Annotated in this window: 44 protein-coding genes and 1 tRNA gene; 44 read left to right on the forward strand and 1 reads right to left on the reverse strand. The window is 38.0% G+C overall.

The genetic code is table 11. The features are described 5' to 3' along the window. Positions 1-259: 259 nt before the first annotated feature. The 20 genes from FFM51_RS05715 to FFM51_RS05810 all read left to right on the forward strand — a co-directional run bounded on the left by FFM51_RS05715 (position 260) and on the right by FFM51_RS05810 (position 26,408). A tRNA-Thr gene (locus tag FFM51_RS05715) sits at positions 260-332 on the forward strand. Between the two features lie 169 nt (positions 333-501). Continuing rightward, positions 502-2,025, forward strand: coding sequence for an ABC transporter permease/substrate-binding protein (locus FFM51_RS05720; protein ID WP_137597681.1), 1,524 nt, complete (start codon positions 502-504; stop codon positions 2,023-2,025). A 12-nt stretch (positions 2,026-2,037) separates the two neighbouring features. After that, positions 2,038-3,006 carry an ABC transporter ATP-binding protein gene (locus FFM51_RS05725; protein ID WP_137597682.1) on the forward strand — a complete coding sequence of 323 codons (969 nt, stop codon included), beginning with the start codon at positions 2,038-2,040 and terminating at the stop codon, positions 3,004-3,006. A gap of 70 nt (positions 3,007-3,076) precedes the next feature. After that, on the forward strand, positions 3,077-4,417 hold the full coding sequence (locus tag FFM51_RS05730; protein ID WP_137597683.1) for a dihydrolipoyl dehydrogenase family protein: 1,341 nt from the start codon (positions 3,077-3,079) through the stop codon (positions 4,415-4,417). 596 nt (positions 4,418-5,013) lie between these two features. Further along, positions 5,014-6,072, forward strand: coding sequence for a glycosyltransferase family 2 protein (locus FFM51_RS05735; RefSeq protein WP_137597684.1), 1,059 nt, complete (start codon positions 5,014-5,016; stop codon positions 6,070-6,072). A 104-nt stretch (positions 6,073-6,176) separates the two neighbouring features. Next, entirely contained in the window at positions 6,177-6,836 is a 660-nt protein-coding gene (locus FFM51_RS05740; protein WP_137597685.1) for a class A sortase, read from the forward strand. A gap of 443 nt (positions 6,837-7,279) precedes the next feature. Beyond that, positions 7,280-10,144 (forward strand): prealbumin-like fold domain-containing protein, encoded by a 2,865-nt coding sequence (locus tag FFM51_RS05745; RefSeq protein ID WP_137597686.1) that lies wholly within the window; start codon positions 7,280-7,282, stop codon positions 10,142-10,144. 23 nt (positions 10,145-10,167) lie between these two features. Further along, a complete protein-coding gene (locus FFM51_RS05750; protein ID WP_137597687.1) occupies positions 10,168-11,652 on the forward strand; it encodes a SpaA isopeptide-forming pilin-related protein in 1,485 nt (494 codons plus the stop codon). Positions 11,653-11,724: 72 nt separating this feature from the next. Next, positions 11,725-12,519 carry a class C sortase gene (locus tag FFM51_RS05755; protein ID WP_137597688.1) on the forward strand — a complete coding sequence of 265 codons (795 nt, stop codon included), beginning with the start codon at positions 11,725-11,727 and terminating at the stop codon, positions 12,517-12,519. Then, a complete protein-coding gene (locus FFM51_RS05760; RefSeq protein ID WP_137597689.1) occupies positions 12,516-13,199 on the forward strand; it encodes a class A sortase in 684 nt (227 codons plus the stop codon). The genes FFM51_RS05755 and FFM51_RS05760 overlap by 4 nt, the downstream gene beginning before the upstream one ends. Before the next feature lie 534 nt (positions 13,200-13,733). Continuing rightward, positions 13,734-14,927 (forward strand): acyltransferase, encoded by a 1,194-nt coding sequence (locus tag FFM51_RS05765; protein ID WP_137597690.1) that lies wholly within the window; start codon positions 13,734-13,736, stop codon positions 14,925-14,927. Then, on the forward strand, positions 14,887-16,422 hold the full coding sequence (locus FFM51_RS05770; RefSeq protein ID WP_137597691.1) for an AMP-binding protein: 1,536 nt from the start codon (positions 14,887-14,889) through the stop codon (positions 16,420-16,422). The genes FFM51_RS05765 and FFM51_RS05770 overlap by 41 nt, the downstream gene beginning before the upstream one ends. Positions 16,423-16,425: 3 nt before the next feature. Continuing rightward, positions 16,426-17,571, forward strand: coding sequence for an acyltransferase (locus FFM51_RS05775; protein ID WP_137597692.1), 1,146 nt, complete (start codon positions 16,426-16,428; stop codon positions 17,569-17,571). Positions 17,572-17,769: 198 nt separating this feature from the next. After that, complete coding sequence (locus tag FFM51_RS05780; protein ID WP_137597693.1) at positions 17,770-18,588, forward strand: ABC transporter permease subunit; 819 nt, start codon at positions 17,770-17,772, stop codon at positions 18,586-18,588. Next, positions 18,581-19,279 carry an ABC transporter ATP-binding protein gene (locus FFM51_RS05785; RefSeq protein ID WP_137597694.1) on the forward strand — a complete coding sequence of 233 codons (699 nt, stop codon included), beginning with the start codon at positions 18,581-18,583 and terminating at the stop codon, positions 19,277-19,279. The genes FFM51_RS05780 and FFM51_RS05785 overlap by 8 nt, the downstream gene beginning before the upstream one ends. 22 nt (positions 19,280-19,301) lie before the next feature. Then, the gene (locus FFM51_RS05790) at positions 19,302-20,843 is read left to right on the forward strand and encodes an AMP-binding protein (protein ID WP_137597695.1); all 1,542 of its coding nucleotides are present in this window, start codon (positions 19,302-19,304) and stop codon (positions 20,841-20,843) included. After that, complete coding sequence (locus FFM51_RS05795; protein WP_137597696.1) at positions 20,840-21,802, forward strand: aliphatic sulfonate ABC transporter substrate-binding protein; 963 nt, start codon at positions 20,840-20,842, stop codon at positions 21,800-21,802. Before FFM51_RS05790 ends, FFM51_RS05795 begins: the two co-directional genes overlap by 4 nt. A gap of 749 nt (positions 21,803-22,551) precedes the next feature. Continuing rightward, the gene (gene brnQ, locus FFM51_RS05800; protein ID WP_137597697.1) at positions 22,552-23,919 is read left to right on the forward strand and encodes a branched-chain amino acid transport system II carrier protein; all 1,368 of its coding nucleotides are present in this window, start codon (positions 22,552-22,554) and stop codon (positions 23,917-23,919) included. 162 nt (positions 23,920-24,081) lie between these two features. Continuing rightward, positions 24,082-25,290 carry a cation:proton antiporter gene (locus tag FFM51_RS05805; RefSeq protein ID WP_137597698.1) on the forward strand — a complete coding sequence of 403 codons (1,209 nt, stop codon included), beginning with the start codon at positions 24,082-24,084 and terminating at the stop codon, positions 25,288-25,290. Between the two features lie 110 nt (positions 25,291-25,400). Then, positions 25,401-26,408, forward strand: a complete 1,008-nt coding sequence (locus tag FFM51_RS05810; protein ID WP_137597699.1) for a nucleoid-associated protein — start codon at positions 25,401-25,403, stop codon at positions 26,406-26,408. Between the two features lie 215 nt (positions 26,409-26,623). Here FFM51_RS05810 and helD read toward each other — a convergent pair whose 3' ends face one another. After that, positions 26,624-28,924, reverse strand: coding sequence for an RNA polymerase recycling motor HelD (gene helD, locus FFM51_RS05815; RefSeq protein ID WP_137597700.1), 2,301 nt, complete (start codon positions 28,922-28,924; stop codon positions 26,624-26,626). Between the two features lie 159 nt (positions 28,925-29,083). Here helD and trpS point away from each other — a divergent pair, with 159 nt between their 5' ends. The 24 genes from trpS to FFM51_RS05935 all read left to right on the forward strand — a co-directional run bounded on the left by trpS (position 29,084) and on the right by FFM51_RS05935 (position 52,834). Continuing rightward, a complete protein-coding gene (trpS, locus tag FFM51_RS05820; protein WP_137597701.1) occupies positions 29,084-30,100 on the forward strand; it encodes a tryptophan--tRNA ligase in 1,017 nt (338 codons plus the stop codon). A 334-nt stretch (positions 30,101-30,434) separates the two neighbouring features. Then, positions 30,435-31,361 (forward strand): Ppx/GppA family phosphatase, encoded by a 927-nt coding sequence (locus FFM51_RS05825; RefSeq protein ID WP_137597702.1) that lies wholly within the window; start codon positions 30,435-30,437, stop codon positions 31,359-31,361. 14 nt (positions 31,362-31,375) lie between these two features. Then, positions 31,376-32,647, forward strand: coding sequence for a hydroxymethylglutaryl-CoA reductase, degradative (locus FFM51_RS05830; protein WP_137597703.1), 1,272 nt, complete (start codon positions 31,376-31,378; stop codon positions 32,645-32,647). Continuing rightward, positions 32,634-33,587, forward strand: coding sequence for an IpaB/EvcA family protein (locus tag FFM51_RS05835; protein WP_137597704.1), 954 nt, complete (start codon positions 32,634-32,636; stop codon positions 33,585-33,587). The genes FFM51_RS05830 and FFM51_RS05835 overlap by 14 nt, the downstream gene beginning before the upstream one ends. 6 nt (positions 33,588-33,593) lie before the next feature. Continuing rightward, positions 33,594-34,292 carry an NAD-dependent protein deacylase gene (locus FFM51_RS05840; protein ID WP_137597705.1) on the forward strand — a complete coding sequence of 233 codons (699 nt, stop codon included), beginning with the start codon at positions 33,594-33,596 and terminating at the stop codon, positions 34,290-34,292. Positions 34,293-34,346: 54 nt separating this feature from the next. Beyond that, the gene (locus FFM51_RS05845; protein ID WP_137597706.1) at positions 34,347-34,670 is read left to right on the forward strand and encodes a hypothetical protein; all 324 of its coding nucleotides are present in this window, start codon (positions 34,347-34,349) and stop codon (positions 34,668-34,670) included. A gap of 15 nt (positions 34,671-34,685) precedes the next feature. Next, positions 34,686-35,546, forward strand: coding sequence for a DUF72 domain-containing protein (locus FFM51_RS05850; RefSeq protein WP_137597707.1), 861 nt, complete (start codon positions 34,686-34,688; stop codon positions 35,544-35,546). A 451-nt stretch (positions 35,547-35,997) separates the two neighbouring features. After that, complete coding sequence (gene metG, locus FFM51_RS05855) at positions 35,998-38,013, forward strand: methionine--tRNA ligase (protein WP_137597708.1); 2,016 nt, start codon at positions 35,998-36,000, stop codon at positions 38,011-38,013. Between the two features lie 39 nt (positions 38,014-38,052). Next, positions 38,053-38,835 (forward strand): TatD family hydrolase, encoded by a 783-nt coding sequence (locus FFM51_RS05860; RefSeq protein WP_137597723.1) that lies wholly within the window; start codon positions 38,053-38,055, stop codon positions 38,833-38,835. After that, a complete protein-coding gene (rnmV, locus tag FFM51_RS05865; RefSeq protein ID WP_137597709.1) occupies positions 38,822-39,391 on the forward strand; it encodes a ribonuclease M5 in 570 nt (189 codons plus the stop codon). The genes FFM51_RS05860 and rnmV overlap by 14 nt, the downstream gene beginning before the upstream one ends. After that, positions 39,384-40,280, forward strand: a complete 897-nt coding sequence (gene rsmA, locus FFM51_RS05870; protein WP_137597710.1) for a 16S rRNA (adenine(1518)-N(6)/adenine(1519)-N(6))-dimethyltransferase RsmA — start codon at positions 39,384-39,386, stop codon at positions 40,278-40,280. The genes rnmV and rsmA overlap by 8 nt, the downstream gene beginning before the upstream one ends. An 87-nt stretch (positions 40,281-40,367) precedes the next feature. Further along, positions 40,368-40,619, forward strand: a complete 252-nt coding sequence (locus tag FFM51_RS05875) for a Veg family protein (RefSeq protein WP_137597711.1) — start codon at positions 40,368-40,370, stop codon at positions 40,617-40,619. Positions 40,620-40,885: 266 nt separating this feature from the next. Beyond that, positions 40,886-41,737 (forward strand): 4-(cytidine 5'-diphospho)-2-C-methyl-D-erythritol kinase, encoded by an 852-nt coding sequence (ispE, locus tag FFM51_RS05880; protein WP_137597712.1) that lies wholly within the window; start codon positions 40,886-40,888, stop codon positions 41,735-41,737. 455 nt (positions 41,738-42,192) lie between these two features. Beyond that, complete coding sequence (locus FFM51_RS05885; RefSeq protein WP_137597713.1) at positions 42,193-43,104, forward strand: PLP-dependent cysteine synthase family protein; 912 nt, start codon at positions 42,193-42,195, stop codon at positions 43,102-43,104. A 16-nt stretch (positions 43,105-43,120) separates the two neighbouring features. Beyond that, entirely contained in the window at positions 43,121-44,260 is a 1,140-nt protein-coding gene (locus FFM51_RS05890) for a trans-sulfuration enzyme family protein (protein WP_137597714.1), read from the forward strand. Between the two features lie 20 nt (positions 44,261-44,280). Further along, entirely contained in the window at positions 44,281-44,814 is a 534-nt protein-coding gene (cysE, locus tag FFM51_RS05895; protein ID WP_137597715.1) for a serine O-acetyltransferase, read from the forward strand. A gap of 52 nt (positions 44,815-44,866) precedes the next feature. Then, positions 44,867-45,799, forward strand: coding sequence for an alpha/beta hydrolase (locus tag FFM51_RS05900; RefSeq protein WP_137597716.1), 933 nt, complete (start codon positions 44,867-44,869; stop codon positions 45,797-45,799). Positions 45,800-45,958: 159 nt separating this feature from the next. Next, positions 45,959-46,858 (forward strand): metal ABC transporter solute-binding protein, Zn/Mn family, encoded by a 900-nt coding sequence (locus FFM51_RS05905; RefSeq protein ID WP_137597717.1) that lies wholly within the window; start codon positions 45,959-45,961, stop codon positions 46,856-46,858. 11 nt (positions 46,859-46,869) lie between these two features. Continuing rightward, complete coding sequence (locus FFM51_RS05910) at positions 46,870-47,550, forward strand: metal ABC transporter ATP-binding protein (RefSeq protein WP_307722381.1); 681 nt, start codon at positions 46,870-46,872, stop codon at positions 47,548-47,550. Continuing rightward, on the forward strand, positions 47,543-48,331 hold the full coding sequence (locus tag FFM51_RS05915; protein WP_137597718.1) for a metal ABC transporter permease: 789 nt from the start codon (positions 47,543-47,545) through the stop codon (positions 48,329-48,331). Before FFM51_RS05910 ends, FFM51_RS05915 begins: the two co-directional genes overlap by 8 nt. A gap of 286 nt (positions 48,332-48,617) precedes the next feature. Next, positions 48,618-49,463 (forward strand): pur operon repressor, encoded by an 846-nt coding sequence (gene purR / locus FFM51_RS05920; RefSeq protein ID WP_137597719.1) that lies wholly within the window; start codon positions 48,618-48,620, stop codon positions 49,461-49,463. Further along, the gene (gene glmU, locus FFM51_RS05925; RefSeq protein WP_137597720.1) at positions 49,464-50,831 is read left to right on the forward strand and encodes a bifunctional UDP-N-acetylglucosamine diphosphorylase/glucosamine-1-phosphate N-acetyltransferase GlmU; all 1,368 of its coding nucleotides are present in this window, start codon (positions 49,464-49,466) and stop codon (positions 50,829-50,831) included. Positions 50,832-50,905: 74 nt separating this feature from the next. Beyond that, on the forward strand, positions 50,906-51,889 hold the full coding sequence (locus FFM51_RS05930; RefSeq protein WP_137597721.1) for a ribose-phosphate diphosphokinase: 984 nt from the start codon (positions 50,906-50,908) through the stop codon (positions 51,887-51,889). Positions 51,890-52,129: 240 nt separating this feature from the next. Beyond that, positions 52,130-52,834 carry a hypothetical protein gene (locus FFM51_RS05935; protein WP_137597722.1) on the forward strand — a complete coding sequence of 235 codons (705 nt, stop codon included), beginning with the start codon at positions 52,130-52,132 and terminating at the stop codon, positions 52,832-52,834. Positions 52,835-52,938 lie beyond the last annotated feature (104 nt).

Consider the following 52,938-nt stretch of genomic DNA (forward strand, 5'->3'; position numbering starts at 1 on the left):
AACACAGAAGTTAAGCTTCTGAGCGCCGATAGTAGTTGGGGGATCGCTCCCTGCGAGGGTAGGACGTTGCCATGCGACTTTAAAGTGTGAATCTACTGGTTCACGCTTTTTTTGTGTTCTAATTTATTTGGCTAAAGGATTTGATTTTTATTAAAAAAGAGATGATAACCTGATTATGTCAATTGAAACAGTTTGGTTATTGCGAGATTGCTTTTAATAGGAGTTTTCGCTATACTTTAGACTAGCTTTTTGTGTCTGTGCCATCTTAGCTCAGCAGGTAGAGCGTTTCCATGGTAAGGAAGAGGTCATCGGTTCAAATCCGATAGATGGCTTAACTATTAAATGGTCCACATAATCGTAAGTTATTGTAGTTGCTAATGTTATTTAACAACCACAACAACTTACGTTTTTTGTTTAATCAATTAATTGGTATTCAATAAAAAAGACGGATATAATCTATGCTAGTAGATTTATTTAAGAGGAAAGTTCAGGTCCGATATAATGCAAACATTGATCCACACTCTCATACAACGTAGATCCGATTTAATTCAGGCACTGTGGCAGCATTTAGGAATTTCAGTAATTGCATTGCTAATTGCGATGGCAATTGCCATTCCATTAGCAATTTGGGTTGAAAAGCATACTCGGTTAGCAACCATCATGTTGCAAATTACCAGTATTTTACAAACAATTCCTTCATTAGCGTTATTGGGATTGTTAATCCCGTTTGTTGGGATTGGAACTGTTCCGGCCATTATTGCACTTGTTGTGTATGCATTGTTGCCAATTTTTCAAAATACATACATTGGAATTCAAGAAATTGACCCATCAATTGAGGAAGCTGCGGATGCTTTTGGCATGTCACGAATGCGTAAATTATTGAAGGTTGAATTGCCAATTGCAATGCCCGTCATTATTTCGGGTGTTAGAACCGCATTAGTGATGATTATTGGAACAGCAACTTTAGCTGCCTTAATTGGTGCTGGCGGACTAGGAACATTTATTTTGTTAGGAATTGATCGAAATAATACCTCATTGGTTCTAATTGGGGCCATTGCTTCCGCAATTCTGGCAATTGGACTAAGCTATTTAATTCACGTGTTGCAAAAAGTAAAAGTCAGATATTCGCTAATCACATTAGCAGTTGTCTTACTAGGATTCATTGGTTACGGCACGTACAAAGTAGTTGATCAGCCTGCCGATCAAATTGTAATTGCCGGTAAACTAGGTTCTGAACCAGATATTTTAATTAATATGTACAAGGAATTAATTGAACAAGACGATAAAAATGTAAAAGTAACCCTTAAACCAGATTTTGGTAAAACCAGTTTTCTATTTAGTGCGTTACGTAATAATCAAATTGATATTTATCCGGAGTTTACAGGAACCGTACTGGAGAGTCTAGTTAAAACTAAAAATGGTGAGACTAGCGGATTAACTAGTCAGCAAACTTATCAGTTAGCAAAAGAGAAGTTGGCCAGTCAGGATCACTTAAAATATTTGAAACCAATGAAATATAATAATACTTATGCGCTTGCAGTGACAAAGAGTTTTGCAAAGCAATATAACGTGCATAAAATTAGTGATTTGAGAGCAATCCAAAGTCAAATTAAGGCAGGAATGACGCTAGAATTCATCGATCGTTCTGACGGGCTTAAAGGACTTAAAAAGTTATATGACTTAACATTTACGCCCCAATCGATGAGTCCTGATTTACGTTATGGTGCATTGCATGATGGTAAGGTCAACTTAGTTGATGCGTACTCGACTGATAGTCAATTACGACAGTACAATCTGGTGACGCTAACCGACGACAAGAATTTATTTCCTGCCTATCAAGGGGCACCTTTGATGAGTGAAAAGTTAGCGAAGAAACACCCAGAAATTGTAACAACACTTAATAAGTTGAGTAATAAGATTAGCGAAAAAGAGATGCAAGAAATGAACTATCAAGTTAATGTGTTGAAACAATCGCCTAAAAAAGTTGCACATAACTACTTAGTTCAACATCATTTATTAAAGTAGGGAGGTGAAGAAATGACTGAATCATTACTTAGGTTTGACCATGTGGGAAAATCATTTGATGGTAAACAAGTAATTAACGATTTTAATCTAGAGGTCCACCAAGGAGAACTTTTAGTGTTGGTTGGTGCTTCTGGATCTGGTAAGACGACAACACTCAAAATGGTCAATCAATTGGAGCAACCAACTGATGGCGATATTTATTACCATGGCAAACAAATCAAGGATTACAATGTGCAAGAATTACGCTGGAATATTGGCTATGTGCTGCAACAAATCGCTCTTTTTCCAACCATGACGGTTGCACAAAATATTCGTATAATTCCAGAAATGAAGAAAATGAAAAAAGAGAAAATTGACACCATTGTGCCGAAACTACTTCAAAGTGTAGATCTGGATCCTAGTAAATATGCACAACGTTTTCCTAGAGAATTGTCTGGTGGAGAGCAGCAGCGTGTTGGTATTTTACGAGCATTAGCTTATAGCCCAGATGTAGTTTTAATGGATGAACCCTTTAGTGCCTTAGATCCAATTTCACGAACTGCCTTGCAAGATTTGGTGTTACAACTTCATGCAAAGTTAAAAAACACAATTTTATTTGTGACACATGATATGGATGAAGCTCTTAAAGTTGGCGATCGGATTGCAATTATGAGTAAGGGGAAGCTGATCCAAGTGGATACGCCAGAACAGATTGCACAACATCCAGTTAATGATTTTGTGGCCAGTTTCTTTGCTTCTGCTCGGGCAAAAAATATTTATGATATTTACCTTGGCCGGATTGGAATGGATGGTTACTATCGCGATCAAGTGGATACAACTGATATTGGGACGTTGGACGAAGAGGCGACTGTACGTGATGGTCTCCATGAGTTAAGTAAACATGGTGCAATTTCGATCAGCAGTCATAGTAATGGCCAGCACAAGGGTTATTTGGACCGAACTGCTATTATTCGCTATTTAAGCGAACATGAACGTGCTTAATCGAAATAATATTTATAATAATTAGTTTATGCTATTGTGGTGTTAACTAGAAAAAACGGAGGGAAAAAGAATGGCTGATTATGATGTGATTGTGGTTGGGGCAGGGCCTGGTGGCATTGCTGCTGCGTATGGTTTACTTGCCAAGGGCGCCAAAGTAGCGATTGTGGAGGAAAATCTATGGGGCGGAACCTGTCCTAATCGTGGCTGTGATCCGAAGAAGATTTTATATTCCAGTGTAGAAGCTATTGAAAACAGTCAGTTTCTACAAAATCGTGGCTTAACTGGTGAACCGAAAGTTGATTGGCCTGCTTTAATGGCGCACAAACGAGAGTACACTAGCAAAATTCCGACTGGGACGAAGCAGGGGTTAGATAGTGCCAAAATCGATACATTTTACGGTCATGCAGAATTTTTGGATGACAATCAACTGCAAGTTGGTGACCAAGTGGTGACAGCTACTGATTACATTATTGCAACTGGCCAGCGCCCAGCAATATTACCGATTGAAGGTAAAGAGTATTTTCAAACTAGTACTGATTTCTTAGATTTGGATGAACTTCCTAAATCAGTGACATTTATCGGTGCCGGGTATGTGGCATTTGAATTGGCGACGATTACGAACGCTGCTGGAAGCGATGTGCATATTATCCATCACAATGATTGGCCCCTGAAGGAATTTGATCAGTCGCTCGTACAAGAATTGGTAACCCAAATGAAGGCAAAAGGAATCAAGTTTGATTTTAATATTGATATCCAGTCCATTCAAAAGAATGGTAACCAATATATTGTTGAGGATGACAAAGATTTTAGCTTACAAACGGATGCTGTTTTTAGTACAGCAGGTCGTATTCCTAACATTGACAGTTTAGGACTTGAGAATGTTGGTGTTGGCACGCTCAAAAAAGGAATTCAAGTCAATCATAGATTGCGCACTGATAATGCCCACATTTATGCTTTGGGTGATGTTGTTGCACGGGTTGGTAATGAGCCTAAGTTGACGCCGGTAGCATCATTTGAAGGTCGTTATTTGGCTAATTTGTTAACTAGTGAGAGTAATCGCCCAATTGAGTATCCTACTATTCCATCTGTAGTTTACGCTACACCTAAGATTGCACGGATAGGTGTTTCTCCAACAATTGGTAAAGGAGACCCGGATGATTATATCGTTAAGGATCTTGATTTAACAAATTGGTTTAGTTACTTTAGAGTTGGTGAAAAAATAGCTAAAACAAGAGTTGTGTTGGATAAGCAAACCCATACGATTGTTGGTGCCCAAGCGTTAAGTTCAACTGCGGACGAGTTAATTAATTATTTAACCACAGTTATTAATAAACAAGAGACGCTGGAGGAAGTAAAAAAAGAAATCTTTGCTTACCCAACGATTGCTAGTGATTTACCGTATCTATTTTAAGCGGTTAAGAATGCGAAAAAGGTAGTACAATTTGAAACTTGAATTGTACTACCTTTTTTTAATTTTAAGTTTAAAAATTGCATAAACCACGAATTAACTGCTCAATTATATTAAAAAACAGTTAGAAAAACCAGTTGAATTTTAAAATATTTCCACAAAATGACATTTATAGAGTGATATGTGTATAATGATAAATCCGATTTCTTTGGACTATTTTATCTCTTGAACATCATTAACTAAGTTGAACAAGAGGTGATAAGTATTTTAGTGAAAAAGAAGTTATAAAAAATGTACTTCATAAAAATTACATCAGTTCATAACACTATCTTCAATAGCTGAAAATTGAAGTTTTTAGTTTTTTGGAATAGCATTAAGTAATGCAAACTATAACTTTTTTAATTAATATTTTTTTGAAAGGAGGTGATTGTCGCAGTAACGAAATTACCAACTCTAGGATCGCACGTTACTTTGTCATTTTTTTGGATCGGTATGTATCATGTTTTGAGTTCGTTAGTTTTATTTTTCGCACTGTTAACATTGTATAATATCGTGAGATTCTCATATTCAAGAATTAAAAAAGAAAATGGAGACTGGACATGAAAACTATAGCCATAGTGCCCGCACACAACGAATCTGAACAAATTAAAGAAACTGTAACAGAATTGAAAAAACAAAATATTGATGAAGTTATAGTTGCATGTGATAATTGTACAGATGACACTGAATTTGAGGCAAACAGTGCAGGTGCGAAAGCCTTCTTAACTATTGAAAATAGCAGTAGAAAGGCAGGGGCACTAAATCAGGCTTTGAATAGATTTGTTGATTTAAAAGAAGATCCAGATTTACTAGTACTAATTTGTGATGCAGACACAATTATTAATGAGGGCTGGGTTGAAAATGCCAGTAGACTTTTAAAAAGAAATAATATAGACGCTGTAGGATCAATTTTCAAAGCTATTGATAGTAATGGTTTTTTAAAGTACTGCCAAAAATTAGAATGGGAGCGCTACTCTCGGGAAGTTCAAATTAAGAAAAAAGTTTTTGTATTAACTGGAACCGCAAGTTTAATCAAGGGTACTGCTCTTCAGAAAGTTTATGATAAATTTGGACACTACTATGATGAAAATTCAATTACTGAGGATTTTACCATGACACTTGATTTAAAAGAAGTTGGTTGTAGGCTAATTTCTCCAGCTAGCTGTGTGGCTAACACGGAAACTATGCCAACTGCGAAATTACTCTTTCTTCAAAGAAGACGCTGGTATTTAGGGGCGTTACAACAAATGAAAAATAGAAAATGGACGTTGACACTAATTCCATATCTTTTTCAACAATTAATGTTAAACGTTTCAGTTTTTTCATTTATGCTTCTTTTATTTTTTTCGTTTTATTTGTTAGCGAGTGGTAATTTTGCCATTAGTCCATTCTGGTCATTAATAGGATTAATATTTGCGGCAGAGAGAACCATCACTGTGTGGGAAAGTGGTTGGAAAGCACGAATTTTTGCTGCGAGCGTAGTTCCTGAGTTGGTGTATGCCTTTCTATTACAAGTTTCTTATATCGGGGCCTGGATTCAAATGGCTTTGGGCTCAACTGGGACTTGGAATCATATTGAAAAGCCAATTTCATCAAAATCAGAACATTTCATCAAATAAATTTACTGTAACGATCTTTTGTGAATTGATTGATAAAAAATAAAATATTTTCAAAGCGTGCTAAGGTGCTTAGTATCATAATTTGTCATTTGTGGGAGAAACAAATGAAAAGAAAATCTATAAAAATTGTACTGCTTAGTTTATTTTTTATCGTTATTTTAACAGTCTGGATTAGTATAACTTTTACTGGCTCAGTAATGAAGTATTCATCAAGGCAACGTATACAAAATGATATTAATTCGGTGACTGTTAAAGCAGATAAAAAAAGAATTGAGCAGGCTGATTTTAATTACGATAATACAAAAGCGTTGTCATCTTCATTATCTTCATACGAAGCTGCTAAAAGCCTAATGGATGATAAAACTTCTGGTGGTTATTTAGCTGCTGGTACAATTAAAATTCCAAATATTGGGGTGAATTTACCAATTGGGCTGGGGCTAAGTAAAAATGTTTTATTAGTAGGGGCTGGAACGATGAAGCGTGAACAAAAAATGGGTGAGGGAAACTATGTTCTGGCTGGACATCATATGAATGATCAGGATGTATTATTTAGCCCGTTAATGCGCATTAAAAAAGGAAATATAATCTATTTGTCTGATACCCAGCAAAAATACCAATATCGAGTTACCAACATTATTCACGTTGATGAACAACAATTGAGTGTCATTGATGACGTACCAGGGGAGAGAATGATTACATTGATAACTTGTGATCGTGCTCATGGGAAAGATTCACGTCTAGTTGTACAAGGAAAGCTGATATAAGCAACTATTTGTGCTGTTTGAGAGTGGTTTGAGTTAAATACTCAAACCATTTTTTAATTAAAATTTGCCAATATCTTGATTAGTAAATAAAAAATGACTCTGCAAAAACATTAAATAATTCTATCAGAAAGTCAAAAGATTATTAATAATAAATAAATCACAAATAATATGATAATCAACGCTTTTAAGATATGAGTATTTTAATTATTTAATTGTAATAAATTGACATTAAATGCCTTTAGCAACTAAAGCAATAATTAAGTATACATAATTAAAATAATTGTCATGATAAAAGGCTTAATTCATATAAAATTCATAAATTAATTACAATTTGATCTAGTGTGCAAAATTGCAAAACCATTCACATACCTTTACGATTAATAATATAAACGATAAGTATTTTATTAACTAAGGCTACAGAAACTGAATGGAGGTCAAATTGAATGAGGATACCAAGGCAAAAATTTAGGTGGCTGGGGGCACTACTTGCGGTGTTTGCACTAGTCACCGTTGATGTTATTAAAGTTGGCAATGCAATTGCAACAGAAGTACAAACAGATGTTGCTAAAGTAGTTAAAGCTGAAATAACTGATCAGACTGGAGCAGCCATTAGCAGTAGTCCAGCTGATGCAGACCAAATTTTGCATTTAGAACTAGATTTAGACACAGCAAAGTTTAATGATACTGGATTTATTAGTCTTGAGTTAACTCCAACCACAGTTTCACTGGCTAATAATGAACAAGAAATTACACCTGAAATTAGTGGTGAGAAACAGGCAGAATTAAAGCTTAAATATGGTTATAACGAAAGCAAAAAAAGTTATGGTCTAAGTTATGACAAGAGTAAGTATAGTACGATACAAAATCAAATTATTAAATTAGATTTCAAGGTACCAGTTACAACAGCTAGCCAAAATATTAATACGGCTGGTGATGAAATTAATTTGAAGATTGGTGGTAACCAAGCTCCTCATTTGATTGGTTCAATGGTGATTAAAGCGGCAAGTGAATCCAGTTCAGAATCGCAAACTAGTTCTGAAAGTCAGAGTAGTGAGGAATCAGCAGTGAAAGAAGAATCTGGGGATGAGGACGGTGAAAGTGATACTACAACCACTGAGAAAATAAATGATGAAGATCGATTGAAAGGGATGCTGACAGAAGATCCATCGGGAAAATTAGGCGAGGCAAAAGAGGCAACAAGAGCTACTATTCAAATGAATACATTTGCCAGTGGTTTCGACATTTATTCAAAGAATGCGCAAAACAGCGAAAACATTCAAGTAGCGACTGGAAAAACGGGAGGCAATGGAACCTATACGGATAAAAATGGTGTACTGACTGAATATTATAGAAGCTATAATTCAGGTGGTAATGCTTCAGTTGTAATGTACACAAACAATAATGATCTAACCAATGAAGAAATCGTTGTTGATTATAATCACGTTGGAACCTATGTTGATAGCAGTGGTGATAGTAGGCAGATGGGAGCAATGCTTAAAGTGACAAGCATTATACCAGGTGTTAAACCTAACTGGAGTATCGATAACCCGTATATTGACTTTTCTAATAATTTCTATTCTGGAATGGTTTATGGACGGATATCACAAATGGATATTACCGTTACGTACTATGATACTGAAACGTTAAATCGATTAGATGTTCAGACCAGTGCCAACGATTATGACAGTTCATTCTTTACTTTTGGCTCATTAAATGGTCATGAAGAGGGAAGAGAAGGGGCAAAATCATACGATAATTTAGAGGCGCTGTTATCAGAAAATACAATTATTGAAGCAACCAAGGATGGCTGGTATGAGGGTGTAGAAAATTACTTTGATGATTATCTGGGATCTGTGGATTTCGAAAATTCGACAGTTGCTTTTAAAATTAAAGGACAAGATCATAAATTTGCGATTCGAAGTGGCTATGGTTTTACTTGGCAATCGTTCATGAGTGCAAGTGTTAGTCCGATTGCGCCGGATGAACCTACCAAAACAGTGACAGAATCAAAAGATCCTGACGGGAAAAATGAATTGGATATACGCACAGCAGGCCAGGGAGATAAAAATTTAAGTAATCCAAAAATTGAAAATCATTCCTATTTTATTTATCAGCCAACTTATGAATTATCAGAAACAACAGTCGCCAAGCCAGATAACATAATTATGGAAGATACGTTACCTCCAGGGGTTACATTGGTCACCGCGGATGCTAGCTCTGTTAAATTATTTAACACCAATGGCGAGGAAATTACAGTGGATGTAGCTGATGACAATCTGGAAATTGGCGTAGATAATGAAGGTCATCAGACAATTAAATACACGTTGAATGATGACCAAATAAAGGCGTTAACATTTAATGGTCAATCTTTCGCCTATCGACTGGATGTAAAAGTTGATCATGCGAGGTATGAAGGAAAACATCATATCATGGAAAATTCAGCCTCTGTAACCTTCGATTCCGGAGAAGGAGCAACCTGGACTAATCCGACAAATAAAGTTGCTACCCAGTTAGTACCTGATGAAGAAGTACCAGAAGTTGATGCTAATTTAATTAAATATGGACAATCAAAAAATAATTTGGATGAATATAATACTCCTTTAGCGGGGGTTAGCTTCAGAATTACTGGTGAAAATATGGATTCAGAAATTTCTACTAAAGAAGATGGGACAATTCAGTTTAATAATTTAATTCCTGGTATTGAATATACACTTAAGGAAATTAAAACTATTGATGGATATATTCCATTTGATGGGGAAATTAAATTCACTGTTGACAAGGATGGAAAGGTCACAATAAAAAGTGGTCCAGCCAACATTAATAATAACAACCAAATTGTAGTTCACAATGAGCTTGTTATGAATGATAAGACTTTCATGAAAATTGATGCTGATGAAACAGATAAGGTGCTGGAAAATGCTGAATTTATTATTCGCAAACCTGGTAACGAATCTCATTATGCTCAATTTGAAGCCAACAAATTTATAGGATGGACAACAGATAAGGACAAGGCCACAAAATTTACATCGGGTGAAGATGGAAAATTTAAAATTGGTGAAATGCCTTATGGGACATATCAGCTGCAAGAAATTAATCCACCAGCTGGTTATGCTAAACCTGAATCATACTTTGGATTTACGATTAACGAAAATTCAGATCAGACAGAAGATATAAGGACGATCCCGAATCATCGGTATGGCTTGCCAGTGACTGGTGGCTTAGGTATCTGGATTTTGATTTCAGCTGGACTGTTAGCAATGGGAACTAGTTGGTATTTATATCACCGTACAAAGAAGCAGACACTTTAAACGTTTGAAAGGGGAACGACACCATGCAAATTAAAAAATTATGGAAACGAGTTGGAACACTGGCTGCAGCAGCAATGCTGATGGCACCATTAGGAGGATCACTAACCAGTGGATCGCAAAACAATGCTAAGGCTGCAGATAATGATGTTAGCATTAAAGTCCACAAGATGATGTCAAATGACACGGATGTAAATAAAATTAACAATACTGGGGATGAACTAGATGCCTCCGATTTAAATGGCAACACGCCCTATGATCCATCAATGTATGGTAATGCTGAATTCACGCTGTACCGGGTTGATGATTGGTTTGACGATGAATATTCATCAAGTGCTGAATTTACAGATGCTCAAGAAGAATACATTAATGCAATGACGAAAGAGAATCCAGCCAATGCGCAATCAGCAGTGGAGCATCAAAATGATTATTTAGACCGTCAGGTAGTCCAGGGTAATATTACAAAAATGGAGACACAAACCACAAAATCTGACGGTACCCTAGACTGGTCGAGTGTTACTAACAATGGCTATTACCTGATAGTGGAATCATCTGTTAGTGCTTCAGTTGATGCCATCAGTGTTCCGATGATGTTCAGATTACCAATGGCAGATAAAGCTGCTGGTAGCACCATTCATCTCTACGCAAAAAACCAAATTTTAGATTTAGATAATGAGGAATCAATTACAGTCAAAAAGATGGGGGTAAATCCAGATGATCCCACTGGTTCGATTAATGGGGTCGAAGACTTAATTGATTTAGCCAACGTGACCTTTAAATTAGAACGCCAAACCGGCGATGGATGGACAACTGTAAGCGACAATTTCATAACTGGTCCAGATGGTAATTTTAGTTTGAAGGGTCTGTTACCCGGTAATACTTATCGATTAACTGAAAATGTCAATCCGCACAATGCCTATGAAGATAAGCAAGTGTCAGTACAATTCAAGCTCGATAGTAAGGGAATTATTACAAGCTTCAAAGCAGACTCCGACTCCGAAAGTGATGCTGCATACACCAATACATCGGGTAAACAACAAATTACGATTCTTAACCGTTTGAAATTAGGTGAAATACCATTTTCTAAAGTTAATGAAAATAGTACAGGAATTTCAGGGGCAGAATTTAAATTACAACATCCTGAAGATGATACTAAGTATGCTCAATTAGATAAAGATGATGATGGTTCAACTTATAAATTTATTGGTTGGACATATAAAGATTCAGCAACAACCATTGAGGGTGGCGAATTCTCAATTACCGGTCTACCACATGACAAATACAAATTGGAAGAAACTAAAGCACCCGATGGTTACACTAAATTATCAAAACCTATTGAGTTTACAATTGATGGAAGTACAGAAGAATTACATGAAATTATGAATGAAAAATATGACCTTCCAATTACTGGTGGAATGGGGATCCTACTATTCATTCTGGCTGGATTGGCATTGATGGGCACCTCGTATTATCTGTACAGACGAAATCAAAAAATTAAATCAAGTAAATAAGTAGTACTTTGATGACACTTACTAAAGTGTCATCGTACATATAAATGACTAGCGGTATAAGGAGGGACCTCTTTGAAAAGTAAATTTAGACAAATACTAATTGTAACTTTATTCGTATTCGGCGTGGGGGTTCTTTGTTATCCATTAGCACAAAATATTTATGCTTGGAACAAGCAAAATGCGGTGGTTAGCGAATATCGTCATTATTTAAGCAAAATGAGTGATCAAAAAAAAGATCAAATTGTTACATGGATGGATAAGTATAATCCTTGGTCTAGTAAGGACAATCAGTCTAAGGAAAAAAAGAAGAAAAATACGTATTCAGTGGAAGAACTGGCTGTTTTGGGAACGATCACTATTCCAAAGATTCGGGTCGATTTACCAATTTATGATGGGACCAGTGATCGACAACTCAAAAAAGGGGTTGGATTACTAAAAGGAACAGATATGATTACCGGAGGTAAGGGAAAACACTCCGTGCTAACAGCTCATCGCGGGTTGCCCGGCGCACGATTATTTACTGACCTACCCAAACTAAAAATTGGTGATAAGTTTTATTTACAAACGCCAGCCAAACTAATGACATACAAAGTTGATCAAATCAAGACGATTAAACCCAACCAGATTAATAGTTTAAAACCAGTTGCTAGTCAGGACTACATGACGTTGATGACATGTACACCATATATGCTTAACACCCACCGATTACTTGTTCGTGGTCACCGTATACCAAATGATCGACAGACGCCGCCAAAAGTTAAGTCGCCAATTTGGGGCTATATACTGGGCTTAATTGCAGTCGCAATGGCATCCTTATTTGCAGCTTATCGTTTCTGGAAGAACTCGCGAGGAGGAACAGGTCAATGAAAAAATACCACCTCAAGCAAGGTTTACTGATCGCGACTTTTATCGTTGGTTTCTTAATGTTAGTGATTGTTGTTTTTAATGGACCGATGTTACAACATGACACTAAACAACGAATTCAAGACGACATCAAACCAAAAATCGTGCAAGCTGATAGTAAAAAAATTGATCAAGCTGATTTTAATTATGATAATACGACGGCGCTTTCTCCGTGGGTAGCTCCATTTGAAGCTGCCAGAAGCGTGGTTGCCAATGAGGACAGAAATGATAGTGATTATTTGGCGGCGGGGACAATTAAAATTCCTGCTGTTTCTCTTAATTTGCCGATTGGACTTGGACTAAGCAAGTCTGTTTTATCAGTGGGGGCGGGGACAATGAAAAGTGAACAACAAATGGGTGTTGGCAACTATGCTCTAGCTGGTCATCATATGAATAATCGCAACGCATTGTTTAGCCCATTGATGCGGGTCAAAAAAGGTAATTTAATCTATCTGTCAGATACACAGCAGACATATCAGTATCGGATCACTAATATTAGACATGTCAACAAGAGTCAATCAAGTGTTGTTGATGACGTTCCAGGTAAAAAAATGGTGACATTGGTGACATGTGATCGAGCTTATGGGACTGATTCGCGATTGATTGTCCAGGGAGAATTAGAGAGCACTGATAGGCTCAATTAGGAGCTTGCGGGTAAATTGAAATGCTACTTGCTTGGATTATTTTCCTTGTGAGTGGCATTTTTTTTGCATAAATTTGGTGATGAAGTAATTACAAATTAATTTGGTTACAGAAACGTGCTCGTAAGACCAGATGTCTAGAACTAAACCCATAATGATAACTAATTAACGCATAGTTCGCATGAATCAATTATCATTATGGGGGCTTTTATCTTACGACATCTTAACGGTCCTATAGTACTCTTTCTTAAGTAAATTCACACTTTATTCACTAAATCTTGGGATAAGTTCATATTTTTACATGCGTTATTTCTCATTTAACACGTAGATATTTCAAATCCGCCCTGTAAAGTAATGAGTAATTTAATTCAGGAAGGGTGGATGATAAATGACAAAACATAAAATTTTGAAAAGTGTTATTTGGGTTGCTAGTAGTCTTGCTACGGTTGCAGTGGTCGCCACAATTTATCAAGCACAACATTATTAGACAAGACGCTTCGTGAACAATTGAGATAAAGATAGAAGGCAGGGAGATAGATGGCATCCAGTCATAAAAGACCATATTTATACGAAGTAGATTTAATGCGCATTATTTTTATTTTCGGTGTGTTGTTAAATCATACAACAACCGCATTTCAGCGCTCGATGGCTGCTGGATCCAACAGCCAAGTTTTTTTACAGGCAACTCATTTAATTTTACATTTTACCCGTATGGGGTTCATGTTTATGACGGGCTTGGTATTAGTACTGAACTACTACAATCGAAAAAATAATTGGTTATCATTTTGGCGCAAACGGTACGTGAGTGTGGGCATTCCGTATCTGGTCTGGAACGGAATTTTTGTGTTAGGAACAATGATAGTCAGTAAAATTGCATTTTCAGGTGTTGATTTTTGGCGAAACTTCGGTCATGCCGTTTTGTACGGCGACAGCTTTTACATGTACTACATCTTGGTGACATTCCAACTGTACTTACTATTTCCAGCTTTAGTAAAACTTTTTAAACACTTTGATAATCATGTTCGTATTTTAGAAATTAGTGCAGTCGTACAATTGGCGCTGCTGTTTTTTCTCAAGTATGCATTACCACATATTGATACAAGTAACTGGTGGTATCTATTCCGAGCCTATGGAGTAAACGTACTTGTTTATCAACTTTATTTTATTTTTGGAGCGTTCGTAGCAATTCACTATCAGCAAGTGGATCAATTTATCAAGCAACATGCAAAATCAATTGGATGGACAACATTAGTGTTAGCTTTAGGCACCGTTGGATTGTATTTCTTTGACATGAATATTCTCCATCTAACTTTAGCTAAGGCATTGGAAATACACCAACCATACATTATGGTTTATGACATTGTCATGATCGTGTTTGTCTTTTGGATTGGCCGGCAATACGCATATTGGCGTGAACATGGGTTGAATTCGATGGTTGATCGCTTCGTTCGCGCAGGAGCAAAAGTTTCATTTGGAATTTATCTAGTGCAGACAATTCCGATAGTGTTATTAACCTGGTTGCTCAGTTTAACGAATTTACCATCATGGGCATATTTAGTGTTATTGCCAATTGGCTACATTGCAGTGGCCGGCATAGCATTTTTGATTTCATGGGGTTGCTACAAAATTTATCCACTATCAATTTTAATTGGTCGTCGCCCAAACAAGAAACGAAAGGAAGTATTGCATTATGACAGAACTTACAAACCAACTAACGAAACAACTAATTAAGGATGAAACCCGTAATTTAATTAAGGATGAAACCATTGATCAATGGTTTACCGGGCAACAATTAAGCCAGGACGTGGGTAGACTACATCAATATTTTTTGAATTTAAAAATTCGACATGGCGATTTAGTGCTTGTTTGTTTGGACAACTCTGCCGTCTATCCGGTCTTGACCCAGTCGCTGTGGGAATTAGGTGCGATTGTTCATCCAGTCGCTGCGACAACTCCCTTGGCACAACTTCAAGCTGAGTTTAGTGAACATGACTACAGTTTATTAATTGCAAAAAATGAGCTGGCCGATCAAATCGTTAATAATGAACAGCTAAAACGTGAAGATATTTGTCTGAATACATTTGCCGATTTACCGATGTTTATTAATAAAGCAATTACTGCAGAGCGTGAATTTAAACCGTTAGTCGAACCTAACGAGGACGACTTAGCATTGATTTTAAATACTTCTGGCACAACTGGTAAGCCCAAACGAGTTGGCTTGTCACATCGACTGTTGATCAATGCTGCCACACACAACATTGCAAGTCATCGAATGGGCCGTGACGACACAGCGATGATTGTGATGCCAATGTTTCATATTAATGCCCAGGTAATGTCTTGCTTGTCAACGAGGTTATCGGGTGGTCGGTTAGTGATTACAGCAAAATTTAGCGCCAGTCACTTTTGGCAACAAGTTAGTGATAATTCGGTTACTTGGGTATCGGTGGTACCAACAATTGTTTCCATATTATTGATTAATGAGAAAGCAACCGTGGCGTATGACCAATTACGAAATAAAATAAATCTTCGATTTGTTCGCTGTTCTTCATTTGCACTACCTGAAAATAAGTTCAGATCCTTTGAAGAGCACTTTGATACCCAAATTTTAGAGGGCTATGGGATGACTGAAACAGCCAGTCAATGCACCTTAAATCCATTTGAAGCACAAAAAATCGGTTCAGCTGGTAAAGCAGTTGGTACCAATGTAGCAATTTTAGTGAACGGACAATTTCAAACTAATGATACGGAAGTTGGTGAAATCGTCGTTAGTGGCGATCATGTAATTTCGGACTATGTGGATTCCCAACCCGAGTCATTTCAAAATGGATGGTTCTTGACCGGAGACTTAGGTTATCTTGATGAAGATGGATATTTATTCGTAAAGGGTCGTAGTAAAGACATGATCAACCGTGGTGGTGAAAAGGTGGCACCGGCGGAAGTTCAAAGTGTTTTGTCACAACTTGATTTTATTGATGAAGTCGCGGTAATTGGAATGCCAGATGATTTATATGGTGAAACAGTAACTGCTGTGGTTAAATTAAAAAATACATTTGCTGATCATGATGAAATTGAATCCCAGTTGAAGGAATATTCTCAGAAAAACTTGGCCCAGTTTGAACAACCAACCTTAGTTTACTTTGTGGCAGATTTTCCGCGAAACCCAACTGGTAAAATCTTACGTGCCCAGCTCAAAGATGAGTTGTTAAGTGTGCCGACAGGTAAATAATAAATGGATACGTTAAAGTCGCGTCGGCCATATTTGTTAGAGCTAGATGTAATGCGTGTGATTCTAATTATTGGTGTTTTATTAACCCACACCCAGACTACGATGGAAAATGCTACTGATGTTGACTCGGTCAGTCGACTGATTTTTAATTCGACTCATTTGATGCTTCATTTTACGCGGATGGGATTTGTTTTTATCACCGGATTGGTTTTGATATGGCATTATTATCAGCGTTCGTTTAATTGGCTGTCCTTTTGGGGGCGGCGGTATTTACGCATTGGAGTTCCATATTTTGTTTGGATTAGCTTGTATTTGGTTGGGATTTTGTTGATTAAGCAACAATCATTTGCTAATTACGGATCCCGGTGGCTGGATACAGTTTTGCATGGTAATCAATTTTACATGTACTATTTATTCATGGCGGCTCAGCTGTACTTGATTTTTCCGCTGTTTTGTTGGTTGTTTGAACGGCTGGGAAAGTATCATACAAAGATTTTGGTAGCAAGTGTTGTACTACAACTTGTCTTGGTGACGGTAATCAAATACGTGCAACCTACACAGGGAAATCATCCATTACTCGGAATAATCTTTTGGCACTATGGTACTGATCCGTTAATTTACCAACTGTACTTTGTTTTGGGAGCATATTGTGCCGTTCATTATCAAAGAGTTACCAAATGGTTGGATCAATATGGTCATCAGTTAGTTGGTGGCGCAATTGTACTTTCGATAATGACGATTGGATTGTATCAGTTCAATTTACAAGTGCTTCATTTTGGTCATCATCAGTCTGAATCTATTCATCAACCCTTTATGATGCTAATGGATGTGATCATGATCTTGGCAGTTTGGTGGATTAGTCGCTGGTATGCTAATAGCAGGCAACAATTACGTTCGTGGTTGCATTATAGTGGTCAAGTTTCATTTGGTATCTATTTAATGCAAACAATTATGTTGGGTGTTTTGGCGGGAGTACTTCGATTAACAACTTGGCCGTCTTGGGTATACCTAGTTGTAACACCGGTAGCGTTTAGCATTGTCTTTGTGGGCACATACTTGTTAGTCGTCTTATTGGATCGTTCAACCATGTTACGTCCATTAGTTGGGCTAGAATTTTCCAAGACTAAGCGCCAATTTAAATCATATTAAATAAGATTCTGATTAGATCGGCCTAATGAAGCTTGCTAATCAGAATCTTTTTTTATTCCTAAACAAATTCACAATTTATTCATTGCTTTGCAGATTTTATTCATTACTTTAGCCGGGTTACTTCTAATTTATAGCGTAGATATTTCAAATTCGTTTTGTAAAGTAGTTATTAATTTAAATCAGAAAAGGTGATAGCTAATGGAGCAAGCAAGTAATATTAGAATTATAAAAACTAAGAAACATAACTGGCATTTTAATTTTCGACGATTTTTACCATGGATTCTACCAATTGGATTGATTGCAGTATGGCAACTGAGCGCAAGTGTTGGATTGATGTCTAGCACAGTTTCACCAGTGTCGGTAGTGCAGGATGGAATTTCACTTATTCAAACAGGTGAGTTACAGACCAATATTAGTATCAGTTTATATCGCGCTAGTATGAGCTTGCTAATTGGTGGTAGTGCTGGATTTATTTTCGGTTTTCTAAATGGAATTTCAAGCGTCTTTCGGGATGTGTTTGATACCTCAATTCAAATGTTACGAAATATTCCGCATTTATCGTTAATTCCATTAGTAATTATTATTTTTGGAATCGGTGAGACAGCCAAAATTTCTTTAGTGGCAGTTGGAGTAATGTTTCCAATCTATATCAATACGTTTCACGGAATTCGATCGGTTGATTCTAAGCTAATTGAGATGGGTCGTTCTTACGGCCTAAGTAGGTGGCAGCTATTAACTAAGATCATTATTCCAGGATCACTTCCAACTATTTTGATGGGATTACGATATGCACTCGGAGTTATGTGGACAACGTTAATTGTAGCGGAAACCATTTCTTCAAGTTCTGGAATTGGCTATATGGCGACCAGCGCGCAGGATTATATGGATATTACAACCGTAGTTTTATGTATCGCAATGTATGCTATTTTGGGCAAAGTGTCGGATTTGATTGCCAAAACATTAGAGGGGTTGTTCCTTCAATGGAAAAATGAGAAGAGGAGTGTTGCAAATGGCTAAACCATTTTTAACTTTAAACCATATTGAAAAACAATATGCTCAAGAAAAGGTACTACGTGATGTTGATTTTGAAATTTCAAACGATGAATTTATTGCAATTGTTGGAATGAGTGGTGGTGGTAAAAGTACTTTGCTACGAATTATTGCTGGCCTCGAACAACCAACTGGTGGACAAATCAATTTTCACCAACCAGATCCTGTGATTCGATTTATGTTCCAGGATGATCGCATCTTGCCATGGATGAGTGTGCTCGAAAATTTATCGTTTAAGAGTCGTGATTCTAAGCTTAAAGAACGCGCCAGTGAAATGTTAGCTTTGGTTGGTTTGAGTGAATTTGCCGATTATTATCCAAGTGCGTTGTCTGGTGGGCAAAAGCAGAGGGTGGCGTTAGCTCGAGCATTGATGGCACGGCCACAGTTGTTATTATTAGACGAGCCATTAGGAGCACTGGATGCATTGACGCGACGCAAAATGCAGCAATTAATCATGCGTATTTGTCACGAACAACATTTGATGGCCGTATTAGTAACGCATGATGTTGATGAGGCTGCCCGAATGGCAGATCGAGTGATTGTAATGCGCAATGGAACTAATCGATTTGAGGAACTAGGAGCTAAAGGGCGACCTAGTGGTGAAATTAGCGAGGTATCAGATAGGTTATTCGATGACATTGTGAATGTTGCTTATTAAAGTGGAAGGGACGTAATCGATTATGACAAAATTAACTGAACAATCAACAGATCAATTAATTAAAAGCTATGAGCGACCGATGATAAAAGATGAACACCTTAAGGAATGGTTTAGTGGAAAACAGTTAATTAAAGATGTTGCCGTGTTACGTCAATATTTTATTAATTTGAGGATCCAAAAAGGGGATGTTGTCCTTGTTTGTTTGGATAATTCTGCAGCTTACCCGGTGTTAATGCAAGCACTATGGGAAATCGGAGCAATTGGTCATTTAGTTGCAGCCACGACGCCACTAGCCCAACTTCAGGCTGATTTTAATGAACACGATTATGCATTATTAATCGCTAAGGACGAATTGGCGAAAGGAATTGTTAATGATGTTGTCTTAGAGCGAACCACTGTTAGACTACATACTGCTTCTAACCTGGCCGTTTTTGTTAATTCTGCCATTACTAATAATCGATCATTTGAATCATTGGTTGCCCCACAAGAAGATGACCTCGCACTAATTTTAAATACTTCAGGGACTACTGGAAAACCTAAACGAGTCGGCTTAACACACCAACAGTTATTTAATGCAGCCGAGCATAATATTACTAGTCATAGGTTAACGTCTGCTGATACAACCATGGTTGTGATGCCATTGTCGCATATTAATGCACAAGTAATTGCTTGCTTATCCACTAGATTATCAGGTGGGAAAATGGTAATTACTAAAAAATTCAGCGCCAGTCATTTTTGGCAACAAATTAGTGATAACGGAGTTACCTGGGTTTCAGCAGTGCCAACGATTGTATCAATTTTACTGATGAATGAACAGTCAAAGATGATTTACACGCAACTTCGAGACACAATTAATTTGCGTTTTATTCGAAGTGCTTCGTTTTCATTACCTGAAAATAAATTACTAGATTTTGAGCAACAGTTCCATACCCGGGTGCTAGAAGGATATGGGATGACAGAAACTGCTGGTCAAAATACACTGAATCCGTTTGACGCTCCTAAGGTGGGATCAGTGGGCAAAGCAGTGGGAACCCAGGTTGCTATCCTAGTTGATGATCAGGTGCAAACCTCGGATACTCAGTTTGGAGAAATTATGTTGCGCGGTGATCATGTTATTACTGACTACGTTGACTCACATCCGGATTCGTTCAGAGATGGCTGGTTGTTAACGGGTGATTTAGGTTATCTGGATAAAGATAACTATTTATTTATCAAGGGTCGTAGTCGAGACATGATTAACCATGGTGGCGAGAAAGTAGCACCAGCACAGGTTGAAAGTGTCTTGTCGCAGTTAAATTTGGTTAAGGATGTTGCAGTGATTGGCTTACCTAATGAATTGTATGGCGAGGCGGTCGTTGCTGTGATTATAAGCAACACACCAACAGTAAATGAGTTCACGCAGATGAAGGCCGTGGTTAATTTTGCTAAGACTAATCTGGCTTCGTTTGAACGGCCAACTCAAGTTTACTTTGTTGATGAATTTCCCCGCAATCAAACAGGAAAAGTTCTTCGGAATGACCTAAAACAGCAACTATTACAATCACTAGTTGGTGAAGGCGCATGAAAAAGAAAAATAGTTGGAAAAAAATTTTACTAATTGGGTTTATTGTGGTTTGGGTTGGAATCGCGTTTTATGGATTTCGTCAGGTTGGCGGTGGTTCATCAGACTTAAAGACAGTCACAATTGGGTATCAAAAAGCCGATCCAATTGATATTGCTAAAACCCGTGGTGAATTAGCCAAGAAAATGAAGACAAAAGGTTATAAAGTTGTCTTTAAGGAGTTTCAAGACGGCAGTGCATTACTGCAAGCACTGAAGGCAGGGAGTATTGACTATGCTCGAACGGGTGATACACCACCAGTTACAGCTCAAGCAAATGGAACTAAGTTGACTTATGTTGCGGCAGGAACTTCCAAGGCCAATGGGTCTGGTATTGTTGTTGGCAAAAGTTCGGGTATAAATTCACTATCCGACTTGAAGGGTAAACGGATTGCGTATACTAAAAATACTAGTTCAGAGTATCTGCTTCGAAAAGCATTGAAAAAAGCAGGACTATCAACAAGCGATGTAACAATGGTCAATATGGATCAATCAAGTGCAAGTGTTGCCTTTTCTAAAGGAAAAGTAGATGCCTGGGCGACATGGGATCCCTATACAGCACAAGCACAAGTGAAGCAAAATGCTAAATTACTGATTAGTGGTAAGGGATTAAGTAATAACCGTGACTTTATTTTGTCAACCAGTTCATATGCTAAAAATAATAAAGAAGTTTCTAAATACCTAATTCAATATTTGCAAGATGATATGCAGTGGGCCCAAACTCATCATACTAAATTAGTGGCAATGTTAAGCAAATCATTGAAGCTCTCGAAGACTGTTGTTACAAAAATGGTGGAACGTAGAACATACAATATTACAGCAATGAATAGTTCAATCACTAAAGAACAACAAAAAATCGCAGATTTATTTTATGATGAGGGTGTGATTACTAAGAAGATAAAGGTTAGCGATGATGTTGAATAGTAAGATTAAAATTAAATTAAAAAAATATTGACGAGCCGACTTAATGGGAGTAATATAACTTCAACATTAAAAATAGATTAGAAACGTTGAAGAGAAGAGTAAAGTCTAGTTAAGACTAAAGAGACCCCTAGTTTGGTGTGAATGGGGAGCTTGGCTGATTCGAAAGTAGTCTCTGAGAATTGAATGCAAACCGAGTGTTCAATGGGTGCACCCATTATCGTGCCAAGGTATCGCCATTAAATTGGCCGTACTTGGTGAGGTATACTTTGCGAAAAGTATGCAAAATGAGGTGGTAACACGTGAAAACGTCCTTATTAGGTTTTAAGACCTAGTAAGGGCGTTTTTTTGTTGGCTGGGTTTGCGGTTCTAATTTGAAATGTGTTCACCAAGGCAGATGTCTAGGGCTATATCAGTAAGGACAATCAATAAATCAAAAAAACGATTTATCAATTATCCTTACTAACATAGCCTACGACATCTGAACGCCTTTGTTCACACTCTAATCTGAAACGTGTTCACCAAGGTAGATGTCTAGGGCTAAGCCAGCAATGGCAATCAAATAATCACAATTCGATTATTCAATTACCATTGCTAACATAGCCTACGACATCTGAACACCTTGGTTCACACTCTAATCTGAAAGGAGGCTTAAGTATGCAAATACAATATGCGTGTAGTAATGGCGGGATTGTTCGAGTCAGTCTCTTTTATTAGTTGCAGTTACTGGATTATTCAAGGGAGATACAAATATGAAAAGAGACAAATTAACTACCAAAAATTACATTTTTATCGGATCAATGCTGTTTGGAATGTTCTTTGGGGCTGGCAACCTGATTTTTCCCATTCACTTAGGCCAACTTGCTGGTAATAACTGGTTTTCAGCAGCAATTGGATTTTTAATCACTGGAACGTTATTACCTCTGTTAGCAATTATTGCAATTAGCATTACTAAAGCCGGTGGTATTTATGACTTAGCTAAACCAATCGGTCAAAAATATGCAACAGTTTTTATGATTCTAATGTGTGCAACTCTGGGACCGTTGTTTGCCACACCCCGGACTGCTACGACTCCGTTTCAAATTGCTTTTGGTCAACACTTAAATGCAAGTCAAACGCCAATTGCACTCTTTATTTATTCCATCATTTTCTTTGGTATCACATGGTGGTTTGCGCGTAAACCGACTGGAATCATTGATTCAATTGGGAAATTGTTAAATCCTGCGTTTTTAATTCTCTTAGCAGTTATTTTTGGTTTTGCCCTTACATTGCCAATGGGCAAGGCTGCTAGCCAAAGTGGCACAAGCTTATATCAAAATGGAGCTTTTCTAAACGGATTTTTACAAGGTTATAACACAATGGATGCATTAGCTGGATTATTATTTGGAATTGCTATTGTCACCATTATTAAGAGCCTAGGAGTTAAGCGACCGGGTAATATTGCTAAAGCGGCTGCAAAATCTAGTTTGATCAGTATTTCATTGGAAGCGTTGATTTATTTAATCTTAATTTGGATTGGCGCAACTAGTTTACAATACTTCAAGTTATCTGCAGATGGTGGGATCGCTTTTAGTCAAATTGCTAATCACTTTATGGGATTGCCCGGACAAATTATTTTGGGAATTATGGCAACATTGACTTGTTTAACGACTTCAATTGGCTTATCAACTTCGTTTTCAGAAGCACTGCACACTAAGTTTCCCAAAATTAGTTATTCAATTTGGAATAGCTTAACCTGTGGTTTATCGCTATTGATTGCCAATATTGGCTTAGATCAAATTATTGCTTGGTCGACACCAATGTTGATGTTTCTATATCCTTTGGCAATCACCTTGATAGCATTATCAATTCTTTCGCCACTGTTCAAGCAAGCACGAATTGTGTACATCATGACAACAATCTTTACTATTATTCCAGCAATTATTGACGGCATTGCTTCTGCGCCAATAATTATTTCCGGCAGCGTATGGGCAAAGGCAATTCTTAGCATGGATCAAGCTGTTTTACCATTTGCGGGTTACGGAATGGATTGGGTGATTCCAGCTTTAATAGGCCTAATTATTGGCCTAACGATCTATGGTATTCAAACAATTAAGCAGCGCAAATTAGTAACACAATAAGCATGACTCAGATTAGTGGGCGACCTGATAATCACAACACATATGAATAGTACTCCGAGCAAATACACATAGTAAATTTGACAACACATAGAAAAAAGATTAACACATAGAATAACGCACATATTACGTACTTAACACATAGAACGAAAGGGGATGACTTCGATGGCTTTTATCGCTACACTAGCTGGCTTGTTACTAGCAACTCAAATAGTTGCGCATCTATGTCATCGGATCGGGATTCCCGGGGTTATTGGTGAAATTATGGTTGGTATTTTAGTCGGTCCTGCAATTTTGAATTGGGTTCAACTAGATCCAATGATGAACGAATTTCAAAACATTGGTGTTATTTTGTTGATGTTCATTGGTGGGTTAGAAAGCGATCTTGAGTTGTTGCGTAAGTATTTGAAACCAGCAATTTTTGTGGCAGTAATTGGAGTAATCTTTCCAGTAGTTATTATGGGAGCAACTAGTTATTTGTTTGGTTTTACTCTGATGGAAGCTTTGTTTATTGGAGTAATATTTTCTGCCACGTCGGTCAGTATATCGGTGGCGGTTTTAAAAGAATTTCATTATTTAGACACTAAAGAAGGTGCGACCATTTTAGGAGCTGCAGTGGCTGATGATATCATCGGTGTGATACTACTGAGTATTATGATTAGCTTAATGCACGGAACTGGTACTAAAACAGCTGGTTTAACAAGTGGTCTCGGAATCATCTTACTTGAACAAGTGGTCTTTTTTGGCGGTGTTTATGGATTGGTAAAGTGGTTAGCGCCCTACCTAATGAAATTAAGTGAGAAACTGCTAACAATTGCGGCACCGACTGTTATGTCGATGGTAATTTGTATGAGTATGGCGGCGATTGCAGATTTGGTTGGCTTAAGTGGTGCGGTTGGAGCATTTTTTGCCGGGATTGCAGTTGCACACACCAAGAATCGAGAGGTGGTTGATAAAAGTGTTGAACCCCTTGGGTATGCAATTTTCATTCCTCTATTTTTTGTTAGTGTTGGTTTGAATATGAACTTTGCACATCTGAATCAATCACTGGTATTTGTGATTGTAATGACAGTTTTAGCCTGCGTTACAAAATTATTGGGCTGTGGTTTTGGGGCGGCACTAAACGGATTTAGTTTAACTAGTGATTATATTGTCGGTGCCGGAATGATTTCACGCGGAGAAATGGCATTGATTACCGCACAAATTGGCTTTAATGCCCATCTACTGTCAGGGACTTACTATTCGGATATCATTTTAGTAATCATATTAGCCACTATCATTGCTCCATTTTTACTGAAACATGCGATTCACCGTCAACAGCAAGGATTGGTAGATAAAAAATTAAATCAACACAGTTTGCAAGTAAATAATTAAAAAAGTTTTCCTGACAAGTTCGGGAAAATTTTTTTAGTTTTGAAATGTTAACTGAAGAAAATAGTATAATGAATATTCGACGGCAAAGAGAATAAAGGATAGGTTTGAAAATGGATATTCGATTTAAACAAGCGATTTTACATGTAGTGGATCGTGAGCTTGGCGATCCAGTTATTTCACAAGTTGGGTTAGATTTAACCAGTGTTTCTGTCCGTGAATATTTAACAAAAAAAATTGAAAAATTGGCTTCTGAAAAAGCTAAAACAGGAACCCTGGTACCGACGTCAACAATGGCCACAATCATTAAAACTAGTGAAGAAGATTTTACAGTGATGAGTCAAAAAATGGTTGCCAAATGGTACGAGGTCTATCAAACAAGCGAGGATGCCCCAAGTGCGGATGTATTGATAGCTTTGTTTGATCAGGATGAACAATTAAATGTGGCCTTTTTAAAGCTTAATTATCATCAGTCATATACACATCTGGTAAACACGAATGATCAAGGGCAACTAGCCAACGAATTGATTGTTCATAAATCAATACTGGCTGGGAAGACGCAAAAGGCAGATGAGGGCTTTAGGGTTAATGTAGCTGATTTAAGCTACGAGCTAGACGAAAAACGATATACATTTTCTGGTGATCGCGAATTTTATTTGTCCACCAAAGTAATAGAAAGTGAGCCACTACCGTCGTTGGAGGAAAGCGTCAAATTAGTGACTAAAACGGCCAAAAAAGTGGGCAAAAGTTTTGATGTGCCAGACCGTGAAATTATAGCGAACGTTAAAGAAGCAATTCAAGAAAATATTGAGGAACATAGCAGTTTAGATACACAACAAATTGCACAAAAGGTTTTTAAAGACAACCCTTCTGCACAGTCTGACTTTAAAGATTCAGTTGTTGAAAAAGGATATGTTGATCAAGTGCCGATGTCAAACGAAGTCAAACAAATTGCTACCAAAAAATATGGTAAACAAAAACTAAAATTGTCTAATGGGATTGAATTGATTGTGCCGTTGGAGGTTTATCAAGATCCTAATCTAATTGAATTTATCAATAATCCAGATGGCACTATTTCGGTTACCATCAAGAATGTTGAAGATGTGATTAGTCGACTTTAGGTTGGATGGCTTTTAGTTGTTAGATTTTACTTTGGCTTACTTGTGTTTGCAGCCACAAAAGCCGGAATACGTGTCTGCTCACACTCTGTTTTGAATCATGATCGCAGCCACAAAAGTTTCCGTGTAACAACAAAAATCATAGCATCCTTCAATAAACGAAGGCTACTATGCTTTTTATCGTTACGCTCCAACTTCTATACGTGTCTGCTCACACTCTATATACTGTGTTCAATCTGCAGTAACTTTTCCTGTTCGTCCGTTATGATGGGACAGGCCGCACCAATACTTAAAAGGGTCAGTTGGTGCATTGCTCGTGAAGCAATCGTGTATAAAATACCCGTGGATCTTGGATCAGAATAGTTAGTTGCAGAAACGTCGTAAGCAATTACGGCATCAAACTCTAATCCTTTAGCTAGGTAAATTGGCATAATCAAAATACCAGTTGGTAACACTCGGTCTGTATCCGTAAGTAGTTTAGCACCATCTATTTGATGGAGTTGTTGATAGACTTCATGTGCTTGAGTAGCATTCTTTGTCAAGATAGCAACTGTTTCGGCATTCTTAGACTGGGTGACAACCTCATTAATTAGCGCATCGGTTGCGTCTGCTTTGGAATAACGCAAAATAATTCGGGGTAGGTCTCCATGGCGATTAAATGGCATAATTTGATCACCATCTGGCAATAATGATTTGGCAAAGTTGGTAATTTCGGTGGTTGAACGGTAACTACGATTGAGAGTAATCAAATTCGGCCGCTTAGCAGCCAGTGCAGTACTTAGTCGATGCAAGAGCTGTTGTGGAACCTCAATTTCTTTAAATAGCGCTTGTTCACTGTCGCCCAAAATGGTGAATTTAGCCTTTGGGAAAACATGTTTGAGATAAATTAGTGCGGCAGTTGAATAATCTTGCATTTCGTCAATAAAAACATATTCTAACTGTCTGTTTTGGCCGGAGCCAGTAATTAAATCTCGAAGAAATAATAATGATGGACAGTACATTAATGAAATTCGGTGATATTCAATTTCTTGCTTGAAATTAGTAATAATTTCTTTCCATGAGTTTGAAGTCACACCAGTTGGTTGTTGGTGACTTAAAAATTCAGAATATTGAGCGTAAGGATCAAAGAAGTAGGTATTATAAATGGCATCATAAACAATTCGCAATCGTTTGGTTGCTAATCGAGTTGACACATAATCTAATAATTCGTCCTCGGTCTCGAACTCTTCACTTTTTTTATTGCCCAGCAAATTATGGAGGTCTTCACTGTTTAACTGACTAACTGCTTCAGAAATCCACTCTGATTTGGCTTCTATTTTAATTCGCTGTTTTAGTTCCTTGATTAAGGCATTTTTGGTTGCTAAAATTTTGTCCGCAATTGCCATGTTTTCTGGGAATTTGGCGAAAATTTTACGAACATGATCAGCTGTAAAAAATATTCGACCTTCAAACATGATATTAGAAAACTTAACTTGTTCGGTTGTTAGTTTCTGACAGTATTTTTCGACAGCATGCATACATTCAGCATTTTCCAAGAAGTTTTGAGCAACTTGATTGCTAATGCCGTTTGTTTGTTCATCTTCATAACGCTCAAATAATGTTTGCACATCTAATCCTTCGAATCTTCGTGATAAAAATTCGGCTAAAGTAACTTGGCGCATGTTGCGTTCGCCCAAACTAGGTAAGACTTCAGAAATATAGTTACTAAAAAGGCGGTTAGGTGAAAACAAGACGATCTGGTCGGCATTCAAAGAGGCGCGACTATGATAAAGCAGATATGCAATTCGTTGTAAAATGGCCGAAGTCTTACCACTGCCAGCCACCCCTTGAACTAATAATAAATCACTAGCTGTATCGCGAATAATGTCATTTTGTTCCTTTTGAATAGTTGCAACGATGTTTTGCATATATTGATCGTTTTGCTCGCCTAAAGCTGCTTGCAACATCTCGTCGCCAACCGTTTCATTAGTGTCAAACATATTAGCAATCCGGCCATCTTTAATAGTAAATTGGCGTTTTTTTACGAGTTGTGTTGTTTGGGAACCAGCGGGAGTTGGATAGGTCACATCACCGAGATTACCATTGTAATAGATTCCAGCAACTGGGGCTCGCCAATCATAAATCAAAAAATCAGTTTTATCTGCATTCATTAATGAAGCAACACCAATATAAAGAGATTCAGGGGTAACTTCACCAGGATCTTTGATATCGATTCGTCCAAAGTAGGGTGATTTTTTTAAATTGGACAGTGTTTCTAATTGGTGTTTTAAAATTGTTTCACTTTCGTAGGACCGGGCTACTAATTGACGTTGTTGTTCAATCATCGCATTAGTTTCCATTGCATCGTCAACTTCATATAAATTGACGGAGGCGTTGTCGCTATAATTTTGATCAACCATTCTAGTCTCATGATGCGCCTGGTCAAATAATGCTTGACTAGTTTCAATCTGATTAGCCACTTGTTTGGTGACATAATCGACTCGCTGTTGTTCAGTTTGGCGTTCGTTTTCTTCTGTCAACTGAGATCCTCCTGCTTAAAATTTGTCTATCTATTGTAAGTCCTTATTAGATCAATAACAAGCAATAAACTTCAATGAAGTTGATAAAGTGAATTAATCTATTTACTTTTCTAATTTTGCTCGTTAAACTAGTGATTGTATCTTAATGGAGGAAATCACATGACAAAAAAAGTAATTTTAACTGGGGATCGACCGACTGGTAAGCTGCATATCGGTCATTATGTTGGTTCGTTAAAAAATCGAGTTGAATTGCAAAATTCTGGTGACTATGACACTTTTATTATGATTGCCGATCAGCAAGCACTAACTGATAATGCTCGTGATCCTGAAAAAATAAGACATAGTTTGCTCCAAGTTGCATTGGATTATCTAGCAGTTGGCATTGATCCGGCTAAATCAACAATTTTAGTGCAATCTCAAATTCCAGCACTAAATGAACTTACAATGCATTATTTAAACATTGTCTCTGTAGCCCGACTAAATCGCAATCCTACGGTTAAGACTGAAATTAAGCAAAAGGCGTTTGGTGAAAGTGTTCCAGCAGGCTTTTTTATTTATCCTGTTAGTCAAGCGGCAGATATTACGGCGTTTAAAGCCGATACTGTTCCAGTTGGAGACGATCAAGAACCAATGCTGGAACAAACTCGCGAAATTGTACGTTCATTTAACAGCATTTATAAGCAAGATATTTTGGTGGAACCAAAGGGTTACTTTCCGCCCAAAGGAATGGGTCGTATTCCTGGTTTAGATGGGAATGCTAAGATGAGCAAGTCATTAAATAATGCAATTTACTTAGCTGACGATGCTGATACGGTAACAAAAAAGGTAATGTCAATGTATACGGATCCAGAGCATATTCAAGTTAGTGATCCTGGCCACGTTGAAGGAAATACAGTGTTCACTTACTTAGATATTTTTGATCCAGACAAGCAGCATGTTACTGAGTTAAAGGAACAGTATCAAGCCGGTGGATTAGGTGACGTGAAGATTAAACGTTATCTAAATGAAGTACTAGAAACGGTTCTAGAACCAATTAGGACTCGCCGTGCACGTTATGAACAGAATCTAGATTATGTTTATCAGGTATTAGAAGAAGGATCACAAAAAGCAAATCAAATTGCTAATCAAACATTGGATGAGGTTAGGGATGCGATTGGAATTAATTATTTTAGTTAGAGTGTGAAAAAACCTGGGTAAATAAGCATGGCGTAAGAAAAAAACCAGTAATCAATAAATTTGTCCTTCAAATTTATTGATTACTGGTTTTTTTCTTACATGAAGATTGTCGTGGTTACAAAGCACGTTTACTAAATAGTATTAATAGTCGAAATAATCCATTCACCTTCAAAACTAGAAAACAGGATTCCATACGATAAAACTGGCTATAACCACTAAATTTTAAGTGATAGCCGTACTTGGAAATGGTATGATAATAAGGAATAAAATTTAAGGTATTATAGCCTAATTTTTACGGATGATAAATAAAAATAAAAGGATTGGAGGTGAAATAATGGAAAATTTGGCAATTGTCGACTTAGGTTCCAACTCAGTCCGAATGGCAATTACAGAAATTAAAGAGGATGGCAGCTTTCGTGAAGTTAAGCGGGTTAAGGAAGACTCACGGATTTCAGAAGGAATGGGCCGTGAAAAAATACTCCAGCCACAGGCAATGGATAGAACAATTGCAGCATTAAAACGGTTTAAAAAGTTGTATATGGGATTGCCAAATTTAAGGGTACAAGCAATCACGACGGCAGCCGTGCGTCAAGCTAAAAATCAAACTGAATTTTTGCAACGAGTTAAGCGAGAGTTGGGACTTGAATTACAGGTTTTGACAGGTTCCAAAGAGGCTTATTATGATTATCTCGGCGTGGTGCGATCTTTGAATTTGGATCACTGTTTAATTTTGGACACTGGTGGGGCAAGTTGCGAGATTATCTTAGTCCAGCATAAAAAAGCGCGTAATCTAATTTCAATTCCAATTGGAGCAGTCAATTTGTCGGAGCAATTTCATTTAGGCGGATATGTTAAAGCAGTGGATTTGTTCAAAGCCCAGATATCAGTCAATGAACGATTAGCTAAAATACCGTGGTTGCGCTATGCCGAACATGTTCCCATTGTTTTGCTAGGTGGTGCCAACAGAACGTTAGCACGGATGAGTCGTAATTATCGCCACAAGGATCGGGGTAGTATTCATGGCTACCATCTGTCAGCTAGAGCGGTTTATGCGACTTTTCGTGAGTTATTAAGCCGTAATTTGATTCAACGTAAGAAAATATCTGGATTGGAACCAGAACGGGCAGATATAATTATTGGTGGGATGTTACCACTAGTAGCATTGCTACAAAAGACGGATGATGGACGTGTTATCTTTTCGGAAAGTGGTGTGCGCGAGGGGATTATTGCTGAATACGTTCAAAAAAGAAATGCGGATTAATTTTGGAGTGAAACATGACAGATTGGCAACATGGATTTTATAAACTAAGTTTGGCAAAACGACAACAAATAGTTGCTCATCAATTTGAGTTGACTGGTAATCAACAAGAGCTACTGCAACGACAGGTTGATGGAGTTAATGAACAGATGGTCGAGAACTATTTGACTAGCTTTCATTTACCAGAAGGAATTGCGGTTAATTTACTGGTTAATCAACAAAAATATGTTGTACCAATGGTGGTTGAAGAACCATCAGTAGTTGCAGCAGCTAGTAATGGCGCCAAACTTGTTGCTAAAAATGGTGGCTTTAAAGTTACCTCTAATAAATCAATGATGATCGGACAAGTTGTGATAACTGATCTCAAAGATGTTGATGAGACTGTGCATTGGTTACAGCAGGAAACAATAAAAATCTTACAAGTTGCCAATCAGGCCAAACCATCAATGCAGCAGCGTGGTGGCGGAGCAACAAAATTAAAAATTAGAACATTAAAGAAAGATTGGCTAGCAATTGAAATATCAGTTGATACTGGTGAGGCAATGGGCGCAAATGGTGTTAATACAATGTGTGAGGCGGTTGGTCATTGGCTCACCGATCACGGGTTCAATGTATTGACAGCAATTCTAAGTAATTTTGCAACTCAAAGTTTACAGACAGTGACATGTGCAATTAAGGTAATAGACTTAGCAACGGACATGATGACTGGCGAACAAGTGGCTAAAAAGATTACACAGTTGAGTGAACTGGCACAGGTTGATCCTTATCGGGCAACGACCCATAATAAAGGGATTATGAATGGCATTGATGCTGCCGTAATCGCTAGTGGCAATGACTGGCGCGCAATTGAGAGTGGCGCCCATGCCTATGCTGCGATTGATGGTGCATACAAAGGATTGAGTACTTGGCAGGTAGAAAATGGTTATCTGAATGGAACAATGACGTTGCCGTTATCACTTGGAATTGTTGGCGGATCGATTGATATTGTGCCACTGGTTGAGGTTAATCAAAGAATGATGGCGATTGAGTCTGCAGTGCAGTTGGCTCAGGTTATTATTAGTGTGGGTTTAGCACAAAATTTAGCAGCGTTGAAGGCACTTGCAACTAATGGAATTCAGGCAGGACACATGGAATTGCAATATCGATCGTTAGCAGTTGCAATTGGTGCTAGTGAATCAGAAGTTGAGCAGGTTGTTAAGCAATTAAAAGGGATCAAACATGTTGACCGAAATACTGCAACAGCAGTTTTAAATCAACTTCGGAAGGACAAAAATAATGGCAGAAATTAAACTAAATAAAACAACGCAAAGTTTATTAGACCAAGTTAACAAGGTGTATCCTGGAACCGTCTTGGTGCACTTTGGTGACACGAAGACTGGCTATTTGCGACATGATCAAGCGAAACAAGAAGCCCTAACTGGTGGCTTAGTGATTACAGTCACTGATGTAACGGCACCTAATTACACTGCATCACATGAATTGCTACATTTATTGATGCTCCTGAGTGGTTTTCCACAAATCTTTTTCAATGTAACATTTGGGGATGACAAATTAGACGAACAGTTAATGATTATGGCAACTGATCTGTATGATATCGCGATGCATTTGGTCGTGGTGGCAGAACAGCGAAAGCATCAATTGATAGATCAAGAAATTGAAACGCTCTATCTTAAAGGAATTGACAACACGATCACAGTTGAAAAAGATGGAGACGATGATGAGCGGACACTGCGACTTTTAACACTTTTGGATGCAATGGTATTTTACGGTGATCATTTTGATCAAGTGAAGTCTCATATACAGGAACGGTATCCGCAAGCATTGCAAGCAGCCCAAAAACTCTATCATGATTTAACGGATAAGCCAATTGATTCACCATTTTCAATGCGTCGTACAATTGTTAAATTATTTAAGCAATTTGATGATCAACTAACACGGTGGCATTTGCCAGCGTTACACAATAATGAATTTACAACCTTATCTAGTGTTTTAAGCGAGCGTCAACTTCGGCTTGAAGTTCGCCAGATGTTTGAAATTTTTCATTCTGAAATGATTGATCGACAAAGTGGTGAAAAAGCATATATTGGTCTTAATCGAAATGATCGACAAAATTCGTTTGTGCTGACACCGCCTAAAGATAATTCGGTTGATTTTTTCAAGGATATCTATAGCCAAAGCGTTAAAGACTTATTTGAAACGTTGAAGATGCCATATATTGTTAGGAAGTAATTTTAAATGAAACAAGAAATTCAAACTGACTTTGATCAGGCAAATCACATCGTCTTTTTGACTGGTGCTGGTGTTTCGACAGCATCCGGAATTCCTGACTTTCGGTCTGCAAATGGATTGTATACTCATAACAAAAATGCTGAATACTACTTAAGTCATGCTTACTTTGCTTCAGATCCGGATGGATTTTATGATTTTTGTAAACAGAATCTATATTTTCCAGAAGCTAAGCCAAATGTAATTCATCAAAAACAAGCGGCATTAACCACTAGCGGTCGTGGAGCAGTGATTACACAAAACATTGATAATTTATATGAAGTAGCGGGAACCACTAATTTAGTTGATTTTCACGGAAATTTATTTGATGTTTACTGCACTAAATGTGGCAAGAAAGTTGATTGGCATGATTATCTGAACAGTCGAATTCATCAAGGTTGTGGCGAGGCACTTCGTCCTGACGTTGTACTTTATGATGAGGGAATTAAGCCTGAGTCAATTTCACGGGCTGTTAATTATCTTGCAAACGCTGATTTGGTCGTAATTGTGGGAACCTCAATGCGCGTTTACCCGTTTGCTGGTTTGCTGGATTATCGTAATCCCCAAGCAAAGGTGATTGCAATTAATCAAGAAAAATTGCAGCTGCCAGTTCGTTTTGAAATGGTTCAGCAAGATGCAACCCAATTTTTTGCAGAATTAACTGTGTAAATTAGTGTTAATTAAATCTCAAATCGGCTACAATTAGGGTACGAGGTGAGAGTTATGACACGCGAAGAAATTATTCAACAATTAACACAAACTGTTAAGATCATGCGCCGATTACGCATTATTCAGGTGTTTTTTGACTTTGCGATGATTTATGGTGTCATTCAAATCTTAATGGGTGGAGCCATGGTAACAATGTTTAGTATGACTTTTACACAAAATAATGCCATGACGGTGGTATTTTTGATTTCATTGGTGGATCTATGTTTTGCATTTATTCGCCGCAACCATCGTCGTGATGGCATGAATCTTATTACGGGACTGACTGGTCAACTTAATGATCAGGAAGCACAACTAGTACAATTATTACATCGTTATTAAATTGGAGTGAAGTTGATGATTACAATTGGGTTAACAACATGGAGTGATCATCCAAGTTTAATTAATGAGCAGCGGCCAGTTCAGTTATCTGAATACGCCGCTTTTTTTCCGGTTGTAGAAATTGATAATCCATTTTATGGTATTCCAACAGTAAAGTCTGTTAATGCATGGCAGCAAAAAGTACCAGCTGGATTTCAATTTATTTTAAAGGCAAATCGAGAAATGACTAAGCATCCGGCTGAAAATAAGCTAGCAGCACCAATTACTGACCAGCAAAGATGGCAACTGTTTCGTCAATATCGGCAGATGGTAGCACCACTAATTGCAGCGCACCAATTAAAAACGATTTTATTTCAGTTTCCACCATTTTTTAATGCGACTACTGAAAATATTGAGTATTTACAGCAAATTAGAGTGGCATTACCTGACTTACCAATTGCCGTAGAATTTCGCAATCAAACTTGGTTTGATGAAGCAATATTTAAAGTTACACGTAATTTTTTGCAGGAATTGAAAATGACTTTTGTAGTTGTCGACGAACCCCAACAAGGAGCGAATACGGCACCGTTTAAGCCGACTTTTACAGATCCTGATTTAGTGATGTTTCGGTTACATGGACGAAATACTAAGGGTTGGAGTAATCCAAACCGAGAATGGCGCAAAACAAGAACGTTATACCGGTATAATGAAACGGAGTTACAGCAGTTTGGTGCAGCAATTACTGCAGTTGCAACTAAAACTAAGGAAGTTTGTGTCATTTTTAATAATAATTCCGGCCACGATGCGGCTGATAATGCACTCCAATTGCAACAATTGTTAGGAATTCAATTCAAAGGATTGGGCCAAAGACCACCGGAACAATTGGACTTATTTTAGAGTGCGAGCAAGGCCGCTAAGGATTCGTAGGCTAAGAGATAAAACACCATTGATGAATTGGTTTGTGATTCATTGATGGTGTTTTATCTCTTAGCCCTAGGATTCTGGCCTTGCGAGCACGTTTTAGAAACATAGAACCAGAGTAATCATTGATGAATCGATTTGTGATTCATTGATGGTGTTTTATCTCTTAGCCCTAGGATTCTGGCCTTGCGAGCATGTTTTAGAAACGTAGAACCAGAAAAGAGCCAATAACTACAGCTGTTTTCTGTGGTTACTGGCTTTTTACATTCAATCATGTATCATTATTCAATTTACAATTAGTTGTTTAATTAAATTTCCTCTTTGTCTTAACCCTCAAACCGTGGTCGTTCTTACTGTGCTGTGATATACTATCTGTTAATGTAGCTAAATTAAATCGAAATTTTTATGTAAGAAGGGAAGGCCTCATATGGCTGATCAAAAACCAACATTTTATATTACTTCACCAATTTATTACCCATCTGGTAAATTACATATTGGTAATTCATACACTACCATTGCTTGTGATGCAGAAGCACGTTTCAAACGGCTCATGGGTTATGATGTGTTTTATTTAACTGGAACCGATGAACACGGACTTAAAATTGAAGAAAAAGCTGAAAAGCTTGGCATGCAGCCCAAAGAATATGTTGACCAAATGGCTGATGGAATTAAAAAATTATGGCAATTGCTCGATATTTCCAATACAAAATTTATTCGGACAACCGATGATTATCATGAAGCTGCTGTGCAAAAAATATTTCAGCAGTTATTAGATCAAGGTGATATCTACTTAGGCGAATATGAAGGCTGGTATTCAGTCTCAGATGAAGAATACTTTACAGAAACTCAATTAGCAGAAGTCTATCGTGATGAAAATGGTAAAGTGACAGGAGGAAAAGCTCCTTCTGGTCACGAAGTTGAGTTAGTTAAGGAACAATCGTATTTCTTTAAAATGAGCAAGTATGCGGACTGGTTATTAGATTATTATCACGCGCACCCTGAGTTTATCCAACCAGCCGCACGGATGAACGAAATGATCAATAATTTTATCAAGCCAGGGCTAGAGGATTTAGCCGTTTCACGAACTACTTTTAATTGGGGCGTCAAGGTTAAAAGTGACCCTAAGCATGTGGTGTACGTGTGGATTGATGCTTTAAGTAACTATATTACTGCTTTAGGTTATGGTAGTGATAATGATGCTAACTTTAAGAAGTACTGGCCTGCCGATGTTCACATGGTTGGAAAGGAAATTGTTCGTTTTCATACAATTTACTGGCCAATTATTTTGCATGCACTTGGATTGGAATTGCCAAAACAGGTCTTCGGTCATGGTTGGTTATTGATGAAAGACGGTAAAATGTCGAAGTCAAAAGGAAACGTGATCTATCCGGAAACTTTGGTGGAACGTTATGGCTTAGACGCACTTCGTTATTATTTGCTCCGGGCAATGCCTTATGGCAATGACGGTATTTTTACGCCGGAAGATTTTGTTGATAAGGTAAACTATGATCTAGCTAACGATTTAGGTAATTTGTTAAATCGTACAGTAGCAATGATTAATAAATATGAAGACGGACAGGTACCGGTGAACGTTAGCACTGAAACCGAATTTGATTCAGACTTGAAGCAGGTTGCCAGTGATTCAATCGCAGAATTTAAAGATTTAATGAATCAAATGCACTTTAGCGACAGTTTAAAAGCAATTTGGAAATTGGTTTCACGAGCTAATAAGTATATTGATGAAACGCAACCATGGGTGCTTGCCAAAGATGAAGCAAAGAAAGAACAATTAGCTGCAGTTATGAGCAATTTGGCCAAAAGTTTGCGGGTAATTGCTGTACTTTTGCAACCCATTATGACTAAAGCACCTAAAGAAATTTTACGACAGTTAGGTGTTTCTGATAATCAGCCAGCAATTAGTGATTTACAATTTGATCAATTTCCTGCTGGATCACAAGTAGTTGCTAAGGGAACACCAATCTTCCCACGCCTTGATGTAGAGCAGGAAGTTCAATTTATTCAAAATAAAATGACTAAAGATGAAAAGAAAAAGGGGCGTGCCGCAATGGAAGCTGCTAAGAAAGAAGCAGAGGTAGTGGAGAGTGAAGGCAAAAAGCCTATCCGAATCGAAGCTTTTGATAAAGTAGAGATTAAAGTTGCCCAAATTAAAACTGCTAATCATGTTGAAGGTGCGGATAAACTGCTCAAGTTTCAGTTGGATGATGGCTCTGACGAGGGTCGTCAAATTCTATCAGGAATTGCGCAGTGGTACCCAAATCCAGAAGAGCTAGTAGGCAAAAAAGTATTAATTATTGCTAATCTAAAACCACGTAAGATGCGTGGGGAGCTTAGCCAAGGAATGTTATTGTCAGCTGAACACGAAGGTAAGGTTCAACTGGTAATTGTACCTGATGATTTAGTTAATGGTTCAGGTGTCGAATAAGGAGAACAAGTTGTGGCAATTTATACACACGAAAAAGCATTGAATATTTATGATTCACATACTCATTTGAATGATGATGCCTTTTTTGATGAAGTACCAGCCTATATGGCTCGTGCTAAACACTTCGGGGTTACTCAAATGAATATTGTTGGTTCAAATGCACAACTGAATCAACGTGCATTACAGTTAGCACACCAATATGATAATTTGCATGCAATTGTTGGTTGGCATCCTGAAGACGCCAAAGATTATGATGATGTTGTTGAGAAAAATCTGATTGAACAGTTGGCAGACCCACAGGTGGTAGCTATGGGTGAAATGGGCCTTGACTATCACTGGGATAGTTCGCCGCAAGATGTGCAAAAAAAAGTGTTTGCCCGTCAAGTAGCCATTGCCAAAGATTTACATTTGCCGATTTCGGTCCACGACCGGGATGCTTTTGAAGATACGTATCAGATTTTAAAGCAAGCGGATGTTCGTGAAATTGGTGGTGTGATGCACAGCTTTAATGGTAATACTGAATGGCTAAAAAAGTTTTTAGATTTAGGGATGCATATTTCTTATAGCGGTGTCGCTAGTTTTAAAAATGCGACAGAAGTGCACGAGTCGGTCTTACAAACGCCACTGGATAAAATGTTGGTAGAAACCGACGCTCCATATCTAACACCAACTCCGTATCGCGGCAAGCAAAATGAGCCTGGATTTACCAAGTTTGTGGTGGAAGCTATTGCTGACTTACGGGAACTTAGTGCTGAAGAAATTGCTGATACAACTTATCAAAACGCAGTGGACCTATTTGGAATCAATAATGCAGAAAATTAAAGAAATCATCGTTGTCGAAGGCAAAGATGACACTAAAAGAATTTTACAAGCAGTTAATGCAGACACGTTTGAAACTAACGGGTCTGCTTTGTCGTCTGCAGATATTGAGCGGTTGAAGCAACTTCAACGAAAGCGGGGACTGATTGTTTTTACAGATCCTGACTTTAATGGAGAGCGAATTCGAAAAATGATTGCTGCTGCAATTCCTGGAGTCAAGCATGCGTTTATTAAACGCAGTGAAGGCGTACCAACGGTGGCGGGTGGTAGCTTAGGTGTGGAGCATGCGAGCGTTGCCACAATCTTAGCTTCACTTGAACATTTATATACGCAGGATACCAGTATAAATGCAAACACTTTTACTGCTAATGATTTGAGGCAAGCTCAGCTTATCAATGGGACTAAGGCACGTAGTAGGCGTGAAAGATTGGGTGAAGTTTTAGGAATTGGTTACGGTAACGGAAAGCAGTTACTCAAACGGCTAAATCTATTTCAAATCACACCACAACAATTTAACGATGCGATTACTTTACTAAATCGGGAGGATCAGAATGAATGAACATTTAGAAGTTGCTAATCCGGTTCGGACAAAAGCAATTATGGAACGATATGGATTACATACCAAAAAGAGTTTAGGACAAAACTTTCTGACCGATTTGAATGTGTTAAAAAATATTGTTAGTGCTGCAAAAATTACAGAGCAAGATAATGTGATTGAAATTGGCCCTGGAATTGGTGCGCTGACAGAGCAATTAGCGTTGAACGCTAAGCAAGTTGTGGCACTTGAAATTGATGACCAACTAATTCAAGTTCTTCATGAAGTATTGGTAGATTATCATAATGTTAAAATTATTAATCAAGATGTGTTGCAGGCTAACCTACCTGAAATTATCGAGACGCAGTTTGATGATCCTTCAAGGCCGATCAAGGTAGTGGCAAACTTACCATACTACATCACCACACCTATTTTAATGCAGTTGTTAACTTCACCGGTGAAGTGGGATTCAATTGTAGTAATGATGCAAAAAGAAGTTGCACAACGTTTAGCTGCAACACCTGGAAATAAATCTTACGGTTCATTAACCCTTGCAGTGCAATATCAGATGGACACACACATTGCCTTTGATGTATCACGTCGGGTGTTTATTCCTGCCCCTAACGTAGATTCTGCAATTGTGGTATTGGAACCCCGAAGCCAAGCCCCGGCTGTATTACCATTTGACGAACGTAGTATGTTTAGATTGATTAAGGGCTGTTTTGCCCATCGGAGGAAAAGTTTATACAATAATTTGCAGTCTGTTTTTGGTAAAACGCCCGAAATTAGAACACAAATTAATGCTGTTCTGGAACAAAATGATTTGTCGCCACAAATTAGGCCCGAACGATTATCACTAGATCAATTTATTCTATTGACTAATTCTTGCCATACCGCCGGATTATTATCCTGATTTGCTTGCGATTTCACAGTAAGTGTGGTAAAATTTGAAATTTTTGTGAAATGGGCGTATACTATCATTCATAGTGAGGTGAATTGGATGCCAGTAACATTAGCTAGCATCAAGGCGAGACTTGATCAGAGAATTGGTGAAAACCTGTTGGTAATTGCACAAGCAGGACGAAAAAAGATCACGAAGCGTCACGGCATTTTGAGTGAGACTTACCCAGCAGTCTTTGTGGTTGAATTAAATCAAGACGAAAATTCGTTTGAACGTGTTTCGTACAGTTACACCGACGTTCTAACAAAAAATATCGAAATTGATTTTGAAGATGAACAAGCAGTTGAATAAAAAACACTGATGGCGGGGGCGTCATTGGTGCTTTTTTGTTAGCAATTGATATTGCTTGGCTGCAATTGGTTCTATTTAACAACAGGAGTTTCCGTACGGCATAAAATAGGCAAGATACAATTCAAAATTTGGATTGCGTCTGGCCTATTTTTTCAGTTCTTTAGCGTAACTGTTTGTAAGCATGACAAAATGCATTGCTGTATCGACGTTAAATTAGTATAATTACAGTATTCTATTACTATGATCTGGAAGGGGGGCGTGACTAGTTGATAATGTTAGAAAAGGCACCGGCTAAAATAAATTTGGGGCTAGATACGTCCTTTCGCTATGCTGACGGGTCTCCGCAGTGGAACATGGTAATGACTTCGGTTGACTTAGCGGATTATGTCAGCGTTCAGACTTATCCTAATTCTACGCATGTTTCGGTGGCCACTGATAGTGGCTTTTTACCTAATGATCAACGAAATTTGGCCTATCAAGCTGTACATATTTTAAAGAGTCGTTTTCATCAAACCGATGGTGTCCGAGTAAAAATAAAAAAACAAATTCCAGTTGCTGCTGGATTGGGTGGTGGATCAGCTGATGCGGCAGCTGTTTTGCGTGCATTAAATCAAATATGGTCGCTGGGGCTCTCGCTGGATGAATTGGCTAAAATATCGCTGACAATTGACTCGGATGTACCATATTGTATTTATAATCAAACAGCGCATGTTACTGGCCATGGTGAACAAATTGACTTGATTGATCCGTTTCCACACTATTCAATCGTAATTGCTAAACCTAAAATAAGTGTCTCAACACCTGTTATCTTACGGCAAATTGATTATGATAAGTTAAATCACCTCAAAATTGATCAGTTAATTGAAGGCCTATCACAACGTGATGATCCTAAAATGTTTGCCGCAATGGGTAATGTGTTGGAGCCAATTACTGCCAAAGCTTATCCTGAAATTAACGAATTAAAAACGAAGATGCTGTCTTTGGGGGCAGATGTTGCTCAAATGAGTGGTACGGGGCCATCAGTATTTGCAATTTGCCGGAAGCTTTCACGTGCTAAGCGGTTGCAGAACAGTTTACGTGGCTTTTGTAATGAGGTTTATTTGGTTCGGGCTTTGTAGAAAAAAGTAATGGTGAAACGTTTTTTTGTAGTCTAAACATGCTCGCAGTCGCAGAAATTTCTGTGTAACAATAAAATCTGTAGGAACCTCGCTTACTCTTTGAACGAGGTTCCTACAGATTTTATTGTTACACGGAAATTTTTAGACGCAGCTATTTGCACGATTTTGTGTTGACAACGCTTGCCAATTTAGGTATTCTTAAACCAATCAAATTGGAGGTTTGTTAATATGAATTTTGCACGCACATATGCTAATGTATGTTGCTGTGGATCGCGCCTTATGCGACCCACTAGTTGGCGTGCCTAAATTTAAACATTAATAGGCCACAATTAAATCGGGATATAATCGTATGAGGCGCTGATTCTAATGATAGAATCAGTGCCTTTTTCTATTCAAATGTGTTTATCAGATTAGAGTATCTTGATAACTACAGTCCCACAGGAAGGAAGAGCAGGATGTTAGTAAACAGCGTTTATGAATTAATCGGGCATACGCCATTGTTGCAATTAAACATTGATGTCCCTAACGGTAGTCATATTTATGCCAAATTAGAAATGCAAAATCCGGGCGGCAGTGTTAAAGACCGTTTAGGCATGGCACTAATTGAGTATGGTATTGAAATTGGAGCCATTAAAAAAAATACCACAGTTATTGAACCTACCGCTGGTAATACTGGGATTGGGGTTGCCTTAGCTGCACAAAAGTATCATTTGCCAGTTAAATTAGTAGTTCCTGAAAAGTTTAGTTTTGAAAAACAGACCTTGATGAGAGCTTTGGGGGCTGAAATTATTAATACACCTTCTGCACAAGGCATCAAGGGAGCAATTCAAAAAGCAAAAGAATTGGCTGAAGGAATTGAAAATTCATACGTCCCACTGCAATTCGAGAATCCTGCTAATCCAGCTGTTTACCAACGTACACTGGGTCCTGAAATCTTAGCTGACTTACATAATCAGTCAATTGATGCATTTGTTGCTGGAGCTGGTAGCGGTGGTACATTTGCAGGAACTGCTAAAGCACTGCAAGCAGCCTATCCTGATATTCAAAACATTGTGGTCGAACCAGACGGATCGATTTTAAATGGTGGAGCGCCACATTCCCACAAGACAGAGGGTATTGGAGTTGAATTTATTCCACCATTCTTTGATAATTTAAAGATAACAGAAACCAAAACGATTAGTGATGAGGATGCATTTTACTATGTTAAGTGGTTAACGCAAAATGAAGGCTTGTTTGTTGGTAGTTCAAGTGGAGCAGCATTGGCAGCCAGTTTACAGATGGCCGAACAATTACCACAAAAATCAACAATTGTCACTATTTTTCCAGATTCAAGTGAACGATATTTAAGTGAAGGAATTTACAACTAAACAGGAGGAATTAATAATGAAATTCAATACTAAATTAATCCATGCAGGAATTAGCGAAGATCAATCAACTGGGGCAGTTTCGATGCCAATTTATCGTGCATCAACGTATCATCAAAAAAAGGTTGGTGGTAATCCAGACTGGGAGTATTCCCGCAGTGGTAATCCTACTCGAGCTGCAGTTGAAAAATTAATTGCTGATTTGGAACAAGGTGTCGCTGGATTTGCATTTGCATCTGGTTCAGCAGCAATTCATACTGTTTTCTCACTATTTTCTGCTGGGGACCACGTTATCGTTGGTAACGACGTCTACGGTGGTACTTTTAGGTTAATTAATCAAGTTTTAAAACGTTTTGGCCTTACATTTACGACTGTTGATATGCAGGATTTGTCGCAAGTAGAAGCAGCAATTAAAGACAATACAGTTGCTGTATATTTTGAAACACCCACTAATCCGTTACTTAAAATTGCTGACATTAATGCGGTGGCCTCCTTAGCTAAACAACATGGATTAAAAACAATTGTGGATAATACCTTTGCGACACCGTATAACCAAAATCCATTAGTACTTGGAGCTGATATTGTTGTTCACTCAGCAACCAAGTATTTGGGCGGCCACAGTGATTTAGTCGCCGGATTGGCAGTGACGAATGATGAAAAATTAGCGGAACAAATTGGCTTTTTGCAAAATTCAATCGGTAGCGTCTTAGGGCCAGATGATAGTTGGCTGTTGCAACGAGGAATTAAAACCTTAGGTGCACGGATGCGGGTGCATCATGAGAATGCCGCTGCAATTGTTGACGTATTAAAAAATGATGCCCATGTTGCTAAAGTTTATTATCCTGGTGACCCCGATTTTGCAGGTTATGAAGTAGCCAAGAAACAAATGAATCATTTTGGGGCAATGATTTCATTTGAGTTACAGTCAGGATTGGATCCAAAGCAATTTGTAGAACAATTACAGATTATTGACTTGGCTGAAAGTTTAGGCGGCATTGAAAGCTTGATTGAAATTCCTGCAGTCATGACACATGGTGCAATTCCCCGTGATATTCGGTTGGCAAGTGGTATTAAAGATGAACTAATCCGTTTATCAGTTGGAATTGAAGATCAAGAGGACTTAGTAGAAGACATCCAGCAAAGTTTAGCAAAACTATAATCAAAAAAAGGAGCCTAATAATGTTTTCTGCAGCCAAATACATTCAACAAAGTGATCCAGCTGCCAAAAGTATGTGGGAAGTTATTTTCACTTACTCCGGGTTTCATGCACTGGCATTTTATAGATTAAGTCATCACTTGTATCAAAAAAAGCATTATTTTTTGGCTGCACTAGTTGCACACTTGGGTAAACAAGTTACGCATGTTGAAATCCATCCAGGAGCAACCATTGGAAAATATGTGTTTATTGATCATGGAACTGGTGTTGTTATTGGAGAAACCGCAATTGTGGGTGATTTTGTTACCATTTTGCATGGAGTTACGTTAGGTTCTCGACATATTAGTGAAGGGCCGCGGCACCCCCAGGTTGGTAATCATGCTTTTATTGGTGCTAATGCAATGTTATTGGGGCATGTTAATATTGGTGCCAATGCAAAGGTTGGTGCAGGAAGTGTGGTTTTGCATGATGTGCCACCATATGCAACTGTAGTTGGTAATCCTGGTCGGATTATCAATCAGCAAGTTAAGTTAACTGTTCACAGTAATCATGGTTAAAAGTCTTTTTAAAATGTATAATAGCCATTGAATCAATTAAGAGGTGGACAGAATGAAGCAAACAACAAAAAAACATTTAAAGGTAATTCGACGGGCTAGTGAAGCTGTAGGACTAGGTGTTATTGCTAGTTCAGCTTTAGTCTATAAAATGGCTACTGGTTTTAGTGAAAAACAAAAATTAAATGGCCAAAAAGAAGCGATTGAACAAAATCATCCAACTGATAACGAGTGGTATGAACGGTTATCCAAGGAAGAATGGCAAATAACGACTACGGATGGACTTAAGCTGTTTGGTAGCTTTGTACAAAATCCAGCAGCAACCGGAAAAGTTGTTATTTTGGCGCACGGATTACATCATTCTCGTGAACAAGTTCGACCATATGCACGTTTGTTTTACCAACTGGGCTATAGCCTGTTGATGCCTGATGCTCGGGCTCATGGTAAAAGTGAAGGTAATGTGATTGGATTAGGATGGTTAGATCGACAAGATTATCAGCAGTGGATTGAAGAAGTGCTAGTAAAACAAGATGCGAATGCTAAAATTGTTTTGTTTGGAATCAGCATGGGAGCTACCACAGTGATGGCGGTAAGTGGTGAAAAGTTGCCTAAAAACGTGGTTGCGATTGTTGAAGACAGTGGTTACAGCAATGTTTTCGATGAAGGCAAGTACCGACTAGGTCATAAATACCATTTCCCAACAGTTCCGATGGTGGCAATTGCTAGTCGAATTTCAAAGATTCGTGATGGATATGCATTTGAAGATGGCGATATTTTACGCCAGATTCAGCAAAATCATTTACCAATTTTAATGATCCATGGTGCTCGCGATCAAACTGTACCGGTAAAAAATGCATTTCAACTTTATCATAAAGCCAACCAACCTAAGAAATTGTATATAGAACCAGATGCTGGTCATATTGAAACAATTTATGTTAACCCACAAAAGTATCAACGTGTTTTGACTGATTTCTTGGCACAGGTGTAACAGGTCTAGAAATTAAACTCGTAGTAGATAAAATCTATAGCAGAACTTCTGTTATAGATTTTTTTAGTTATGGATAATCATTTTTTTGGTTGTTATTTGCGGGATACTCTAGTAAACTACTAAATAGTAATTGTTACAATTTAGGAGAAGACAAACTTTATGGTAGGTAAAAAAAAGATAATTTGGTCGTTATTACTAACGATAATTTTGGTGGGGTTGGCTGGCTGTAATGACAGATCTGTTACAACACAAAAGCCGATTAGAGTAGTTAGCAGTATCGATTTTTATGGTGAAGTGGCACAACAAGTAGCTGGCAAATATGGGCAAGTTAGTTCTGTCATTCATAGCTCGTCAGTTGATCCCCATGATTTTGAACCGACTACTAGCAATGCTAAATCAGTTGCTAATGCTAACGTTGTTATCCAAAATGGTGCCGGGTATGACACATGGATGAACAAATTAGTTAATGCAAGTGACCAAAAGATTGCCCACATTCAAGTTAGTGAAGATCTGTTGAATAAAAAAGATGGCAGTAATGAACACGTGTGGTATGAACCTAATACGATGCCCAAGCTTGCCCGCAAATTAGCAAATCAGTTTAGTAAGCTTGATCCCAGTCACGCTAAGTACTATCAAAAAAACGCCACTAAATACGTCCAATCTTTAGCACCTATCAACAAGTTGACCAATGAATTGAAACAAAATGTTGACAAGAATAACGAGCTAGTTGATGTTAGTGAACCGGTATTTAATTACGCACTTACTAATTTGGGTTACCACGTTAACAACCAGCATTTTGCAAAATCAATTGAAGATGGCAATGATCCATCGCCAGCTGATATTGGCAAAATGCAAGCGGATATCAAAGAGCATAAAATCGCATTTTTAGTGGTCAATGTCCAAGAAAGTGATCATGTCATTACGAATATGGTTAAGCTTGCCCGTAAATACAACGTGCCAGTTTTAAAAGTAGCAGAGTCATTGCCAAAGGGGTTGAATTACAAACAGTGGATGATAAAACAGTATCAGCAATTAAAACAAATTCAACAGGGGATGTAACTATTAACAAAATTCTGACAATCAAACATCTGACCCTCGCCTACGGTGATAAACGAGTCATTCAAGATTTGAATTTTGACTTAACCAAGGGTTCATTCACGGTTATTTTGGGTGAAAATGGTGTCGGTAAAACGACATTGATCAGGGCACTTTTAGGCCAGCTAAAGCCACAAACTGGAACCATTGAATTTGAAAATGAACAACAGACAGTGAAATTAGGCTACGTCCCCCAATTTAGGAATGTTGATGAAGAATACCCATTGACGATCCGTGAATTTGTAGCACTAAACTTATATCATGGTTTAACACCGTGGCTGAAGAGACAAGAACGGGGCCGTGTTGATTGGGCGATTAAACAAACTAATTTAACTCAAATTGAAAATAGGCCCTTAGGACAAGCATCTGGTGGTGAAAAGCAGCGAGCTTATTTAGCACAAGCTTTGATTGAACGGCCTAATTTACTCATATTGGATGAATCAACTGCAAGCTTAGACGTGGGAATGAAATATGAGCTGCTAGAGTTGGTCAGAAGATTACAAGCAGAGCAGACGTTAAGTGTGCTCTTTGTAACACACGACTTACCGCTCGCCAAACAATTTGCGGATCATTTTTTGTTAATGGAGCACGATCATTATCAAACTGGTAAAATTGAAGATTTAAAAATAACTAAGGCAGGTGAGGGGCATGTTTAGTTTTGATTTTATGCGGCATGCGTTTGTGGCCGGCACATTTATTGCAATCATCTGTGGTGTAATTGGTGTCTTCGTGATAGCACGTAGCATGTCTTTTTTGACCCACACCTTGTCAGAAATTGGATTTGCGGGGGCTGCTTTTGGCGTTTTTGCTGGCTGGCCGGCAATTAATGGAATGCTGCTGTTTACGATTATTAGCTCGATGATTGTTGGACAGATGAGTGTGAAAGAGGAGCGCAGAGAATCTGCAATCACGGCAGTTTCAGCACTTTTTATTGGGTTAGGAATTCTATTTTTATCGTTATCTAATCAAAATGCGAGTTCTGCTACTAGCATTTTATTTGGTAGTGTGATCGGTATTAGTCAATCTGAGGTATGGCAAATCGTAGGCCTATCGATCGTTGTCTTATTAGTTATTTTGGTTAGTTATCGTTCCTTAAAGTTTGATTCCTTTGATTCTGTGGGGGCGAGAGTGAATGGAGTGAAAGTTAATTTAGTATCAATCATCTTTCTGGTGGTATTAGCGCTTAGTGTTAGCGTCGCTGCACAAATTGTGGGTTCGCTGTTAATTTTTATTCTGTTGACATTGCCAGCCGCAAGTGCAAAATATTTTGTCCACAGTGTGGCCAAGATGATGACCTTATCAATCGGATTTGCGATTTTGGGAACTTGGTGTGGCTTATATTTGGGCTATTTAACAAACTGGCCAGTGAGCTTTTTCATCGCAAGTATAGAAGTATTAATATATTGTGTTGCCTTGTTATATGCTAGAAAAGCATAGTAACGGGCTTTTTTATTTTGTCGCAGTTAAGATTATGCAAAAATAGGTTCTTTGGCAGCGACAAGTATTAGATGTCTTCACCAGAGCAGACACCTAGAGCTAAGTTCATAATAACAATCAAGTAATCAAAGCCCGATTTCTCAATTGTTATTATGAACTTAGCTTACGGTATCTGAACGCTCTGGTTCACACTTTTTTCATTAATTTGGTTCATAATTGACTAAAACACGAACTATTATGGTATCATTTTTAGAGATTAGAAAATAACGATGAAGAGGTAACGGCGATGAAAGTCAGACGAAGCGACCGACTGGTTGATATGACCAGATACCTATTGGAACGACCACGGACACTCATATCTTTAAAATTTTTTGCACAGCGCTACGATTCTGCTAAGTCTTCAATTAGTGAAGACCTTAGTATTTTAAAACGAACCTTTCAAGACCGCGGCACAGGTATTTTAGAAACAGTTCCTGGGGCAACTGGTGGTGCTCGGTTTATTCCATATATTCTCCGCGAAGAGGCCCAAGAATTTATTAATCAGGTAGTTGAAGAAGTTAATGATGAAAGCCGACTATTACCGGGAGGATACGTTTATCTATCGGATCTGCTAAGTCGTCCCGATATCTTACGACAAGTGGGACGTTTGATAGCAACCCAATACCTGAATCAGCATGTTGATGTGGTGATGACAGTTGCAACAAAAGGAATCCCAATTGCACAAAGTGTTGCAACATTCTTGAACGTTCCGTTTGTTATTGTTAGGAATGACTCACATATTACAGAAGGTTCAACTGTTAGCGTTAACTATGTTTCAGGCTCTTCGAAACGGATCGAGAAAATGGAATTATCGCGTCGAAGCTTAAAGCAAGGAGCGCATGTATTGGTGGTTGATGATTTTATGAAGGGTGGCGGGACATTGAACGGAATGGCCTCACTTATTCAAGAATTTGATGCTAAATTAGTTGGTTTGACGGTTTTTGCTGAGGGAGAATTCACTGGAAAACGATTAGTTAGTAACTATACTTCACTGATTAAGGTTAATGCGGTAAATCCGAACGACAAAACAATCGGTGCCCAACCAGGTAATTATTTAACGACGGTTTTTGGTACAGAAATGGGGAATAAATAAATGGCAACGCGGAATACAATTATTTTAGCAGCTGGTAAAGGCACACGGATGAAATCTAAACTGTATAAGGTATTACATCAGGTGTGCGGTAAGGCAATGGTTGACCATGTGCTGACTCAAATCGAAAAAAACAAAATGGATAACGTGGTAACCGTTGTCGGATATGGTGCTCAAAATGTTGAAGATGCTTTGGGCGATCGCACTAAATATGTTTTACAAAAACAACAACTAGGCACCGGACATGCCGTACTCCAAACTGAAGAATTATTAGGCAATTTAGATGGCGAAACGCTCATTGTTAGTGGTGATACACCGCTATTTACAGCAGAAACGTTTGCGCATTTACTTGAATATCATGAAGCTAAACATGCTGCTGCTACCGTGTTAACTTCAGTAGCTCCTGATCCAACCGGTTACGGCCGAATTGTCCGTAACGATATCGGAATTGTTGAAAAAATTGTTGAACAAAAAGATGCAACTGCAAAAGAGGCCACTATTGCGGAAATTAATACCGGTGTCTACTGTTTTGACAACCGCACTTTATTTGATGCATTGCATCTAATTACAAATGATAACGCGCAGGGTGAATATTATTTAACCGATGTAATTGGCATTTTAAAACAACGTGGTGATATCGTGGCTGCTTATCAAATGGATAGTTTTGATGAATCAATGGGTGTCAATGATCGCATTGCATTAGCTAAGGCAAACCAGGTGATGCGTGATCGGATCAATACACATTTAATGCAAAATGGGGTTACTTTAATTGATCCTGCAAGCACGTATATTGATGCTGATGTTAAGATTGGTACGGATACTGTTATCGAGGGCGGTGTGTCCATTAAAGGCAACACCACAATAGGGTCAGATTGTTTTATTGGTGCTCATTCAGAAATTCAAGATTCTGTATTACATGATTCCGTCAAAGTATTAGCATCATTTATCGAAAAATCAGAGATGCACACAGGGAGCGATATTGGTCCTTATAGTCATTTACGTCCTGAAGCAGAGATTGGAGAACAGGCCCATCTTGGTAATTTTGTGGAAGTTAAAAAGTCTGTGATCGGTAATGGAACTAAAGTTGGGCATTTGACGTATGTTGGGGATGCTACGCTTGGTGAAAATATCAATGTTGGTTGTGGGGTTGTTTTCGTCAATTATGACGGGACTGCTAAACATCACACTAATGTGGGCGATCATGCATTTATTGGTAGCAATTCAAACTTGATTGCGCCACTAGAAATTGCGGCAGATTCATTTGTTGCTGCTGGCTCGACAATTACGGATAGTACTGAAAAATTTGATATGGCAATTGCGCGAGCACGACAAGTTAATAAGCCGGGATATGCTAAAAAATTACCGTGGTAAAAGTGGCAATAAACTTGCAATTTCTAAGTTAAATCAATATTATTAAATTATAGATTAAATTACCGGAGGCCCTAATGGAACAACAATATTTTGATCCCAAATTGAAAATTTTCGCGCTTAACTCAAATCGGCCTTTAGCACAAAAAATTGCTGACACAGTTGGGGTTGAATTAGGTAAACTTTCTGTTGATCGATTTAGCGATGGCGAAATTAGAATCAATATTGAGGAAAGTATTCGTGGTGACAACGTATATGTCATTCAGTCAACATCTGCACCTGTAAACGATAATTTGATGGAATTACTGATTATGATTGATGCTCTTCGTCGAGCCAGTGCTAATACCATCAACGTGGTAATTCCATATTATGGGTATGCACGACAAGACCGTAAAGCCCGTTCCAGAGAACCGATTACAGCGAAGTTAGTTGCCAATATGCTTGAAAAAGCAGGAGCTTCTAGAATTGTGGCCTTGGATCTACATGCGGCTCAGATTCAGGGATTTTTTGATATTCCGCTTGATCATTTGATGGGAGCACCATTGCTAGCTGATTATTTCATCAATCATGGTATCTCAGAAAATGCAGTGGTCGTTTCACCAGACCATGGTGGTGTTACTAGAGCACGTGCTTTGGCCGAGTTCTTGAAAGCTCCGATTGCAATCATTGATAAACGACGGCCAAAAGCAAATGTTGCTGAAGTCATGAATATTATCGGAAATGTGGCCGGTAAACGTTGTATTTTAATTGATGATATGATTGACACAGCTGGGACGATAACACTTGGATCGCAGGCTTTGATCGATGCTGGTGCTACGGAAGTGTATGCTTCTTGTACTCATCCTGTTTTATCAGATCCTGCGATTGAACGTTTAGAAAAATCACCGATTAAGCAAATTATAGTAACGGACTCAATTAATTTACCTGCAGAGAAACGAATTGATAAATTGGTACAAGTTTCTGTTGGACCGTTGATGGGAGCTGCTATTAAACGAATTAATGAAAATCGACCTGTCAGTCCACTATTTAAAAATCGGTTTAGAGCGGACGATAAATGGTAATAATTTCGGTTATATAATATTTTTTTCGTTATTTAAAGATAAAAACGCTCACTACACTTTTTTAAATGCGGTGAGCGTTTTTGGACTTATAAAGTTGATAGGGAAAATCTAACACAAATTTTTTTAATTTGTAAAGCAATTCTTAAATATTACAATAATATTACAAAAATTGTGTTGAAAACGGTTGTTCATCAATGGAACATGCTATAATTAGTTATGTTAAGGGAGGAGAGGTAACAGATGAAAAAAACAACGATCCTTAAACAAATGTTAATGGGGACTTTAACGGTAGTTTCAGTTGGTGTACTCGCTGGTTGTGGCAATAGCAGTACGACTCAAGATACAAGCTCAAGTAATTCATCTTCTGCTAAAGTTAGCCCAGCTACTAAAGCATATCAGGCAGCTAATAAGCTCATTGAAGCAGGAAAATATCAGCAAGCATTAGATAAATTACAGGCGACATCACAACCAACAAGTAAGATCAAAGGCTTGATTGCCAATTTAAAAACGTTAATTCAGGCAAAAGAAGACTACAACAATAAAAATTATGAAGATGCGCAAACTGGCGTTGATACATTAAATGATAACGCAGATTCGTCTAGTCGTGAATTAAAACAAGAAGTTTCTAGTTTGGCAAAGAAAGTAAAGCAAGCGCAGGATACTCAAAGCACTAGCTCTACGCAAAATACTAGTTCAAATACGACTGCTACAGCATCTAGTTCCAGTGTCGCAGCTAATAGTGATCAATCAAACAGTATCGTTTCTAGCTTTGCTAAAGCAGCTGGCTATTATGGTAAGTCTGGCTATATGTTCAATGTTACTGGACAAACTGGATCAGTTTATACGATTGAAGTACGACAAAATAACGACGCTGGTGATGTTGCCAATTTGATTGGTATTTATCAATATAACCCAACCACGGGTTCAGTTAATAAAACATTTTAATCATTTAGAATATTAAAATCGAAGCATTGCACTAGGCCCTGTCAAGTTGACAGATGAAATAATAAAAAATTGAATCTGTTTCTAAGCGGCTTCATTCCAGTATT

Source organism: Paucilactobacillus kaifaensis (genome assembly GCF_005405145.1).
Classification (GTDB): Bacteria; Bacillota; Bacilli; order Lactobacillales; family Lactobacillaceae; genus Paucilactobacillus; species Paucilactobacillus kaifaensis.

What these genes read in the sequence shown, in the direction of transcription:
- FFM51_RS05760 (WP_137597689.1), top strand. Translation starts at nt 12,516, where the DNA reads ATGAAAAAATACCACCTCAAGCAAGGTTTACTGATCGCGACTTTTATC.
- FFM51_RS05825 (WP_137597702.1), top strand. Translation starts at nt 30,435, where the DNA reads ATGGAAAATTTGGCAATTGTCGACTTAGGTTCCAACTCAGTCCGAATG.
- metG (WP_137597708.1), top strand. Translation starts at nt 35,998, where the DNA reads ATGGCTGATCAAAAACCAACATTTTATATTACTTCACCAATTTATTAC.
- FFM51_RS05780 (WP_137597693.1), top strand. Translation starts at nt 17,770, where the DNA reads ATGGAGCAAGCAAGTAATATTAGAATTATAAAAACTAAGAAACATAAC.
- FFM51_RS05905 (WP_137597717.1), top strand. Translation starts at nt 45,959, where the DNA reads ATGGTAGGTAAAAAAAAGATAATTTGGTCGTTATTACTAACGATAATT.
- purR (WP_137597719.1), top strand. Translation starts at nt 48,618, where the DNA reads ATGAAAGTCAGACGAAGCGACCGACTGGTTGATATGACCAGATACCTA.
- FFM51_RS05930 (WP_137597721.1), top strand. Translation starts at nt 50,906, where the DNA reads ATGGAACAACAATATTTTGATCCCAAATTGAAAATTTTCGCGCTTAAC.
- FFM51_RS05785 (WP_137597694.1), top strand. Translation starts at nt 18,581, where the DNA reads ATGGCTAAACCATTTTTAACTTTAAACCATATTGAAAAACAATATGCT.
- FFM51_RS05885 (WP_137597713.1), top strand. Translation starts at nt 42,193, where the DNA reads ATGTTAGTAAACAGCGTTTATGAATTAATCGGGCATACGCCATTGTTG.
- FFM51_RS05735 (WP_137597684.1), top strand. Translation starts at nt 5,014, where the DNA reads ATGAAAACTATAGCCATAGTGCCCGCACACAACGAATCTGAACAAATT.
- FFM51_RS05840 (WP_137597705.1), top strand. Translation starts at nt 33,594, where the DNA reads ATGAAACAAGAAATTCAAACTGACTTTGATCAGGCAAATCACATCGTC.
- FFM51_RS05730 (WP_137597683.1), top strand. Translation starts at nt 3,077, where the DNA reads ATGGCTGATTATGATGTGATTGTGGTTGGGGCAGGGCCTGGTGGCATT.
- FFM51_RS05915 (WP_137597718.1), top strand. Translation starts at nt 47,543, where the DNA reads ATGTTTAGTTTTGATTTTATGCGGCATGCGTTTGTGGCCGGCACATTT.
- FFM51_RS05890 (WP_137597714.1), top strand. Translation starts at nt 43,121, where the DNA reads ATGAAATTCAATACTAAATTAATCCATGCAGGAATTAGCGAAGATCAA.
- FFM51_RS05835 (WP_137597704.1), top strand. Translation starts at nt 32,634, where the DNA reads ATGGCAGAAATTAAACTAAATAAAACAACGCAAAGTTTATTAGACCAA.
- FFM51_RS05845 (WP_137597706.1), top strand. Translation starts at nt 34,347, where the DNA reads ATGACACGCGAAGAAATTATTCAACAATTAACACAAACTGTTAAGATC.
- trpS (WP_137597701.1), top strand. Translation starts at nt 29,084, where the DNA reads ATGACAAAAAAAGTAATTTTAACTGGGGATCGACCGACTGGTAAGCTG.
- FFM51_RS05805 (WP_137597698.1), top strand. Translation starts at nt 24,082, where the DNA reads ATGGCTTTTATCGCTACACTAGCTGGCTTGTTACTAGCAACTCAAATA.
- FFM51_RS05725 (WP_137597682.1), top strand. Translation starts at nt 2,038, where the DNA reads ATGACTGAATCATTACTTAGGTTTGACCATGTGGGAAAATCATTTGAT.
- brnQ (WP_137597697.1), top strand. Translation starts at nt 22,552, where the DNA reads ATGAAAAGAGACAAATTAACTACCAAAAATTACATTTTTATCGGATCA.
- FFM51_RS05900 (WP_137597716.1), top strand. Translation starts at nt 44,867, where the DNA reads ATGAAGCAAACAACAAAAAAACATTTAAAGGTAATTCGACGGGCTAGT.
- FFM51_RS05770 (WP_137597691.1), top strand. Translation starts at nt 14,887, where the DNA reads ATGACAGAACTTACAAACCAACTAACGAAACAACTAATTAAGGATGAA.
- FFM51_RS05875 (WP_137597711.1), top strand. Translation starts at nt 40,368, where the DNA reads ATGCCAGTAACATTAGCTAGCATCAAGGCGAGACTTGATCAGAGAATT.
- rsmA (WP_137597710.1), top strand. Translation starts at nt 39,384, where the DNA reads ATGAATGAACATTTAGAAGTTGCTAATCCGGTTCGGACAAAAGCAATT.
- FFM51_RS05765 (WP_137597690.1), top strand. Translation starts at nt 13,734, where the DNA reads ATGGCATCCAGTCATAAAAGACCATATTTATACGAAGTAGATTTAATG.
- FFM51_RS05795 (WP_137597696.1), top strand. Translation starts at nt 20,840, where the DNA reads ATGAAAAAGAAAAATAGTTGGAAAAAAATTTTACTAATTGGGTTTATT.
- FFM51_RS05720 (WP_137597681.1), top strand. Translation starts at nt 502, where the DNA reads ATGCAAACATTGATCCACACTCTCATACAACGTAGATCCGATTTAATT.
- FFM51_RS05740 (WP_137597685.1), top strand. Translation starts at nt 6,177, where the DNA reads ATGAAAAGAAAATCTATAAAAATTGTACTGCTTAGTTTATTTTTTATC.
- FFM51_RS05775 (WP_137597692.1), top strand. Translation starts at nt 16,426, where the DNA reads ATGGATACGTTAAAGTCGCGTCGGCCATATTTGTTAGAGCTAGATGTA.
- glmU (WP_137597720.1), top strand. Translation starts at nt 49,464, where the DNA reads ATGGCAACGCGGAATACAATTATTTTAGCAGCTGGTAAAGGCACACGG.
- FFM51_RS05745 (WP_137597686.1), top strand. Translation starts at nt 7,280, where the DNA reads ATGAGGATACCAAGGCAAAAATTTAGGTGGCTGGGGGCACTACTTGCG.
- FFM51_RS05750 (WP_137597687.1), top strand. Translation starts at nt 10,168, where the DNA reads ATGCAAATTAAAAAATTATGGAAACGAGTTGGAACACTGGCTGCAGCA.
- rnmV (WP_137597709.1), top strand. Translation starts at nt 38,822, where the DNA reads ATGCAGAAAATTAAAGAAATCATCGTTGTCGAAGGCAAAGATGACACT.
- FFM51_RS05790 (WP_137597695.1), top strand. Translation starts at nt 19,302, where the DNA reads ATGACAAAATTAACTGAACAATCAACAGATCAATTAATTAAAAGCTAT.
- FFM51_RS05830 (WP_137597703.1), top strand. Translation starts at nt 31,376, where the DNA reads ATGACAGATTGGCAACATGGATTTTATAAACTAAGTTTGGCAAAACGA.
- cysE (WP_137597715.1), top strand. Translation starts at nt 44,281, where the DNA reads ATGTTTTCTGCAGCCAAATACATTCAACAAAGTGATCCAGCTGCCAAA.
- FFM51_RS05850 (WP_137597707.1), top strand. Translation starts at nt 34,686, where the DNA reads ATGATTACAATTGGGTTAACAACATGGAGTGATCATCCAAGTTTAATT.
- FFM51_RS05935 (WP_137597722.1), top strand. Translation starts at nt 52,130, where the DNA reads ATGAAAAAAACAACGATCCTTAAACAAATGTTAATGGGGACTTTAACG.
- FFM51_RS05810 (WP_137597699.1), top strand. Translation starts at nt 25,401, where the DNA reads ATGGATATTCGATTTAAACAAGCGATTTTACATGTAGTGGATCGTGAG.